Source organism: Bradyrhizobium sp. HKCCYLS3077, assembly GCF_051167555.1.
Classification (GTDB): domain Bacteria; phylum Pseudomonadota; class Alphaproteobacteria; order Rhizobiales; family Xanthobacteraceae; genus Bradyrhizobium.
In genome coordinates this window covers 1-56922 of the sequence record NZ_JBNPTH010000003.1, presented here as the reverse complement: position 1 = coordinate 56922, position 56922 = coordinate 1, and the positions used below count along the sequence as shown (strand labels likewise).

50 protein-coding genes (1 of these 50 only partly in view) are annotated in these 56922 nt (G+C 67.4%); 21 read left to right on the top strand and 29 right to left on the bottom strand.

Annotated elements, in window-relative coordinates:
* The 5 genes from bchY to ACQR0Z_RS12100 all read right to left on the bottom strand — a co-directional run.
* Positions 1-1313: the 5' portion of a chlorophyllide a reductase subunit Y gene (gene bchY / locus ACQR0Z_RS12120; protein ID WP_434918767.1), read on the bottom strand. Its footprint begins 235 nt before the window's first position; only the first 1313 of its 1548 coding nucleotides appear in the window; the start codon lies at positions 1311-1313; its stop codon lies off the left edge, out of view.
* A gap of 45 nt (positions 1314-1358) precedes the next feature.
* Positions 1359-2369, bottom strand: coding sequence for a chlorophyllide a reductase iron protein subunit X (locus ACQR0Z_RS12115; RefSeq protein ID WP_434856044.1), 1011 nt, complete (start codon positions 2367-2369; stop codon positions 1359-1361).
* On the bottom strand, positions 2366-3307 hold the full coding sequence (bchC, locus tag ACQR0Z_RS12110) for a chlorophyll synthesis pathway protein BchC (RefSeq protein ID WP_434918766.1): 942 nt from the start codon (positions 3305-3307) through the stop codon (positions 2366-2368). The genes ACQR0Z_RS12115 and bchC overlap by 4 nt, the downstream gene beginning before the upstream one ends.
* 89 nt (positions 3308-3396) lie before the next feature.
* Positions 3397-4542 (bottom strand): methyltransferase, encoded by a 1146-nt coding sequence (locus tag ACQR0Z_RS12105; protein WP_434918765.1) that lies wholly within the window; start codon positions 4540-4542, stop codon positions 3397-3399.
* Between the two features lie 313 nt (positions 4543-4855).
* The gene (locus ACQR0Z_RS12100) at positions 4856-5725 is read right to left on the bottom strand and encodes a polyprenyl synthetase family protein (protein ID WP_434918764.1); all 870 of its coding nucleotides are present in this window, start codon (positions 5723-5725) and stop codon (positions 4856-4858) included.
* Between the two features lie 121 nt (positions 5726-5846).
* Between ACQR0Z_RS12100 and crtD the strand changes: the two genes are divergently transcribed.
* Both crtD and ACQR0Z_RS12090 read left to right on the top strand, forming a co-directional pair.
* A complete protein-coding gene (gene crtD / locus ACQR0Z_RS12095) occupies positions 5847-7376 on the top strand; it encodes a 1-hydroxycarotenoid 3,4-desaturase CrtD (RefSeq protein WP_434918763.1) in 1530 nt (509 codons plus the stop codon).
* Positions 7373-8236 carry a hydratase gene (locus tag ACQR0Z_RS12090; RefSeq protein WP_434918762.1) on the top strand — a complete coding sequence of 288 codons (864 nt, stop codon included), beginning with the start codon at positions 7373-7375 and terminating at the stop codon, positions 8234-8236. The genes crtD and ACQR0Z_RS12090 overlap by 4 nt, the downstream gene beginning before the upstream one ends.
* Before the next feature lie 1114 nt (positions 8237-9350).
* Here ACQR0Z_RS12090 and ACQR0Z_RS12085 read toward each other — a convergent pair.
* The 10 genes from ACQR0Z_RS12085 to hutI all read right to left on the bottom strand — a co-directional run bounded on the left by ACQR0Z_RS12085 (position 9351) and on the right by hutI (position 21572).
* Positions 9351-9494: a hypothetical protein gene (locus ACQR0Z_RS12085; RefSeq protein WP_434856051.1), complete on the bottom strand. Its 144-nt coding sequence runs from the start codon at positions 9492-9494 to the stop codon at positions 9351-9353.
* Positions 9495-9595: 101 nt separating this feature from the next.
* Positions 9596-10636: a phytoene/squalene synthase family protein gene (locus ACQR0Z_RS12080; RefSeq protein ID WP_434877513.1), complete on the bottom strand. Its 1041-nt coding sequence runs from the start codon at positions 10634-10636 to the stop codon at positions 9596-9598.
* On the bottom strand, positions 10633-12171 hold the full coding sequence (locus ACQR0Z_RS12075; RefSeq protein ID WP_434918761.1) for a phytoene desaturase: 1539 nt from the start codon (positions 12169-12171) through the stop codon (positions 10633-10635). Before ACQR0Z_RS12075 ends, ACQR0Z_RS12080 begins: the two co-directional genes overlap by 4 nt.
* A gap of 51 nt (positions 12172-12222) precedes the next feature.
* On the bottom strand, positions 12223-13128 hold the full coding sequence (gene bchO / locus ACQR0Z_RS12070; RefSeq protein WP_434918760.1) for an alpha/beta fold hydrolase BchO: 906 nt from the start codon (positions 13126-13128) through the stop codon (positions 12223-12225).
* 33 nt (positions 13129-13161) lie between these two features.
* Positions 13162-14130 (bottom strand): alpha/beta fold hydrolase, encoded by a 969-nt coding sequence (locus tag ACQR0Z_RS12065; RefSeq protein WP_434918759.1) that lies wholly within the window; start codon positions 14128-14130, stop codon positions 13162-13164.
* 136 nt (positions 14131-14266) lie between these two features.
* Positions 14267-16006, bottom strand: coding sequence for a magnesium chelatase subunit D (locus ACQR0Z_RS12060; protein ID WP_434918758.1), 1740 nt, complete (start codon positions 16004-16006; stop codon positions 14267-14269).
* Positions 16003-17049 carry a magnesium chelatase ATPase subunit I gene (gene bchI, locus ACQR0Z_RS12055; protein ID WP_434918757.1) on the bottom strand — a complete coding sequence of 349 codons (1047 nt, stop codon included), beginning with the start codon at positions 17047-17049 and terminating at the stop codon, positions 16003-16005. The genes ACQR0Z_RS12060 and bchI overlap by 4 nt, the downstream gene beginning before the upstream one ends.
* Positions 17050-17133: 84 nt before the next feature.
* Positions 17134-18804: a urocanate hydratase gene (hutU, locus tag ACQR0Z_RS12050; protein WP_434877519.1), complete on the bottom strand. Its 1671-nt coding sequence runs from the start codon at positions 18802-18804 to the stop codon at positions 17134-17136.
* 9 nt (positions 18805-18813) lie between these two features.
* Entirely contained in the window at positions 18814-20361 is a 1548-nt protein-coding gene (gene hutH / locus ACQR0Z_RS12045; protein WP_434918756.1) for a histidine ammonia-lyase, read from the bottom strand.
* Positions 20358-21572: an imidazolonepropionase gene (gene hutI / locus ACQR0Z_RS12040; protein WP_434919298.1), complete on the bottom strand. Its 1215-nt coding sequence runs from the start codon at positions 21570-21572 to the stop codon at positions 20358-20360. Before hutI ends, hutH begins: the two co-directional genes overlap by 4 nt.
* A gap of 88 nt (positions 21573-21660) precedes the next feature.
* Between hutI and ACQR0Z_RS12035 the strand changes: the two genes are divergently transcribed.
* The 5 genes from ACQR0Z_RS12035 to ACQR0Z_RS12015 all read left to right on the top strand — a co-directional run bounded on the left by ACQR0Z_RS12035 (position 21661) and on the right by ACQR0Z_RS12015 (position 26583).
* A complete protein-coding gene (locus ACQR0Z_RS12035; RefSeq protein WP_434918755.1) occupies positions 21661-23019 on the top strand; it encodes a formimidoylglutamate deiminase in 1359 nt (452 codons plus the stop codon).
* Positions 23016-23753, top strand: a complete 738-nt coding sequence (gene hutC / locus ACQR0Z_RS12030) for a histidine utilization repressor (RefSeq protein WP_434856061.1) — start codon at positions 23016-23018, stop codon at positions 23751-23753. The genes ACQR0Z_RS12035 and hutC overlap by 4 nt, the downstream gene beginning before the upstream one ends.
* Before the next feature lie 130 nt (positions 23754-23883).
* Complete coding sequence (locus ACQR0Z_RS12025; RefSeq protein ID WP_434918754.1) at positions 23884-24828, top strand: ABC transporter substrate-binding protein; 945 nt, start codon at positions 23884-23886, stop codon at positions 24826-24828.
* 199 nt (positions 24829-25027) lie between these two features.
* Entirely contained in the window at positions 25028-25801 is a 774-nt protein-coding gene (locus ACQR0Z_RS12020) for an ABC transporter permease (protein ID WP_434919297.1), read from the top strand.
* Positions 25798-26583, top strand: a complete 786-nt coding sequence (locus ACQR0Z_RS12015) for an ABC transporter ATP-binding protein (protein WP_434918753.1) — start codon at positions 25798-25800, stop codon at positions 26581-26583. Before ACQR0Z_RS12020 ends, ACQR0Z_RS12015 begins: the two co-directional genes overlap by 4 nt.
* Before the next feature lie 347 nt (positions 26584-26930).
* Here the strand turns inward: ACQR0Z_RS12015 and ACQR0Z_RS12010 are convergent, their stop codons facing one another.
* Both ACQR0Z_RS12010 and ACQR0Z_RS12005 read right to left on the bottom strand, forming a co-directional pair.
* Positions 26931-27218: a hypothetical protein gene (locus ACQR0Z_RS12010; RefSeq protein WP_434918752.1), complete on the bottom strand. Its 288-nt coding sequence runs from the start codon at positions 27216-27218 to the stop codon at positions 26931-26933.
* A gap of 17 nt (positions 27219-27235) precedes the next feature.
* A complete protein-coding gene (locus ACQR0Z_RS12005) occupies positions 27236-27997 on the bottom strand; it encodes a DUF899 domain-containing protein (RefSeq protein ID WP_434918751.1) in 762 nt (253 codons plus the stop codon).
* A gap of 85 nt (positions 27998-28082) precedes the next feature.
* Here ACQR0Z_RS12005 and ACQR0Z_RS12000 point away from each other — a divergent pair, with 85 nt between their 5' ends.
* Positions 28083-29303, top strand: a complete 1221-nt coding sequence (locus ACQR0Z_RS12000) for a helix-turn-helix domain-containing protein (RefSeq protein WP_434918750.1) — start codon at positions 28083-28085, stop codon at positions 29301-29303.
* A 33-nt stretch (positions 29304-29336) separates the two neighbouring features.
* Entirely contained in the window at positions 29337-29978 is a 642-nt protein-coding gene (locus ACQR0Z_RS11995) for a Vgb family protein (protein WP_434918749.1), read from the top strand.
* A gap of 37 nt (positions 29979-30015) precedes the next feature.
* Here ACQR0Z_RS11995 and ACQR0Z_RS11990 read toward each other — a convergent pair whose 3' ends face one another.
* Positions 30016-31155: a hypothetical protein gene (locus tag ACQR0Z_RS11990; protein WP_434918748.1), complete on the bottom strand. Its 1140-nt coding sequence runs from the start codon at positions 31153-31155 to the stop codon at positions 30016-30018.
* A gap of 209 nt (positions 31156-31364) precedes the next feature.
* Here ACQR0Z_RS11990 and ACQR0Z_RS11985 point away from each other — a divergent pair, with 209 nt between their 5' ends.
* Genes ACQR0Z_RS11985 through ACQR0Z_RS11960 form a run of 6 tightly spaced genes read left to right on the top strand, consistent with a single transcriptional unit; the run spans position 31365 to position 37614 of the window.
* The gene (locus ACQR0Z_RS11985; protein ID WP_434918747.1) at positions 31365-32186 is read left to right on the top strand and encodes a sugar phosphate isomerase/epimerase family protein; all 822 of its coding nucleotides are present in this window, start codon (positions 31365-31367) and stop codon (positions 32184-32186) included.
* A 39-nt stretch (positions 32187-32225) separates the two neighbouring features.
* The gene (locus ACQR0Z_RS11980; protein ID WP_434877530.1) at positions 32226-33863 is read left to right on the top strand and encodes an ABC transporter substrate-binding protein; all 1638 of its coding nucleotides are present in this window, start codon (positions 32226-32228) and stop codon (positions 33861-33863) included.
* Positions 33864-33867: 4 nt separating this feature from the next.
* Positions 33868-34842, top strand: a complete 975-nt coding sequence (locus ACQR0Z_RS11975) for an ABC transporter ATP-binding protein (RefSeq protein ID WP_434918746.1) — start codon at positions 33868-33870, stop codon at positions 34840-34842.
* Positions 34839-35831 carry an ABC transporter ATP-binding protein gene (locus tag ACQR0Z_RS11970; RefSeq protein WP_434918745.1) on the top strand — a complete coding sequence of 331 codons (993 nt, stop codon included), beginning with the start codon at positions 34839-34841 and terminating at the stop codon, positions 35829-35831. The genes ACQR0Z_RS11975 and ACQR0Z_RS11970 overlap by 4 nt, the downstream gene beginning before the upstream one ends.
* On the top strand, positions 35831-36760 hold the full coding sequence (locus ACQR0Z_RS11965; RefSeq protein ID WP_434918744.1) for an ABC transporter permease: 930 nt from the start codon (positions 35831-35833) through the stop codon (positions 36758-36760). Before ACQR0Z_RS11970 ends, ACQR0Z_RS11965 begins: the two co-directional genes overlap by 1 nt.
* Before the next feature lie 11 nt (positions 36761-36771).
* Positions 36772-37614 carry an ABC transporter permease gene (locus ACQR0Z_RS11960; protein ID WP_434856546.1) on the top strand — a complete coding sequence of 281 codons (843 nt, stop codon included), beginning with the start codon at positions 36772-36774 and terminating at the stop codon, positions 37612-37614.
* Between the two features lie 19 nt (positions 37615-37633).
* On the opposite strand, the gene ACQR0Z_RS11955 is transcribed toward ACQR0Z_RS11960, so the two are convergent.
* Together ACQR0Z_RS11955 and ACQR0Z_RS11950 are read right to left on the bottom strand one after the other, a co-directional pair.
* Positions 37634-37822, bottom strand: coding sequence for a hypothetical protein (locus tag ACQR0Z_RS11955; RefSeq protein WP_434856582.1), 189 nt, complete (start codon positions 37820-37822; stop codon positions 37634-37636).
* 65 nt (positions 37823-37887) lie between these two features.
* Positions 37888-38805, bottom strand: a complete 918-nt coding sequence (locus ACQR0Z_RS11950; RefSeq protein WP_434918743.1) for an NAD(P)/FAD-dependent oxidoreductase — start codon at positions 38803-38805, stop codon at positions 37888-37890.
* 229 nt (positions 38806-39034) lie between these two features.
* On the opposite strand from ACQR0Z_RS11950, the gene ACQR0Z_RS11945 reads away from it, so the two are divergent.
* A complete protein-coding gene (locus ACQR0Z_RS11945; protein ID WP_009025659.1) occupies positions 39035-39196 on the top strand; it encodes a hypothetical protein in 162 nt (53 codons plus the stop codon).
* Between the two features lie 173 nt (positions 39197-39369).
* Here ACQR0Z_RS11945 and ACQR0Z_RS11940 read toward each other — a convergent pair whose 3' ends face one another.
* The 5 genes from ACQR0Z_RS11940 to ACQR0Z_RS11920 are packed head-to-tail and all read right to left on the bottom strand — an operon-like array spanning position 39370 to position 44777.
* Positions 39370-40860 carry an ABC transporter substrate-binding protein gene (locus tag ACQR0Z_RS11940; protein ID WP_434918742.1) on the bottom strand — a complete coding sequence of 497 codons (1491 nt, stop codon included), beginning with the start codon at positions 40858-40860 and terminating at the stop codon, positions 39370-39372.
* Positions 40861-40895: 35 nt separating this feature from the next.
* Entirely contained in the window at positions 40896-41948 is a 1053-nt protein-coding gene (locus tag ACQR0Z_RS11935) for an ABC transporter ATP-binding protein (RefSeq protein ID WP_434918741.1), read from the bottom strand.
* Entirely contained in the window at positions 41945-42955 is a 1011-nt protein-coding gene (locus ACQR0Z_RS11930) for an ABC transporter ATP-binding protein (protein WP_434918740.1), read from the bottom strand. The genes ACQR0Z_RS11935 and ACQR0Z_RS11930 overlap by 4 nt, the downstream gene beginning before the upstream one ends.
* Complete coding sequence (locus ACQR0Z_RS11925; RefSeq protein WP_434919296.1) at positions 42952-43818, bottom strand: ABC transporter permease; 867 nt, start codon at positions 43816-43818, stop codon at positions 42952-42954. The genes ACQR0Z_RS11930 and ACQR0Z_RS11925 overlap by 4 nt, the downstream gene beginning before the upstream one ends.
* Positions 43819-43826: 8 nt before the next feature.
* Positions 43827-44777 (bottom strand): ABC transporter permease, encoded by a 951-nt coding sequence (locus ACQR0Z_RS11920; RefSeq protein ID WP_434877540.1) that lies wholly within the window; start codon positions 44775-44777, stop codon positions 43827-43829.
* 201 nt (positions 44778-44978) lie between these two features.
* Between ACQR0Z_RS11920 and ACQR0Z_RS11915 the strand changes: the two genes are divergently transcribed.
* Genes ACQR0Z_RS11915 through ACQR0Z_RS11905 form a run of 3 tightly spaced genes read left to right on the top strand, consistent with a single transcriptional unit; the run spans position 44979 to position 48257 of the window.
* Positions 44979-46331: a GH1 family beta-glucosidase gene (locus ACQR0Z_RS11915; protein WP_434918739.1), complete on the top strand. Its 1353-nt coding sequence runs from the start codon at positions 44979-44981 to the stop codon at positions 46329-46331.
* 3 nt (positions 46332-46334) lie between these two features.
* Positions 46335-47315 (top strand): glucokinase, encoded by a 981-nt coding sequence (glk, locus tag ACQR0Z_RS11910; protein WP_434877542.1) that lies wholly within the window; start codon positions 46335-46337, stop codon positions 47313-47315.
* A 3-nt stretch (positions 47316-47318) separates the two neighbouring features.
* Positions 47319-48257, top strand: coding sequence for a 1-phosphofructokinase family hexose kinase (locus ACQR0Z_RS11905; RefSeq protein ID WP_434918738.1), 939 nt, complete (start codon positions 47319-47321; stop codon positions 48255-48257).
* Here the strand turns inward: ACQR0Z_RS11905 and ACQR0Z_RS11900 are convergent.
* Positions 48217-49341 (bottom strand): SbmA/BacA-like family transporter, encoded by a 1125-nt coding sequence (locus tag ACQR0Z_RS11900; protein WP_434919295.1) that lies wholly within the window; start codon positions 49339-49341, stop codon positions 48217-48219. The two genes, ACQR0Z_RS11905 and ACQR0Z_RS11900, sit on opposite strands and share 41 nt — an antisense overlap.
* 151 nt (positions 49342-49492) lie before the next feature.
* On the opposite strand from ACQR0Z_RS11900, the gene ppsA reads away from it, so the two are divergent.
* Positions 49493-51928 (top strand): phosphoenolpyruvate synthase, encoded by a 2436-nt coding sequence (gene ppsA / locus ACQR0Z_RS11895; protein ID WP_434918737.1) that lies wholly within the window; start codon positions 49493-49495, stop codon positions 51926-51928.
* Here ppsA and ACQR0Z_RS11890 read toward each other — a convergent pair.
* The 3 genes from ACQR0Z_RS11890 to ACQR0Z_RS11880 all read right to left on the bottom strand — a co-directional run bounded on the left by ACQR0Z_RS11890 (position 51925) and on the right by ACQR0Z_RS11880 (position 54843).
* The gene (locus ACQR0Z_RS11890; RefSeq protein WP_434918736.1) at positions 51925-52182 is read right to left on the bottom strand and encodes a hypothetical protein; all 258 of its coding nucleotides are present in this window, start codon (positions 52180-52182) and stop codon (positions 51925-51927) included. The two genes, ppsA and ACQR0Z_RS11890, sit on opposite strands and share 4 nt — an antisense overlap.
* Before the next feature lie 366 nt (positions 52183-52548).
* A complete protein-coding gene (locus ACQR0Z_RS11885) occupies positions 52549-53574 on the bottom strand; it encodes a histone deacetylase family protein (RefSeq protein WP_434918735.1) in 1026 nt (341 codons plus the stop codon).
* Positions 53575-53733: 159 nt separating this feature from the next.
* Positions 53734-54843 carry a hypothetical protein gene (locus ACQR0Z_RS11880; protein WP_434918734.1) on the bottom strand — a complete coding sequence of 370 codons (1110 nt, stop codon included), beginning with the start codon at positions 54841-54843 and terminating at the stop codon, positions 53734-53736.
* 184 nt (positions 54844-55027) lie between these two features.
* Between ACQR0Z_RS11880 and ACQR0Z_RS11875 the strand changes: the two genes are divergently transcribed.
* On the top strand, positions 55028-56365 hold the full coding sequence (locus ACQR0Z_RS11875) for an MFS transporter (RefSeq protein ID WP_434918733.1): 1338 nt from the start codon (positions 55028-55030) through the stop codon (positions 56363-56365).
* Positions 56366-56922 lie beyond the last annotated feature (557 nt).

Genomic DNA, 56922 nt, shown 5'->3' with positions numbered 1-56922 from the left:
GAGATCAGGTTGGTGAAGTACAGCGACGGAATCGCGCGCGCCTTCGCCTTCTGCACCACCGGCGTGGTGCCGATCGCGAGATCCGGCGCAAACTCGTCGACCGCGGCGAGATCCTGCTCCAGCGATGCCCGATACTGCACGCGCACGCCGCGTTGCTCGAGCCAGGCGCAGTCGGCCTCCGACCAACGCGTCCGCGGACAGGCGGTGCCGACATAGCGCAGGTCGGCGCCGCTCTCGACCAGCAGACGCCCAACCAGCAGCTCCGAGCCCTCATAGCCCGACAGCGTGATGCGGCCGCGGATCGGCGCTGCCGCGAGCGCGCCGCGGATCGCCGGCAGCACGGCATTCTTCGCCGCATCGATCTGCGCGCGGCCGATGCCGCAGGTCGAGCCGACAGCCTCGAGCCAGTCCGCCGTGCCGTCGCAGCCGACCGGCGCCGAGCCGATGATCGGCCGGCCGGCCGACTCGAACTCGCGGATCGAGGCCGTGTAGAACGGATGGATCGCCGCGACCGCCGCGCAGTCGAGCGCGCCATACAGCTCGCGCCACTCGCGCGTCGGCACCGTCGGTCCTGCCGCCAATCCGAGTGGCGCCAGCAGCATGCCGATGCCGACGGGGTCGGCCGGGAACATCTCGCCAAGCAAAGTAATCGTCGGCTTGTAGCCGCGCGGCGCGCGCGGCGCCTGCACCGGTCCCTGCTCCGCCTCGCGCCGCGCATAGTTCAGCATCGCGCCGGCGAGCACGTCCTTGGCCTCGGCATGGGTGGGCACGCCGAAGCCGGGGACGTCGATGCCGATGATGCGGACGCCGTTGATCTCCTTCGGGAGAATCTGCAGCGGCACGCCCGAGGCGGTGGGGACGCAGAGATTGATGATGACGACGCAGTCGTAGTTCGCAGGGTCCGCGAGCTTGAACACGGCCTCGCGGATGTCCTCGAACAGCTTTCCGGTGACCAAGGTCTCCGAGTTGAATGGGACGTAGCCGACGCTGCGCCGTGCGCCGTAGAAATGCGACGTGAAGGTCAGGCCATAGACGCAGCAGGCCGAGCCCGACAGCACGGTCGCGGTGCGCCGCATGCGCAGGCCCACACGCAGCGAGCCGAACGCGGGGCACATGCTCTGCGGCTGGTCATGCGGCCCGGCCGGATAGTCGGCCGCGTAGCGCGCCAAGACCTCGCTCTTGCCGGCGGCATCGGCCGCCTTCCTGAGCTCGGCCTTGCCGGCATGGCAGCCCAGCGCCTCCGGCTGCGCCGGCACGCCTGCCGCCGCGTCGCGTTGCGCGCTCACCGCCTGATGGACCACTGCATCGCTCATTGCACGAGATTCCAGTACTCTGTTCCGCTGCTCGGCACGCACCCGTCACACATTGTCGTAGATCACTTCGAGCGACGGTTTCGTCACCGCCGTGCTGCCGCACATGTCCTCGAGCGTCGCTTGCTCCAGCACCACGTCGCGGCCGACTTCGGAGGCCTTGAACAGGCCGAGCAGACCGTCCTGCGTCAGCGGATGCGGATGCTGCGGCGGCGCCTCGGCGACGTTGGTCGCCAGCAGTTCGAACAGCGGCGCCCAGGCCGTGCCGGGCCGACCGATGATCTGGTAGCTCGCGCTCTTGCGGCGGATGTCGTCATCGGCCGGGATCGAGGCCAGCACCGGGATGCCGACGGCATCCGCAAACGCCTGCGCCTCGCCGGTGCCGTCATCCTTGTTGATGACGATGCCGGCGACACCGACATTGCCGCCGAGCTTGCGGAAATACTCCACCGCCGAGCAGACATTGTTGGCGACGTAGAGCGACTGCAGGTCGTTGGAGCCGACGATGATCACCTTCTGGCACATGTCCCGGGCGATCGGCAGGCCGAAGCCGCCGCAGACGACGTCGCCGAGGAAGTCGAGCAGCACGTAGTCGAAGCCCCAATCGTGGAAGCCGAGCTTCTCGATCAGCTCGAAGCCATGGATGATGCCGCGTCCGCCGCAGCCGCGGCCGACTTCGGGACCACCGAGCTCCATCGCGAACACGCCGTCGCGCTTGAAGCAGACGTCGCCGATCTTGACCTCCTCGCCCGCGAGCTTCTTCTTCGACGAGGTCTCCAGAATGGTGGGGCAGGCGCGGCCGCCGAACAGCAGCGAAGTCGTGTCGCTCTTCGGATCGCAGCCGATCAGCAACACCTTCTTGCCCTGCTGCGCCATCATGTAGGACAGATTGGCGAGCGTGAAACTCTTGCCGATGCCGCCTTTGCCGTAGATTGCGATGATCTGCGTGGTCTTCTTCGGAGCAGCCGTCACCGGCGCATCCGGCTCGATCGCGGCCTCGGCACGCAGGGCATCCGTCATTGCAGCCAAGTTGGCGCTGATCTTGGTCGGGGCATTCATCGTGCAGCTCTCCAGTCCAGGACCATCTTGAGACATGACGGATCGTCGAACGCGGTCCGGTAGGCGCTCTCGGCAGACGCTGCATCCGCGTGATGCGTGATCAGCCCATCCAGCGACAGCCGGCCGGTATCGATCAGGTTGCGCACCGCGATCAGATCCTCGTGCTTCCATTCGGCGGCGACGCGGATTGCCGCCTCGCGCATGAAAGCCGACGGATAGGAGAAGGTCAGCGGCGCGCTGTAGAAGCCGGCGAGGATGATCTCGCCGCGTGGCGCCAGGCGCGCAATCAGGCTGTCGAGCAGTCCAGCATCACCGCTGGCATCGAAGATCAGGCGGTAGTCGCGCTTGTCGTCCTGAGCGGGATCGATGACGCGATAGCCGATCGCGCCATCGGCACGCTCGGGATTGCTCTCCCACACGACGGGCGGATCGCCGCCCATCGCGATGATCAACCGCGCCAACAGGCGCCCGAGCACGCCATGGCCAACGACGCATTCGGCCCTTCCGTCACCGCCGATCGACAGCGCATGGTAGGCGGTCGCTGCCAGCGCGAGCAGCACGCCGCGCTCGCCGGTCACTTCGTCGATCGCCACGACACGCTGCGGAGGAACGGTGAGCCGCGAGGCCGCGGCACCGAACAGGCTCTTCACCTCGCCGAAGCAGCGCGCCGCGCCCGGCACGAACACGCGCTCGCCCTTCCGGAAACCGGAATGCGGCGCGGCCTGCGCCACGCGGCCGACAGCCTCGTAGCCCGGCACGAGCGGATAGCCCATGCCCGGAAACTGCGGCATGCGGCCCTCGTACAGCAACCGCTCGGTGCCGGTGCTGATCGCGCTCCATTCGATGTCGACGGTCAGGCAGTCCGGGGCGTCTGCGAGCACCAGGTGCTGCAGCGATAGTTGCCTCGGCCTCCCCAGTACGACGGCGATCGCGTCCATTGCCCAACTCCCCGGCGACGCCCGCTTAGTTACGGGTGTCAGGTTAGTCCGACCAGGGGAAGTGTCAATATAAATTTACATTCGGAGTGTCAGCTTTTCGCGACAATCACGCTGGCGATCAAGGGGATGCGTGTGCGAAGCACTCGCACCTGCGAAAAGCCTGCCATGCTCAGCAGTTCGCGAAGCCGTGCCGCGCTGCGCGGCCGGCCCTGCCCCATCGCCCGGAGATAGATCTCGAAATAGGCAGCGACGCCGTCGCTGCCGCCGTCCATGTCGCGCATCGGCTCGCCAAGCAGCAGCACGCCGCCTTCGGGCAATGCTGCGCGCACCTTGGCCAGCAGCCGCGCCACCGCGTCGTCGTCATGGTCGTGCACCACCCGAATCAGCGAGATGACGTCGGCACCCGCGGGCAGCGGGTCGTCGTGGAAACTGCCCGCCGTGATCGTCGCACGGTCAGCCAGACCGGCCTGGGCCAGACGCTCCCGCGCGATCCCCACGACACCCGGCAGATCGAACAATTGCAGCCGAAGCTGCGGCGCGGTTCGCGCGGCGGCGGCGAGGAAGCTGCCATCGCCGCCGCCGACATCGAGCAGGCAACGGTGGCCGGCCAGCGGATAAGCGGCGAGGACGACGTCCGCGATCATCGGCTGCGATGCCGCCATCAGCGCCGTATAGGGCGCGACATCGTCGCGCGTCAGCGCCGCGCCGCCATGGTCGAGCGCATAGGGCCAGTAATGCGCGAGATGGCGTTCGCGATCATGGCCGCGCAGCAGCGCCAGGGGATCGCCGAGATCGGCATAGAGCGCGGCGTGATGGCGGACCATCGCGGCGATGCCGGGATTGCCGAGCAGCGCCGCGCCGAGCGGCCCGAGCCCATAGCGCGCCGCGCCGCGGCGCTCGAGCAGCTGCAGCGCGCAGGCCGCCTCGCACAGGCTTTCCATCGCGGCGTCCGGTATCGCCGCACGCGACGCGAGCGCCGCGAGATCACGCGGCCCGGCGCGCAACGTCTCGAACAGATCGAGCTGCACGCAAGCCGCCAGCGTCTGCGAATAGACGAAGCCGGCGCAGAGATCGAACAGCTCCGCCGCCCGCCGGCGCGCGATCGGCCGCGTCAACGGAAACGCCGCCGCCCAGCGCTGAAATGAAGCACTCGCCAGCAACGAGTCGCGCCAGCCGCGCCAGCGATCGCTGAGGCTGATCGGGGACGGCGCGTCGCGGCGAATGGCGGCGGGCATCGCCGTCAGCGCTCCAATGGCCGAGCAAAAGCACATCGACACGCCGCGCTGCCCACCCTCCCCTGGAGGGGGAGGGTCACCGCGCGCAAGGCGCGCGGTGGGGTGGGGTGATCCCGGAAACAGGTGCGGATGGGTCGAGGCGAGATCAGGTTCCGCTGCATCGGCCTTTCACGGACCCTCCGCACCGAGCGCGCCGACAGACTGCCACCCCACCCCGCCGCGCCTGCCGCTGCGCGCAGGCGCGGCGACCCTCCCCCTCCAGGGGAGGGTGGGCACCGCGGGCGCCGCGCGAGCATGGCCATTCAAAGCAAACTCACGCCGCCGACGCGGCGAGACGGCGCGGCACCAGGCGCTTGGCTTCCTGCTCCATCAGCACGCGCAGCTCGTGGGCATGGGCGCAGGGCGGCATGGTGCGAATGCCGTCGGCGACGAGATCGTGCAGATAGCTGACGGCGCCGGTGAGACCATAAATCAGCACGGCATTGGGCCGCCCGAGCTTGGCATCCTGGCCGACCGGCTTGCCCGCCTCTTCCTCATCGCTGGCCGCGTCGCGGATGTCGTCGGCGACCTGATAGGCCTCGCCGATCTTCTCGCCCAGGCTGCGCCAGGCTGCGGGATCGGAATGCCCCGCCGCCGCCGCGCCGGACACGGTCGCGGCCGCGAACAGCGCGCCGGTCTTGGAGCGATGATAGTGCGAGAGATCGATCTCCGGCTCGCATTCCCAGGCCTGGCCGGCGGCGATGCCATGCGGCACGCCGACGGCGTCGCCGATGGTCTCGATCAGTCGCGCCAGCCGCAGCGGCGAGCAGCGCGACTTGGCGAGCGTCTGGAAGGCGAGCACGATCAGCGCATCGCCGGCCAGCACCGCGAGCGGCTCGCCGAAGGCGGCATGCACCGAGGGCCGGCCGCGCCGCAGCTTGGCATTGTCGAAACAGGGCAGATCGTCATGTACCAGTGAGGCGCAATGCAGCAGCTCAATCGCCGATCCCGCCGCATCCGTCGCCGCCGGCTCGTCGTCGCCGCAGGCCGCGGCCACCGCATGACAGAGCCGCGGACGCACCCGGGCCCCCCTGGGGAACACGGCCGCCTGCATGGCGGCCGAGAGACGGGGCGGACATCCCGGCTGGTCGGCCAGCGCGACCGCTGCGACGAGGGATTTTTCGATCCGGGCCATCACGTCCATGCCAGCCTCCCCTGCCGCGACGGCCAACGGGCCATCGCCTATGTAAATTACAACTTACACCTATAGTGTAAATCATGCTAGACATTTCCTGCGTCAGACCGGGTAGACAGGAGTGTGGGAGATGGCCGATCACCGCGTGATCGTGGTGGGCGCCGGGATCGCCGGCCTCAGCGCCGCGCTCACCCTTGCGGCCGGCGGAGCCGAGGTGACGGTGCTGGAGCGTGCGCTCGCGGTCGGCGGCAAAATGCGCCAGATCGCGATCGGCCCTGCGCGCATCGATTCCGGCCCGACCGTGTTCACGATGCGCTGGGTGTTCGACGAGCTGTTCGCCGAACTCGGCACCGCGCTCGACGATCATCTCACCTTGACGCCGCTCGACATTCTCGCGCGCCACGCCTGGACCGACCGCCGCACGCTCGATCTGTTCGCCGATGAAGAGCGATCGGCGGATGCGATCGGCCGGTTCGCCGGGCGCAGCGAGGCCGACGGCTATCGCGCCTTCTGCCGCGACGCGCGCCGCATCTTCGAGACCTTGAGGGATCCGTTTATTAGAACCCCGGCGCCGAGCATGACGCATCTCCTGCGCAACGCCGGCTTCCGCGACCTCACCGCGATCCGGCCGTTCCAGACCATGCGGAAGGCGCTCGGCGGCTATTTCCGTGATCCGAGGCTGCAGCAGCTGTTCGGACGCTACGCGACCTATTGCGGCTCCTCGCCGTTCCACGCGCCGGCAACGCTGATGCTGGTGGCACATGTCGAGCAGGCCGGCGTCTGGTCGATCGACGGCGGCATGCACGAGCTCGCGGCGTGTCTCGCGGCGCTGGCGCGGCGGCACGGCGTCAGCATCCGCACCGACAGCGACGTCGCCGGCATCGTCACGGCGAGCGGCCGCGCCGCGGGCGTGCGCCTCGCCGATGGCGAGCAGATCTCAGCCGACGCCGTGATCACGACCGCCGATGTCGCCGCGCTTGCGCAGGGATTGTTCGGCGCGGAGGCCGCGCGCGCGCTGCCGGCCATCCCGGACAATGCTCGCTCGCTGTCGGCGATGACCTGGAGCTGCATGGCGCGCGCCGACGGCTTTCCGCTGCTGCGCCACAACGTGTTCTTCTCACGCGACAGCCGCGCCGAGTTCGATCAGTTGATCGAGCGGCGCGCGATGCCGGCCGAGCCCACCGTCTATGTCTGCGCGCAGGACCGCGACGACCAGCCGCGCGAGAATGGCGGCAACGAGCCGCTGTTCGTGCTGATCAACGCACCCGCATCAGGTGATCATCATCGCTTTCCGCCTTCGGAGATCAGCCAATGTGCCCGCCAGACCTTCGACCTGTTGCAGCGCTGCGGCCTCAGCGTCGCGACGACGCCCGAACTGACGCGCGTGACGACACCGGCGGATTTCAACCGGATGTTTCCGGGCACGGGGGGCGCGCTGTACGGCCGCAGCTCGCACGGCTGGATGGCGTCGTTCCAGCGGCCGGGCGCGCAGACGAAGCTGCCGGGCCTGTACGTGGCGGGGGGCAGCGCGCATCCGGGACCGGGCGTGCCGATGGCGGCGTTGTCGGGACGGATGGCAGCCGCCAGGGCGATTCTGGACCTCGCTTCGACCGCGCCGTCCCGAAGGACGGCTATGCGTGGTGGTATGTCGACGCGTTGAGCGATGACGGCCGCTTCGGCCTCACCATCATCGCCTTCGTCGGCAGCGTGTTCTCGCCGTACTATGCGTGGGCGCGGCGGCGCGGCCCGGCCGATCCGGAGAATCATTGCGCGCTGAACGTTGCGCTGTATGGCGCGCGGGCGCGGCGCTGGTCGATGACCGAGCGCGGCAGCCGTGCGATCGCGCGCGACGATCAGCGCTTTGCCGTCGGGCCGAGCCACCTCGAGTGGAACGGCCGCGAGCTCGTCATCGAGGTCAACGAGGTCACCGTGCCATGGCCGCTGCCGTTGCGCGGCAAGGTGCGGGTGGTCCCGACTGCGCTGAACGAGATCGCCTTCACGCTCGATGCTGAGGGCCGCCATCGCTGGCAGCCGATCGCGCCCTGCTGCCGCGTCTCGGTCGACTTCGATCATCCCGACCTGCACTGGCGCGGCGACGGCTATTTCGACATCAACCACGGCGATGCGCCGCTGGAGCGCGATTTTTCGAGCTGGCAATGGTCGCGCGCCGCGACGCGCACCGGCACGGTGATCTCCTACGACACGATCGCGCGTGCCGGCGCGGACAGGACGATCGCGCTGCACGTCGATCCCGACGCCAGGCTGGAGCGCCTCGCGCCGCTGTCGCCAGCGCCGTTGCGCAGGACGTTGTGGCGCGTCGATCGCAGCGCCCGCGCCGACGCGGAGACGTCCGTGCGCGTCGTCAGCACGCTGGAGGACGCCCCGTTCTACGCCCGCTCCCACCTCGCCGCGCGCATCCATGGCGAAGACGTCGCCGTCATGCACGAGAGCCTGTCGCTCGCCCGCTTCCAGCTGCCGATCGTCCAGGCCATGCTGCCGTTCCGGATGCCGCGCTGGTGAATGATCGCCGCGCGCGGTGCGACTCCCCTCCCCCCGCGCGAAGCGGAGCTTCGCTAGGCGGGGAGGGGTTGGGGGTGGGGGTCCCAGCAAAGACTGCCCCGTGTGGACCCCCACCCCCGACCCCTCCCCGCAAGGGGGAGAGGGGGGCGCACCTATCGTGGTACGACAGCGGTGGTCCGCAAGGCGCATGCGACCCCTCCTTCGGCACGAACGCGCCCGGCGGGATGTGATCGACGCGCAGCTTGATGTCGTGCCGACACGACGATGCATGCAGGCCCGCGCAACAACGAACACCGTCATCCCGGACAAGCCGCGGCGCGCGCCAGCGCGGCGCGGCGCCGATCCGGGATCCATACGCCGCAGCGGTCGTGAACGAGCCAAGTGCCAATGGCTAGCGCGCCCCAAACTCCTCCCTGGGGGTATGGGTCCCGGCGTTCGCCGGGACGACGGCGGTGGACCAATCTCGTGCTTCCGGCAAAAATAATCATCTTGCTATTTTTCAGAATTCATGGTTGTATCCGCGCATCCCGCCTCATGCAGAAGGGGCGTAGCGCGCGATCGTCACGACACGCGAGGCGGGGATGCGATGGCCGCGAGAGCTCGCAGCATGTCTTCATCGATGTGCGGACGAACGAGCGTTTGCGGACGGTCAAGTCGCGTGGTCCTGGCCTCCCGAAGCTGAGGTCAAGTTGGCGCTCGTGCCGATAGCACGGCGCTGACGACGGTGGCCAACGAGCCGGGCACCGGGGAGATCGCGAAGCAGCCGTCAACCCGTCGCGCAGGGAATGCCGGCGTGTTTCGGCTTTGCCTGTGGTACCTGCCGCCTGCATTTTTTTCAGCAGGCGGGCCATGGGTGAGGCTGTCACCCGGCATTCCCTGCGCCCTCTGCACCTTCGAGAGGGACATGATGATCGAAGACCTCGGGCACGATGTGCCGCGAGATCGCGGCGACGCGTTCCCGTCTGTGTCGCGGTCGCTGACGCCAATCGCTGTTTGAGCCGTGAATCCGTCTCATCCTCCCAGACAAGACGCGACGTGCAACATCGCGGCGATCCGGGCTGCTACGACGCTGCACAATGCAGCGCGGCAGCGACGTCGCGTCGGCGATCTCGGCCTACTGCTTCTCCGCCTCGCGTTCTCTGGCCTCGCGTTCGGCGCGCTGGCGGTCGAGGCGGCGGCCTTGCCATTCGAGCGCGAGCCAGCCGAGCACGCAGAGCGCGACGACGACGAGTTCGAGCAGGCCGCCCATCTCGCTCATGGCGTCTCACTCACTTGACGTCTCTCTCCTCGGCGCCTCGCTCACACTGTCTCACCGATCATGGCCGACGTCCGCGCCTCGTCAGCGCCGGCGTCGTCATGTCAGGACAGCCGGCCGGAGCGCAGCAGTTGATCGCGGCGCTCCAGGCGCTCGAACAGGTCGATCACCCACAGCGCGCGGTCGCGCATCGTGCGCTGCGGCGCCGGCAGCGCATGCGGACGCTGCGCATCGGCGGCGACGACCGCGTCGATCAGCCCGCGCGCCTCGGGACGCAGCGGCGCCAGCGACGGCTGTGGCTGCAGCAGCGAGACGGCCGCCGCCTTGCCCAGCAATTGCAGCTTGCGCGCCGCCGAGACGACGGCCCGCCGCGACAGCGAATCGAACTCGGCGCGCGCGACCTCGCGGCCGATCTCGGCATAGATCAGCCGCGCCGCATGAATGCCGGGCCGGCAGGCCCAGGGCAGATCGGCGATGCCGGCGGCTGCGCGGGCATAGAACACGTCGGCGACCGCGAGCAGCCGCGCGGTGACGCGCGCGACCCGGTCGTCGAAGAACGGCGCGGCGCGCCAGGTCTCGACGTCGAGCCCCGCCTCGCGCAGCCATTGCCGCGGCAGATACAGCCGGCCGGCGCGGGCGTCCTCGCCGACATCGCGGGCGATGTTGGTGAGCTGCATCGCGATGCCGAGATCGCAGGCGCGCCCGATCGTCTCGGCGTCGCGCCGGTGCATCAAGAGCGACATCATCACGCCGACCGTGCCGGCGACGCGGACGGCATAGGCAAGCACGTCGCTCAAGGTCTCGTAGCGACGGCCTTGCGCATCCCAGGCGAGGCCTTCGAGCAGCGCCTCCGGCAGCGCGCGCGGAATCGCGAACTCCGTCACCACGCCGGCCAGCGCACGGTCGACGGGACTGTCGTCGGGCCGGCCGTCATAGATCCGCTCGAGCCGCTCGTGCAGCACCTCCACCGCATCGACGCGGCGGCCGGGGCCGTCGATCGCGTCATCGGCCTCGCGGCAGAACGCATAGAGCGCGATGGCGGGATCGCCGACCGATCGGGGCAAGACCTTCGACGCAGCGAAGAACGTCTTCGACCCGCCCTGCAACATCCGCCGACAGATCGCGATGTCCGCTTGCCAGTTCATCGTCGCTCCAGCTCATGCGGGGCCGGCACGAGATCATCGAGCACGCGCGCCGAAGACAGCACGCCCGGCAGCCCGGCGCCGGGATGCGTGCCGGCGCCGACGAGATACAGCCGCTCGATCTCTTCGCTCTTGTTGTGCGGCCGGAACCAGGCGCTCTGCAGCAGCACCGGCTCGAGCCCGAACGCCGCGCCGCGATAGGACGACAGCCGATGCTCGAAATCATCGGGTGTCAGCAGCCTGGACGTCACGATCTGCCCGGCCAGATCCGGCAGCAGAGACTCGCTGAGCGCCGCCTCGATCCGCTTGCGGAACGGCTCGGCGGCAGCACGCCAGTCGATGCCGCTCTCCTGATGCGGCACCGGCGACAGCACGTAGAACGCGTCGCAGCCCTCGGGCGCCAGCGACGGATCGGTCGCGGTGGGGCGATGCAGATAGAGGCTGAAATCATCCGCCAGCACCTTGCGGCGGAAGATGTCGTCGAGCAGCTCGCGATAGCGCGGGCCGAGCAGGATGGTGTGATGCTCGACGTCGTCATAGCGACGCTTCGTGCCGAAATACCAGACGAACAGGCTCATCGAGTAACGCGCGCGGTCGATGCGCGCATCGGTCCAGCGCCGGCGCGCGACCGATGGCAGCAGATGCTTGTAGGTCCAGGCGGCGCAGCCGTTGGACACGACGACATCGGCGGCGATGGTCTCGCCGGACTTGAGCCGCACGCCGGTGGCGGCGCCGTTCTTCGTGGTGATCTCGGCCACGGGCGCCGAGCAGCGGACCTCGCCGCCCAGCCCTTCGATCAGGCTGACGAGCCCGCTGACCAAGGCGCCGGTGCCGCCCATCGCGAAGTGCACGCCCCAGCGGCGCTCGAGATAGGCGATGAGACAATAGATCGACGTGGTCGTGAACGGGTTGCCGCCGATCAGCAGCGGATGAAAGCTCAGGATGATCCGCAGCCGCTCGTCGCGGACATGCTGCGACACCAGGCCATAGACCGAGCGGAAGCTCTGCAGCTTGATCATCGCCGGCGCGATCTTGAGCATGTCCGTGAAGGAGAGGAACGGCACGTCGCCGAGCTCCTCGAAACCCTTCTTGAAGATCGCCTCGCTCGCCATCATGAAGCGCTCATAGCCGTCGACATCGCCGGGCGAGATCCTGTTGACCTCGGCGCGCATTGCGGCCGGGTCGGCCGAGCAGTCGAAGATGGTGCCGTCGTCGAAGCGGATGCGATAGAAGGGCGAGATCGGCTTCAGCGTGACGTCGTCGGACATCCGCCGGCCGCAGAGCTGCCACAGCTCCTCGAACAGGAACGGCGCGGTGACGATGGTGGGCCCCGCATCGAAGGTGAAGCCGTCCTGGCGATGCACATAGGCGCGGCCGCCGGGCGCATCGAGCTGCTCGAACACGGTGACGCGATAGCCGCGCGCGCCGAGCCGCACCGCGGCCGCAAGGCCACCGAAGCCGGAGCCGATCACGACCGCATGCGGCCGGTCTCCGAGCGCAGCCGGAACAGCGGCCTTGATGGTGGAGACATCGAGCATGGCCGAAAGCGTAAATTGAAATTGACGCTTTCGCCAGTCAAAAATGTCAACCTAATTTGACATTTCCTGCTGCGCCGCGAGCACGCCGGCACGCTCAGCGGCGATAAGGATCAGCTCCGCGATCCGCCCCGGCTGCTCCTCGTGCGCCAAATGGCCAAGCCCATCAATAAGTTCGAGCTGAGCCTGGGGTACCAATTGCCGCACGCGCCGGGCCACGTCAGGCGGAATGGCATGGTCGCGGGTCGCGGCGACCAGCAGCAGGGCCGTCGTCAGACGCGGCAGGTCGCGGACCAGCGGATGCAGGTCCCAGTTCGCCATCATCTCCAGCGCGGCGGCGACATGGCCGGGGCTGCCGACGAGGCGGCGATACAGCCGCTCGCCAAGGGCATCGAGCGTGGAGCCCGTGCCCTTCAGCAGCCGGTGCACCGCCGCCGGATCGCGGCCGCGCCAGGCGAACAGCCGCGGCACCAGCGGGTTGAGCGCCATCATCTTGGCCAAAGGCGAGAAGAACTGCGCCGCGGGTCCCCCGAACGGCAGATAGGCGCCGTTGAGGCTGACGATCAGCTTCGGCGCGATCAGGCCGTCGAGCGTCATGCGGGTGAGGATCGCGGCGCCCGCGGAATGGCCGATCGCGATCTCCGGAGAGATCGCGAGCTTGTTGCACAGGACCGAAAGATCGCGCGACATGCCGTCGAGGGACAAGCGCTGCCAATGCGGCGTCGAGGTGAAGCCGTGACCGGAGAGGTCGGGCGCGACGACCGTGAAGCGCTGCGCGAGCAGCGGCGCGAGATCGCGCCAGGAATGGGTGGCCGCTCCCGTGCCGTGCGCCAGCAGCACCACGGGCCCCTCGCCCATCACCTGCACATGCCAGCGAAGCCCGGCCGCATCGACGAAGCGGCTGGCCGTTCGGTTCGGCCAGTCGCTGCCATCGACGCTCCAGTTCGGCTTGTCGCTCATGCCGGCCCACGGGGTTGGACGCGGCCGTCGAGCTCAAGCACCGGCCGCACGCGTCAGGAAATCATCGTAGCCCGCGACGACTTTATCAAGCTGCTCGAAATGGGGCATGGCGCCGGTCTGCATCACCTGGATGGTCCAGTTCGGCAGGCCCTCGACGGCATGCTTGCCGTTGTAATCGACGAAATCGCCGCGCACGCCGTGCACCATCCACACCGGCATCGCCAGCGCCTGGTAGAGCTTCAGGGCGTGGACGCTGAACATGTAGCCGGAGACGAAGGAGTATGGCGCATTCTCGGCGCCGGGCTGATGCGTGGTGATGTAGTCGTATTCGAGCAGGCCTTCGTCGATGTCCTTGCGGCCGAATGTCTTGCGCAGGAAGAAGCGAATGCTTGCGCGTGATGTCAGCAGCGTAAAGAAGCGGTGTTTCCACAGCGGCACGGTGAAGATCTTGCGCAGCCAGGGCATCGCGCGGGTTGCATTCTTGTCGCCGCCGCCGTTATTGGCCGCCGCCTCGGCGCGGCGGTCGAACCCCGTCGGGCTCAGCAGCGCGAGCGTGCGAAACAGGTTCGGCGCCTCGGTGCCGGCGCGCGCGGCGAACTCGCAGCCGAGCGACAGCGCGATGACATCGACGGCGACATCGCCGTGACGGCGACGGATCTCGTTTGCGGCGAGCAGGATTGCATCGGTCATGATGCGCGGGGTGTAGATGCGGTCGGCGCGGTCCGACAGGCCGAAGCCCGGCAGGTCGAGCGCATAGACAGGACGGTGCTGGCGATAGTGCTCGAACAGCGGCTTCATCTCGTAAGCGGTGGCCGCGGCGTTGACGCTGTGGATCAGCAGCAGCGGGCGCTCGGTGGAGCCTGCGGGACCATCGGCATAACAGGTGATGCGGCCGGTGCGGGCATCGGCGAGCTCGAAGTGATGCGCCGCCAGCGGCGGTGGCATCGTCACGGCACGCGCAACGGCCGCGTGATCACTCTGTGTGGTCGAGGCCACCTGCATGGCGTGCTCCCTGTGTGCCGGAATAATGTCGAAAGACGCGATCATGCTGCCGACGACGTGGCCGAGCATAACGATGACCGGACCGCTTGTCAGTCGTCGTTGGGAACGCCGCTTGACGGCGCGTGTTCCACCGGGTTCAGCCGCGGCCAGCCTGCGCCATCACGGCCCGCGACAACCGTGTCGCATCGGCGTGAGGCAGCGCGACGTAGCGTGCCTGCATGGCCGCCGCGAGATGCGCCGCCTTGTCCTGCGGCCGCGGCGAGGAATCGACCAGCACGACGGGAATGCCGGTGAGCGCGAGCTGCTTTGCCGCGACCAGCGCCTCCGCCTCGGCCTCGCTGCGGCCGCCGCCATCGCGTGCGACATTGGCGCGGCCGTCGGTCATCAGCACGATGGTCGGCGCCTGCCCCTTGGCCTTCACTGCAAGCGCAAGCTCGGTCGCGGCGAAGATCGCCGCCGACAACGGCGTGCCGCCGCCGCCGGGCAGGCCGGCGAGGCTGCGCTTGGCGCGCGTCAGCGAGCGGGTCGGCGGCAGCAGCAGCTCGGCCGACTTGCCACGAAACGCGATCAGCGCCACCTCATCGCGGCGGATGTAGCACTCGGCGAGCAGCAGTTCGACCGCGCCCTTGACCTCCGCCAACCGCTGCAGGGCCGAGGAGCCGGATGCATCGACGACGAAGATCGTCGTGGTGCCCGAGCGCTGCTTGAAACGGGTGATGCGGATGTCGTCCTTGTGGACGATCAGCCGGCCGCTCTTGCCCGCACGTTGCGCCCGCCGCCGCAACGGCTGCCACGGCGCCGCCGCGCGCAATGTCTCGAGCACGTTGAGCCGCGCGCCGGCGCGCCACTCGCCGCGCCGCGCGCCGATCGGACGGCCGCGCTTCGGTGCCTTCTGCGCCGTGCCCTGCCGACCCGCGCTGCTCGCCCGCGCCCGTATCGCGCGCTCGTCCTGCAGGCGCTTCAACAAGTCCGCGGGAATGGCGGCCTGCGCCGCGTCGAGCACGCGATCCTCGAGCGGGCCGTCATTACTGCGATCGTCCTCCGCGCTCTCGGCCTGGTCGTTCTGCGGCTCCGGCGCGTCGTTGTTCTCGGGGTCATCCTCCGTCGCAGGCAAGCGTGTGGCGCGGGGTGCCAGCACAAGCCGCGCGGCACAGGCGATGTGGGACTCGGCGACGGCCGTCTCGCCATCGAGCGCCGCCGCGATGCGCGCCATGCGACAGGCCAACAAAGGCGCGCGAAGCGAGTCGATGCCGAGCGCGATGGCCGTCGTCGTCAGCGCGCCGATCGCGTCGTCAGACAGCCGGACCTGCGGCAACAGCACGCGTGCCGCTGCAATGTCCGACGATTTGAACAGGCTCTCGCCGAGATCGGCGCGGGCCACCATGCTGAGATCGACATGGCAGGCGAGGCGATCGGCCAAGGCAGGCGACACCCGCTCATCGCCAATGCCTTCATCGAGCGCGATCAGGCCCAAGCGCGCTGGCGCGCGCAACGACAGGCCATCGCGCTCGATGCTGATCGCTCCGGTGTCGAGCGCAGCGCAGAGATGCGCTGTCGTCGATGCCGCCATGCGCTCGGCCATCACGGCGATCAGCACGCCGCCATCGGCCTCGGCGAGCAGCCCGCGCTGCATCACTGGACGCCCCGCCTGCAGCGTCGCGGCGAGATCGAGACCGCCGAGCAGGCGGTCATCGGAGATCGACGGCGGCAGCTTGCGGAGCTGTACCGACGGCGGCATCAGCTCGCGCAGCAGATCGAGCCACTGCTCGCGCACCGGTCCCGCCCCGGCACGCAGCAGCACCGACGCGGAGGGATCGATCGCGGCCAGCGCGGCCGCGATCATGGCATCGGTCCAGATCGCGGCGCCGTCGCTCACGACGCGAACAGCTCGGCGAGCGCGCGTTCGACCCGCACCGAGGAGCCGGAATCGTCGAGCGGATTGCGCCGTAGCCGGTGCCGCAACGCCATCGGCGCGACCGTCTTCAAATGCCCGTCATCAACAGCCTTGGCGCCGTCGAGCGCCGCAGCCGCCCGCGCCGCGCGCATCAGAGTGAGTTCGCCACGCAAGCCATCGGTGCCGAGCGCCATGCACAGCCGTGCCGCATTCTCCAGCTCGCGATCGGCAACCTTGACCGAGCCGATGTGCTCGCGCGCGGCAAGGATGCGCTTGCGCTGCTTGACCTCCTCCTTCTCCCAATGCGCGACGAAGGCGGCAGAATCCGTCTCAAAGGAGTCGCGGCGCTTGATCACCTCGATCCGCGTCGGCAGATCGCCGGGCGTCTTGACCTCGACGGAGAGGCCGAAACGATCGAGCAGCTGCGGCCGCAACTCGCCCTCCTCCGGATTGCCGGTGCCGACCAGCACCAGGCGTGCAGGATGGCGGATGCTGAGGCCGTCACGCTCGACGACATTCTCGCCGGAGGCAGCGACGTCGAGCAGCAGATCGACGAGATGATCCTCCAAGAGGTTGACCTCGTCGATGTAGAGGAAGCCGCGGTTGGCACGCGCCAGCAGTCCGGGCTCGAACGACTTCTCGCCATGCGCCAATGCGCGTTCGAGATCGAGCGCGCCGACGACGCGATCCTCGGTGGCGCCGAGCGGCAGATCAATGACCGGCACCGGCACCTCATGCGCCTTCAACAGCGCAGGCTTCTTGCCCTTGCCGCTCGGCTTCGATCGCGCGCGGCATTCGGCGCATTGCCCGGCGGCATCGGCCGGGTCGCATTGGTAGGGACAGCCGACCACGGCGCTCATCGGCGGCAGCAGCGCGGCCAGCGCGCGCACCGCGGTGGACTTGCCGGCGCCGCGGTCGCCGAAGGCCAGCACGCCGCCGACCTTGGGATCGACGGCGGCGATCATCAGCGCCAGCTTCATCTCGTCCTGGCCGACAATGGCCGAGAACGGAAAGGCTATTCCCATGGAGCGTCCCCTGCATCGCGGCGTCTCGGCCGCGTTGGCGGCATGAGACCACAATCAGGGGCCGCTCTTCAACCCGTCAACGCTTCAGCGGGCAAGACTCGGCAGATCGAGACCGTTGGCCTCGGCGCAGGCAATAGCGTCGTCATAGCCGGCGTCCGCATGGCGCATCACGCCCGTGGCGGGATCGTTCCACAACACGCGCTCCAGCCGCCGCGCCGCATCATCCGTGCCGTCGGCGACGATGACCATGCCGGCATGCTGCGAATAGCCGATGCCGACGCCGCCGCCATGATGCAGCGACACCCAGGTCGCGCCGCTGGCGCAGTTGAGCAGCGCGTTGAGCAGCGGCCAGTCCGACACCGCGTCCGAGCCGTCCTTCATCGCCTCGGTCTCGCGGTTCGGGCTTGCCACCGAGCCGGAATCGAGATGGTCGCGGCCGATCACGATCGGCGCCTTCAATTCGCCGCGCGCCACCATCTCGTTGAAGGCGAGCCCGAGGCGATGGCGATCACCGAGCCCGACCCAGCAGATCCGCGCCGGCAGGCCCTGGAACTTGATGCGCTGCCTCGCCATGTCGAGCCAATTGTGAAGATGCTTGTTGTCGGGCAGCAGCTCCTTCACCTTGGCGTCGGTCTTGTAGATGTCCTCGGGATCACCCGACAGCGCCGCCCAGCGGAACGGACCGATGCCGCGGCAGAACAGCGGGCGAATGTACGCCGGCACAAAGCCGGGGAAATCGAACGCATTGGCGAGGCCCATGTCCTGCGCCATCTGGCGGATGTTGTTGCCGTAGTCGAGCGTCGGGATGCCCATGGCGTGGAAATCCAGCATCGCCTGGACGTGGCCGACCATCGAGGTCTTCGACGCCTGCTCCACCGCCTTCGGATCGGACGCGCGCTTGGCCTCCCACTCCGCGAGCGTCCAGCCCTTCGGCAGATAGCCGTTGATCGGATCATGCGCGCTGGTCTGGTCGGTGACGATGTCCGGACGCACACCGCGGCGGACGAGCTCGGGAAAGATCTCGGCGGCATTGCCGAGCAGGCCGACGGACACAGCCTTCTTGGTCTTGGCGGCCTCCTCCATCAGCGCCAGCGCCTCGTCGAGCGAGGCGGCCTGGCGATCGAGATAGCCGGTGCGCAGCCGCATCTCGATGCGGCTCGGCTGGCATTCGACGGCGAGCATCGACGCGCCGGCCATCGTGGCCGCGAGCGGCTGTGCGCCGCCCATGCCGCCGAGGCCTGCGGTGAGAATCCATTTTCCGGCGAGATCGCCATTGTAGTGCCTACGGCCGACCTCCACGAACGTCTCGTAGGTGCCCTGCACGATGCCCTGGCTGCCGATATAGATCCAGGAGCCGGCCGTCATCTGGCCGTACATCATCAGGCCCATTTTATCGAGCGCGTTGAAGTGATCGAGCGTCGCCCAATGCGGCACGATGTTGGAATTGGCGATCAGCACTCGGGGCGCATCCTTGTGGGTGCGGAAGATGCCGACCGGCTTGCCGGACTGCACCACCAGCGTCTGATCCGCCTCGAGCTTGCGCAACGACGCGACGATGCGATCAAAGCTGTCCCAGTCGCGCGCGGCGCGGCCGATGCCGCCATAGACGATCAGCTCGCTCGGCTTCTCGGCAACGTCGGGATCGAGATTGTTCATCAGCATCCGCAAGGGAGCTTCGGTGAGCCAGCTCTTGGCGCTGATGTCGCTGCCATGGGGGGCGCGGATCACCCGTTCATTGTCGAGGCGTCGGTTCATGGGTCCCTCTCATCCAAGCCTAGGAAATGGATCGCGCCCGAGTGCGTCGGTGGCAGCGCGGGCCAAAGCGCCAGCAGTCACGAGCGCAGCAGCCTTCGCGAGATCGTCGGCCATGTAGCGGTCGCTCTCCAGCGCCGGCACATGCTTGCGCAACGCGCCGATCACGGCGGAGAGCGCCGCGCTGGTGCCATGCGGCACGCGCAGTTCGATGCCTTGCGCGGCGACCAGCAGTTCGATGCCGATGATGTGAGCGAGGTTGTCGGCCATGTCGTGCAGCCGCCGTGCCGCGTGCGCGGCCATCGAGACGTGGTCTTCCTGATTGGCGCTCGTCGGCGTGGAGTCGATCGAGCATGGCAGCGCGCGCTGCTTGTTCTCGGCGAACAGAGCCGCTGCCGTGACCTCGGCGATCATGAAGCCGGAGTTCAGGCCCGGCTCCGGGGTGAGGAACGGCGGCAAACCGAAATTCAACGCGGGATCAACCAGCGTCGCGATGCGCCGCTCGCTGATCGCGCCGAGCTCGGACTGCGCCAGCGCGATCTGATCGGCGGCGAAGGCCACAGGCTCAGCGTGGAAATTGCCGCCGGAGATGATCTCTCCAGTCTCGACCAGCACCAGCGGATTGTCGGTGACGGCGTTGGCTTCCGTGACCAGCGTGCGCGCCGTCTGGCTCAGCAGATCGAGCGCGGCGCCGGCGACCTGCGGCTGGCAGCGCAGGCAATATGGATCCTGCACGCGCTCGTCGCCTTCGAGATGCGACAGCCGGATGGCGCTGCCGTCGAGCAACTCGGTGAGCACGCGGCCGGCTGCGATCTGGCCGGGATGCCCGCGCAGCGCCTGGATCTCCGGACGGAACGGCGCAGTGGAGGCCATCGCGGCGTCGACAGAGAGCGCCCCCGTCACCAGCGCGGCGTTGAGCAGGTCATGCGCACGGAACAGGCCGGCGAGCGCGTAAGCCGTCGAGAACTGCGTGCCGTTGATGAGCGCCAGCCCTTCTTTAGGTCCGAGCGTGACCGGCTGAAGTCCGGCATGCGCGAGCGCGTCGCGCCCGGCGACGAGGCGGCCATCGACGAAGGCCTGGCCCTCGCCGATCATCACCGCCGTCATATGCGCGAGCGGCGCGAGATCGCCGGATGCGCCGACCGAGCCCTGCTGCGGGACGAAGGGCGACACGCCGTGCGCCAGCATCGCCTGCAACTGTTCGATGATCTCACGGCGCACGCCGGAGGCGCCGCGGCCGAGCGAGATGATCTTGAGCGCCACCATCAGGCGCACGACCGGCTCGGGCGTCGCAGGACCGACGCCGCAGCAATGCGAGAGGATCAGGTTGCGCTGCAGTTGCGCGGTCTGGTCGGGCGGAATGCGCTTGGAGGCCAGCTTGCCGAAGCCGGTGTTGATGCCATAGACCGGCTCGGCGCCTTGCGCGGCTTTGGCGACGATCGCCGCCGCGGCTTCGACGCGCGGCCAATAGGCGGGATCGAGCGTGAGCGATGCGCCGGCGTAGACGCGCGCGAGATCATCGAAGCTGACGCGGCCCGGCTCGGCGATGATCGTGCTCATTGCCCTCTCCAGACACGCTGATGCAGCGGGTTGAAGCCCATGCGATAGACCAACTCCGCCGGACGGCTAATGTCCCAGATCGCGAGATCACACCATTTGCCGGATTCGAGCGTGCCGGTGTCAGCTAACAGACCCAAGGCACGCGCGCCCTCGCGCGTGACGCCGGCGATGCATTCGTCGACCGTCATCCGGAACAGGGTCGCGGCCATGTTCATGGTCAGCAGCAGCGAGGTCAGCGGCGACGAGCCGGGATTGCAGTCGGTGGCCAGCGCGAGCTTCACGCCGTGCTTGCGAAACAGCTCGACCGGCGGCTTCTGCGTCTCGCGAATGAAGTAGAACGCGCCGGGCAGCAGCACGGCGACGGTGCCGGCCTTCGCCATGGCCGCAGCACCGGCGTCGTCGGTATGCTCCAGATGATCCGCCGACAGCGCGCCGAATTCGGCCGCGAGCGCGGCGCCTCCGAGATTGGAGAGCTGATCGGCATGCAGCTTCACCCGCAGGCCGAGCGCCTTGGCCGTCGCGAAAACACGCGACGTCTGCGCAGCTGAGAACGCGATGTTTTCCATGAATGCATCGACCGCATCGGCGAGGCCCGACTTGGCAACCGCCGGCAGCATCTCGTCGCAGACCAGATCGATGTAGCGGTCCTTGTCGCCGCCCGCCTCCACCGGCAGCGCGTGCGCGCCGAGGAAGCCGGTCCGGACGCTGACCGGCCGCTTGCCGCCGAGAGCGCGCGCTGCGGATAATTGTCGCAGCTCCGTCGCCGTCTCCAGGCCGTAGCCCGACTTGATCTCGATCGTGGTGACGCCTTCGGCAAGCAGCGCATCGAGCCTGGGCAATGAGCCGGCGATCAGCGCCTCTTCGCTGGCGGCGCGCGTGGCGGCCACGGTCGAGACGATGCCGCCGCCGGCGCGCGCGATCTCCTCGTAGCTCGCACCGGCCAGACGCAGCTCGAACTCATGGGCGCGGTCGCCGCCATAGACGAGATGGGTGTGGCAATCGACGAGGCCCGGCGTGATCCAGCGCCCCTCGCAATCGATCCGCTCGGACGCATCGGCGTCGGCGGCAAAGTCCGATTGCGGACCGGCGAAGGCGATGCGGCCGTCGCGCGCCGCGATCACCCCCTCCTCGATCACGCCAAGGCCCGGCTGTCCCTCGCGCAGGGTCGCGAGCCGCGCATTCTGCCAGATCCGGTCGAAACGCTGGGCCATGCTGCCTCCCACCTTCACGAAAGCTTGACGGGCGATATGTCTATACATAAACTCGCTTCCGTCGTGCTGTCCAGCGGGTTGATCGATCATGGCGTCACTGCACTTCGCATCCGCGCTTCTGCCCACTGGCTGGGCCGAGGACGTGCAGGTCGTCATCTCCAACGGCGCGATTTCATCGGTCTCCGCCGGCGTGGCTCCGACCTCCGACGACGAGCAGCATGAGGTCGCTCTCCCCGGCATCGCCAGCCTGCACAGCCACGCGTTCCAGCGCGGCATGGCCGGGCTTGCCGAGATCAGCGGTCCCTCGACGGACACGTTCTGGACATGGCGCGAGACGATGTACCGTTTCGCGCTGTCGATGCGCCCCGAGGATGTCGAGGCGGTCGCGACCCTGCTCTATGTCGAGATGCTCGAGCGCGGCTTCACGCGCGTCGGCGAATTCCATTATCTGCATCACGATCGTGACGGCACGCCTTACGCAGATATCGCCGAGATGGCAGGGCGTATCGCCGCGGCGGCCCAGACCTCCGGCATCGGCCTGACTCTGCTGCCGAGCTTCTACGCGCATGGCGGCTTCGGCGGCGCGGCGCCGCATGACGGCCAGCGCCGCTTCATCTGCGACGTCGATCAGTTCGCCAAGCTGCTGGCGGCGTCGCGCAGGGTGATCGGTTCGCTCGCCGGCGCCAGTCTCGGCATCGCGCCGCACAGCCTGCGCGCCGTCGCGCCGGATGAACTGAATGCGCTGCTGCCGCTTGCCGAAGGCGGCCCGGTTCACATCCACGCCGCCGAGCAGGTCAAGGAGGTCGAGGACTGCCTCGCCTGGTCGAGCCAGCGCCCGGTGCAATGGCTGCTCGATCATCACGACCTCAATGATCGCTGGTGCCTGATCCACGCGACTCATATGACCGCGGATGAAACGGCGGCGCTCGCGCGGAGCGGCGCGACGGCCGGTCTGTGTCCGGTCACGGAAGCCAGCCTCGGCGACGGCATCTTCCCGGCACGCGATTATTTGCGTGCGGGCGGGCGCATCGGCGTGGGCACCGACTCCAACGTTCTGGTCGGCGTCGGCGATGAGTTGCGCCAGCTCGAATTTGGCCAGCGGCTGACACATCGCGAGCGCAACGTGCTGACGTCAGGCCCGGCTGCGTCGACAGGCCGCACGCTGTTCGATGCCGCGCTGGCCGGCGGCGCGCAGGCACTGTCGCAATCATTCGCCGGCCTGCAGGTCGGCGCCCGCGCCGACCTCGTCACGCTCGATCTGTCGCATCCGTCGCTCGCGGGGCGGACCCAGGATGCGCTGCTCGATGGCTGGATCTTCGCGACGTCCCACGGCGCCATCGACTGTGTCTGGGCGGGCGGCGCCAGGGTCGTTCAGGGCGGCCATCATCGCTCACGCGAGACCGCGCGGCGCGGCTTCAACACGGCGGTGCGGAGGCTGCTCGCATGAGCCTCGCCGAGGATCGGACCAAGCCCGGCGCGGGCACGCTCTACAAGACGATCCGCCAGGACATCGAGCGTCGCATCCTCACCGGCGAATGGCCGCCCGGCCACCGCATCCCGTACGAGCACGAGATCATGGAGCACTATGGCTGCTCGCGCATGACCGTGAACAAGGCGCTGTCGGAGCTCGCTCAGGCCGACCTGATCGAGCGCCGCCGCCGCGCCGGCACCTTCGTGCGGCGTCCGCAATTCCTGTCAGCGGTGCTGAAGATCCCCGACATCCGCGCCGAGATCGGGGCGCTCGGCCGCGCCTATGGCTATGAGCTGATCTCATCCGCGCGCCGCACCGCCAGCGCCGCCGATCGCGAGCGCCTTGGCGTCAAGACGCCGTGCAAGGTGATCGCGATCCGCTGCCGCCATAGCGCCGATGGCCTGCCGTTCGCGATCGAGGACCGCCTGATCGATCTCGACGCCGTGCCCGATGCGGCGAAGGCCAATTTCAAGATCGACCCGCCGGGCTCGTGGCTGCTGCATCACGTGCCCTGGACCGAGGCGGAGCATGCGATCAGCGCCATCATTGCCGACGAGGCGATCGCAGCTGGCCTCGGCATCGCCGTCGGCGCGCCCTGCCTCGTCATCGAGCGCCACACCTGGCGCCAGGGCCAGCCGCTTACCGCTGTCAGGCTGGTCTATCCCGGCGAACAGCACCGGCTGGTCGCGCGCTTCAGAGGCAGCGAATGAGCATGGCGATCGCGCCGGATCTGAGCACGAGATTTGCAAGCCAGCGGACAGCTCTTGCAGAGACATGCGGTCATCGCGGATTGCCGCGGACCGCTCCGACGATTTCTTTCAACAGGAGAGGATGATGAAGATGCGCAAACTTGGACGATTTGCCATGACGGCCGCGCTGCTGGCCTCCACTTCGGCATTCGCCGACGATGTCAAGGTCGGCATCGGCATTTCCGGCTGGACGGGCTTTGCGCCGCTGACGCTGGCGAAGGAAGCCGGCATCTTCAAAAAGAACGGCCTCGACGTCACCATCAAGAAGATCCCGCAGAAGGATCGCCATCTCGCGATCGCCGCCGGCGACGTGCAGTGCGCGGCGACCACGGTCGAGACCTGGATCTCCTGGAACGCCAACGGCGTCGCCACCAAGCAGATCTTCCAGCTCGACAAGAGCTACGGCGCCGACGGCATGGTCGTGCGTAACGACATCGCCTCGATCAAGGACCTGAAGGGCAAGACGATCGCAGCATCGGCGCCGGGCACCTCGCCCTATTTCGGGCTGGCCTGGATGCTGAAGAAGAACGGGCTGACGGTGAAGGACGTCACCGTCGTCAACATGGAGCCGGGTCCCGCCGCGCAGGCTTTCGTCGCCGGCCAGAACGATGCGGCGATGACCTATGAGCCGTATCTGTCGACGGTGCGTGCCGCGCCGGACAAGGGCAAGATCATCGCCACCACGCTGGATTATCCGATGGTGATGGACACGTTCGGCTGCACGCCGAAATTCCTGAGCGAGAACCCGAAGGCCGCCAAGGCGCTCGCCGACAGCTATTACGAGGCGCTCGACATGATCGCCAAGGACCAGGCCAAGGCCTATGAGATCATGGGCGCCGACGTGAAGCAGAGCGGCGAACAGTTCGGCAGCTCGGCCAAGTATCTGCGCTGGCAGGATAAGGCTGCGAGCCAGAAGTTCTTCGAGACCGAGTTCAAGACCTTTAACAAGGACGCGGCCGAGCTGCTGCTCGAAGTCGGCATCATCAAGCAGATCCCGAACGTCGAGGATCTGTATGATGCGAGCTTCATCAAGTAGACGCTGAAGCCCGCGCCACACGATCCGTCATTGCGAGCGAAGCGAAGCAATCCAGGGCCCCCCTGAAACTCTGGATTGTTTCGTCGCTTCGCTCCTCGCAATGACGACGTTGAAGCATTCTGCCTGAAAAGTGCGTGCAGCCCCTCTGACGCGCCGATCTTCGAACGACCTGCACGAACCCACGAAAGCCTTCTCCGTGATCCGACCTCTCGACCCCGTCAGCGCCCGATCTCGAATAGCGCTCGGCCTCGCCTTCTTCGTGCTGTTCGTCGCTGCGTGGTCGCTGGCGACGTTCGGCGGCTATGTGTCGAAGACCTTCCTGGCCGATCCCCTGACCATGCTGCGCGAGGGCTGGGACCTGCTCGTCAAGTTCGGCTTCCTCTACGACATCGGCATGACGGTCTGGCGCGTCGTCGGCGGCTTCGTGCTCGCAGCCGTCATCGCCGTTCCGCTCGGCCTCTTGATGGGCGCGTACAAGCCGATCGAGGCGTTCCTCGAACCGTTCGTCTCCTTCGCGCGCTACCTGCCCGCCTCCGCCTTCATCCCGCTGCTGATCCTGTGGGCCGGCATCGGCGAGTTGCAGAAGCTGCTGATCATCTTCATCGGCTCCGTGTTCCAGATCATCCTGATGATCACCGTGACCGTCGGCAATACCAGGCGGGACCTCGTCGAGGCCGCTTACACGCTCGGCGCCAGCGATCGCGGCATCATCGCCCGCGTGCTGCTGCCCACCGCCGCGCCTGACATCGCCGAGGTCCTGCGGCTCGTGCTCGGCTGGGCGTGGACCTATGTCATCGTCGCCGAGCTGATCGGTTCCTCCTCCGGCATCGGCCACATGATCACCGACAGCCAGGCGCTGCTCAACACCGGACAGATCATCTTCGGCATCATCATTATCGGCCTGATCGGGCTGATCTCGGATTTCCTGTTCAAGGCGTTCAACGCTTGGCTGTTCCCGTGGAAGCTCGCATGACCACGCTCGTCATCGATCAGGTCACTCGCACCTTTCCGGCCCGCCAGGGCCACGCGCCGACGCGCGCACTGGAGCCGGTCGCGCTCACCATCGGCAACAACGATTTCGTCACCATCCTCGGCCCGTCCGGCTGCGGCAAGTCGACTTTACTGCGCATCGTCGCCGGGCTCGACCATCCGACCAGCGGCAAGGTGCTGCTCGACGGAAGCGAGGTCAAAGGCCCCGGCGCCGATCGCGGCATGGTGTTCCAGTCCTACACGCTGTTCCCGTGGCTCACCGTACGCGAGAACATCGCCTTTGGCCTGCGCGAGCGCGGGGTGCCGGAGGACAAGCGCAACGCCATCGCCGACCGCTTCATCGAGCAGATCGGCCTGAAGGGGTTCGAGAACCACTGGCCCAAGCAGCTCTCCGGCGGCATGCAGCAGCGCTGCGCGATCGCGCGCGCGCTTGCTAATGATCCAAAGATCCTGCTGCTCGACGAGCCGTTCGGCGCGCTCGATAACCAAACGCGCGTGCTGATGCAGGAGATGCTGCTCGGCATCTGGGAGCGCGACCAGAAGACGGTGCTGTTCGTCACCCATGACATCGAGGAAGCCATCTTCCTCGGCAGCCGCGTGCTGGTGATGAGCGCCCGCCCCGGCCGCATCAAGGCGGATATCAAGATCGACCTGCCGCATCCGCGCTCCTACAAGATCAAGACCTCGCCGGAGTTCGTCGCACTGAAGGAGCGGCTGGTGGAGGAGATCCGCGCCGAGGCGCTGAAGGTGGCGACGGAGGCGTGAGGTCACGCCGCTTGCTGCGCGGCTGTGTGCTCTCTAGGTAGCGGCGTACGCGGAAGAATACCCCTCCCTAGCGAGCAAGCCGCACGGTCCTACATGCCCTCTCCCACCCTGGCGAAGCTTCGCTTCGCCGTGGGGGCGAGGGCGCAGTAACTGGCACTGTGCCGGCTCAAACCGAGAGCTTTGCTTTCCACTTATAGCCGCGACAAGACTGCGCAATACAGCGCCCTCGCCCCTTGTGGGAGAGGGCATCGCCGGCGGTCCCACGGGCTCGCTCGGGTGAGGGGTTCTCTCCGCGGGCAACACTGGTGGATAGCTAGTCATGCGGCAGCAGTTCCTGGGTTGCATGCCTAACTCCCGGTCTGCCGCACCCGTCCCTCGTCTAACTGAGACCTCGGAGCCCCCCGCCGCATCCGCCTCACCCACGGCACCAGGTGGAACACGCTCATCAGCAGATACATCACGGTCATGTCACCGAGCGGGGCCCCCGCCGGCATGGCCGAGCAGATCACATCTGCTCGGCCGTCGCGGGTCATGGCGTTCAGCATGGCCATCAGCGCGAAGGTCGGCGCCGCGGCGAGGCGCAGGGCATCGGCGAGGTCCGGCATGACACGCCGCTTGGACAGGTTAAACGCCATGGCACCACTCCATGCTCTCAGCGCGCCGCGTATTCGTCGCGGCGGCGCCACCACACGCCCTCCTCGTTGCGGCCCTTCGGCGCGCGGTCGAGCCACTGATAGGCGCCCCACAGGCCGTCGAGGCCGCGGGCGTAGGCCGAGTAGGTGTGATAGACGACGCCGTCCTCGATGATGAACGCGCTCATGCCCGGACGATCGCGCATAAAGGTCGCGCCGTCGGTGCCGGCGCCGGCGGCGATCTCCGCCACCATGGCCGGCACATCCGACGCGCCCACCGCCGGGCTGGTGCGGTAGTTGTATTCGGTACCGCCCTGGCGCTGCTGCTCCTCGGTGATCGCGACGTCGAAGTCGAAATTGAAGTCGCTGCTGGCGGAGGACGCCCACGGGAAGCTCCAGCCCATGCGGGCCTTGTACGCCTTCAGCTTCGCCAGCGGTGCCCGCGACACCGCCCACAGCATCACGTCGTGATTGGCGAGATGGACCTGAAAGCCGTTGAAGCCGTCGGCGATCATCGAGCAGGACGGACAGCCGGCCTTGAAGTCGGGCCCGAACATGAAGTGGTAGACGAGCAGCTGCGAGCGGCCCTTGAACAGATCGGGCAGCGTTGCGGGCCCCTCCTCCGTATCGAAGCGATAGCTCTTGTCGACGCGTACCCAGGGCAGTTCCTGGCGGCGTCGCGCCAGTTCGTCGCCGCGGCGGGTGAGGTCCTTCTCGGCCTGCAGCAGGTCGAGCCGTGCCTTGAGCCAGTCTTCGCGAGTTCCGGTAAGGTGCATAGTCATATCCTTGATCCTTTGCGTGTTGACCGCGACTGAGACTAGGATCGGCGCGGGAGACACCGGGAGTGACAAGTGTGGCGGGATTTGCATGGACTCGCTGATCTCGGCCGCGGCGCAGGCGCTGGCCGCCGGTGATCCGCTCGGCGCACTCAATCGCGTCGCGTTGCGCGATGATCCGCCGGCGCTGGCGTTGCGCGGCATCGCGATGGCGCGGCTTGGTGAGACCGTGCGTGCAAAGGCGCTGCTGCGGCAGGCCGCACGCGCCTTCGGTCCCAGAGCGGCCATGGCGCGCGCGCGCTGCGTCGTCGCGGAGGCCGAGATCGCGTTGGCGGCGCGTGATCTGTCGTGGCCGACGAAGGCGCTGGCCGAGGCACGCGAAACGCTCGAGCAGCACGGCGACCGCATCAATGCCGCCTACGCGCGAAGCCTCGAGATCCGGCGCATGGTTCTCATCGGACATCTCGACGACGCCGAGCGCGGACTGGCCGATCTCGATCCCACGCCGCTGCAGCCGGCGGCGCGCACCATCTATGAGCTGATCGTCGCCGGCCTGGCGTTGCGCCGGCTGCAGACCAAGGCGGCGCAGGCGGCGCTCGAACGAGCCGCGCGCACGGCGCGGCAGGCGCGCAGTCCGGAGTTGCATGCCGAGATCGAACGTCTCCTGGGAACGCTGTCCGCGCCAGCCGCGCGCTTGATCCAAGGAGCCGAGCAACGCCTGCTGCGGCTCGATGAGGTCGAAGCGCTGTTCCGGTCGGACAGCTTGATCATCGATGCCTGCCGGCTCGCGGTGCGCCAGGGCGGCCGCATCGTGCCGTTGGCGCGGCGTCCAGTGTTGTTTGCACTCGTCCGCAGGCTCGCGGAGGGAACGCCGGATGGTGTCTCGCGGTCTCAGCTGATCGCCGCGGCTTTCCGCGGCAAGGAGGCCGACGAGTCACATCGGGCACGCCTGCGCGTCGAGATCGGGCGTCTGCGTCAGCTCTTGAAGAACATCGCCGAAGTCAGTGCGACGCGCGACGGCTTCGTGTTAACGACCCAAGGCGGTCACGGCATCGTCGTGCTGGCGCAGCCGATCGAGGACGAGAATGCCCCCGTGCTGGCCTGCCTCGCCGATGGCGAGGCGTGGTCGAGTTCCGGCCTTGCGCTGGCGCTCGGCTTGAGCCAGCGCACGGTGCAGCGCGCGCTCGACGCGCTGGCGCTGTCGGGCAAGGTCCAGTCGTTCGGCCGCGGCCGGGCGCAGCGCTGGACCTGCCCGGTGGTGCCGGCATTCGCGACCAGCTTGTTACTCCCGGCGTGGTCGTCGCTCGATTAGCGTGCGGGCGTCAGTCGAGGAATGGAGCACAGCATGAGACGCGCACCGGCAGAGATCATCCGCGAATACGGCCCGTTCGACGGCGCCGACCGCGTCAATGGCGTCAGCTATGACGGTGCGCAGGTCTGGATCGCGACCGGCCCCAGCATCAAGGCGATCGATCCGACCGATGGCACGGTGCGCAAATCACTCGACATGCCCTCGCACGCGGGCACCGCCTTCGACGGCCGGCACCTTTATCAGATCGCGGAGGATCGCATCCACAAGCTCGATCCCGATAGCGGGCGTGTGCTTGCGACGATCCCCGCGCCATCCGGCGGCGGCGATTCCGGGCTGGCCTGGGCGGAAGGGTCGCTGTGGGTCGGCGCCTATCGCGATCGCAAGATCCACCAGATCGATCCGACCTCGGGACAGATCCTGCGCAGCATTCCCTGCACGCGCTTCGTCACCGGCGTCACCTGGGTGGATGGTGAGCTGTGGCACGGCACCTGGGAGGACGATGTCAGCGACATCAGGCGCATCGATCCCGCAACCGGCGAGGTACTCGATCAGCTCGACATGCCCGCCGGCACCGGCGTCTCCGGCCTGGAGTCGGATGGTGGCGACACGCTGTATTGCGGCGGCGGCGACAGCGGCAAGGTGCGCGCGGTCAGGCGGCCGAAACGCGCTGGGTAAGCTGCCACTTGCGGCCATGATGCCGGAGCGAGCCTGCCTACTTCGCGATCGACGTGAACGCCGCCTTGCGGAAGTTGGCGTTCGCCTCCTCGCGCGTCTGCAACTGCTGGCCACCGCCGCTGCCCACCGGCTTGGTCGGCGTGACGACAGAGAAGAGTACGAAGCCGCCCGCCTTGCGCGGGAAGATGAAATATTCGGCGATGTCGGACTTCTCGCTGTCCTCGCAGGAGGACATGCCGCGGAACACGACGGCGCTGTCGACCAGCTCGCTGTTGCGCGCGGAGATGAACTTGCCTTTGCAGTCGCGGGCGTCGTTGCCGATGATCGTGGCCGCGACCTCGAGGCCGTCGACGTTGCGCTGCGGCGGCACGATGCGCACGAAGCCGGTGGCGTTGTCAGCCTTCCAGGCGACACCGCCCGACGTCAGCCACACCGGGCGTTCGCCGCCGCCCAGGATCGCCGGATGCGACAGCGCGGCCTTGAGAATGAAGTTGGAGGCGATCTGCATCGCCTCGAGCTGCAGCTCGGGTGAATCCTCCGCCGCGCGTGCCGGCTGCACGCTCGCGGTCGCCGCCGGCGCAGCCGCCGCAGGTGGTGCGGCCGGGCGCTGCGCCGCGGCCGCGTTGGGCTGCACCGTGAAGTTCGTGGCGGCGGCCATTCCACCGGCATTGATGAGGCGCACGCAATTGGCGAGCGACAGCAGCATCACGGAGGTGCCGTTGAGATCGAACTGGAACAGGTTGCCCTGCGCGAAAGCCGACATCGTCCGTGCCGCCCGGAACGTCTTGATGAGCGTCGAGTCGTTCGGCATCGGCACGACCACCATGTTGGCCGACCACACCGAGCCCTCGACATTGTAGGAGGTTCGCCCATCGAAGCTGAGCACGATGGGAAACTTCTGTCCCTGCGTGAGCGACCAGCCGGGATGGATGAACGCGAGCGCCCAATTGTAGGTCGGCAGCGCGAGCACGCCGAAACTGATGCCGCTCTTGTAGCTTGCGGACGCGATGCAGCTCGAGAACTTGCCGGTGTTGTCGTCGGTGTAGGCGCCGCCCGACCAGCCTGCCACTGAGATCGTGCCATAAGGTCCCTTGGCATGCGCAGCCCCGAGCAGCGCGGCCGACGCCAGCGCCAGAACCGAAAGCATCGCCGCAAAGATCGCCCGCCGCACCGTCATCAGCCATCCCCCTTTTCGCCGCATTGTTGCAATTCCGGCGGCCACGTCAAGTAGATGCGCAAAGCGACCTTCTACCCAAGGGATAGAGCAGCTGCGACCGGTCGCGGGCTCATCCACACAACATGTCGCGGCAGCCGTCCACAGCCCTTCATGGGACCGTCATCGAACTCCGCTAGCGCTCACGAGGTCTGAAGCAAGGGATATCGCCAATGTCTGTCACGCTGCCCGTCCTCGGTGCCGCCCTCTCCGTCAAATCGATTCCGGCCCATACCGACTGGCTGCTGGAGCGCCAGCGCGATCTCGAGATCCAGGATTTCTTCCGCGCCGATCTGCTCGACAGCGACTGGCGCGCCACCGCCAAGGAAATCAAATCGATGCTGGACGGTCACACTGGCCGGCTCGGCATCCACGGCCCGTTCTGGGGCTTCACCATCGCCAGCCACGACCCGATGATCCGCCGCGCCGTCACCAAGCGGCTGCTGCAGGGCCTGGAAGTCGCCGAGTTTCTCGGGGCCACGCAGATGGTGATCCACTCGCCCTACACCACCTGGGACTACAACAACATCGACATGCTGCCCGACAATCGCGAGGCGCTGATCGAGCGCGTGCGCGCGACGCTGTCGGATGTCATCGCCTCCGCCGAGCAGGCCAATTGCGAGCTCGTGATCGAGAACATCGAGGACAAGAACCCGCTCGATCGCGTCACGCTCGCCAAGGCGCTGAGCAGCAGCAAGGTGCGGGTGTCGCTCGATACCGGCCACGCCAACTACGCGCATCACTCCACTGGCGCGCCGCCGGTCGATTACTATGTCGACGCCGCTGGCGACATGCTGGCGCATGTCCATTTGCAGGACACCGACGGTTATGCCGACCGCCACTGGGCGCCCGGCGAAGGCAATATCCGCTGGATCGCCGTGTTCCGCGCGCTGGCGAAGCTCTCGTCCAATCCGCGCCTGATCCTCGAACTGCGCAACCACGATCACGTCAAGGCAGGCGCGGCGTACCTCGCCTCGCTCGGCCTCGCTCAATAAGCAACCGCCTTTTTCCTGACAAGCTCAAGAGAGATTGCCATGACCAAGCTCACCCGCCGCGGCCTGCTCGGCGCCGGCGCCGCCATCGGCGGCAGCTTCATCCTGCCGCGCGTCTCGATCGCGCAAGCCGACAACCGTCCCTCCGTCACCATCGCCGTGCAGAAGGTGACGAATTCGAACGTGCTCGACGTGCTGCGCGAGCAATCAAATGTCGGCGAGCGTGTGTTCTATTCGTCGCTGTGGGAAGGCCTGATCTCGAAGAATTTCCGCGGCAATCTCGAAGCCGTCCCGGGTCTTGCGACCGAGTGGAAGCGGATCGACGACCAGACCGTCGAGCTGAAGCTGCGCCAGGGCGTCAAGTTCCACAACGGCGACGAGATGACGGCCGAGGACGTCGTGTTCTCGTTCAGCCGCGAGCGCATGTTCGGCGACAGTGAGGCCAAGAGCCGCTCGACCATCAAGGCGTTCGAGAAGATCCCGGCGCCGCGCCCGGGCAAGGAGCTGCCGCCGGACGTGATCGGCGTCGCCCGCCGCATCTGGCCCGATCTCGTGCGTGTCGATGCGATCGACAAATACACCGTGCGCTTCGTCAACGCGACGCCTGACGTCACCATCGAGGGCCGCCTGATGCGCTACGGCTCCGACATCATGAGCCGGCGCGGCTGGGAAGAGGCTGCGAGCTATCTCGACTGGGCGCGCAAGCCGATCACCACCGGTCCCTACAAGATCGTCGAGTTCAAGCCGGATGTGTCGCTGACGCTGGAAGCGCATGACGAGTATTGGGGCGGCCGTCCGCCGCTGAAGCGCATCCGCTTCGTCGAGGTGCCGGAAGTCGCGAGCCGCATCAACGGCCTTCTGTCTGGCGAATATCAGTTCGCCTGCGACATCCCGCCGGACCAGATCGCCGGCATCGAGAAGAACGCGGCGTTCGAGGTTCAGGGCGGCACCATCCTCAACCACCGCCTGACCGTGTTCGACAAGAACCATCCGCAGCTCGCCAATCCCCTGGTGCGCCGCGCCTTCACCCACGCGATCGACCGCCAGGCGATCGTCGACAGCCTGTGGGCCGGCCGCACCCGCGTGCCGAAGGGCCTGCAGTGGGAGTTCTACGGCGACATGTTCATCGCCGACTGGAGCGTGCCGGCGTTCGATCCGAAGCTGGCGCAGGATCTCCTGAAGCAGGCCGGCTACAAGGGCGACCCGATCCCCTATCGCCTGCTCAACAACTACTACACCAACCAGACCGCGACCGCGCAGGTGCTGGTCGAGATGTGGCAGGCGGTCGGCCTGAACGTACAGATCGAGACCAAGGAGAACTGGTCGCAGATCCTGGAACGCGGCGCCACCCGTGCGGTGCGCGACTGGTCGAACTCGGCCGCGTTCAACGACCCGGTGTCCTCGCTGGTCGCCCAGCACGGCCCGAACGGCCAGCAGCAGCAGGTCGGCGAATGGACCAACGCCGAGCTGAACAGGCTGTCCGAATTCCTGGAGACCTCGACCGATCGCGCGGCGCGCAAGAAGGCGTTCGGCCGCATGCTGGAGATCGCCGAGCGCGAGGACCCGGCCTACACGGTGCTGCACCAGAACGCGACGTTCACGGCGAAGCCGAAGTCGATCAAGTGGAAGGCCTCGCCGGCCTTCGCGATGGACTTCCGCAACGGCAATTACGGAGCTTGATGCCGTGGCGCCGCTGGTCAGCATCTCCGGCCTGAAGGTCGCCTTCGACGGCACGCCTGTGCTGCATGGCATCGATCTCGACATCGACAGAGGCGAGGCCGTCGGCCTCGTCGGCGAGTCCGGATCCGGCAAGTCGGTGACCTGGCTCGCGGCGCTTGGCTTGTTGCCGGCCAAGGCGAGAATCGCCGGCTCCGCCACGCTCGATGGGCGCGAGCTGATCGGTGCGGATGGCAATGTGCTCGACCAGGTGCGCGGCCGGCGCATCGCGATGATCTTCCAGGATCCCGCCAGCGCGCTCAACCCGGTGCTCACCATCCGCCGCCAGCTGTGCGAGAGCCTCGCATTGCATCGCGGCCTGCGCGGCGAGGCCGCGCGGGTCGAGGCGCTCCGGCTCCTCGACCTCGTCGGCATTCCCGATGCCAACAGGCGGCTGACGGCCTATCCGCACGAGTTCTCCGGCGGACAGGTCCAGCGCATCATGATCGCGATGGCGCTCGCGGGCCAGCCTGATCTGCTGATCGCCGACGAGCCGACCACCGCGCTCGACGCCACCATCCAGGCGCAGATCCTCGATCTCCTGGCCGCGGTGCGGCGCGAGTTCAACATGGCGATGGTGCTGATCAGCCACGACCTCGGCGTCGTCGCGGAGAATTGCGACCGCGTTTGCGTGATGTATGCCGGGCGCATCGTCGAGCGCGCGCCGGCCACTCGCCTGTTCGACGATCCCTGGCATCCTTATGCGCAGGGCCTGATCGGCGCGCTGCCGCCGCTTGACGGTGCGCGCAGGCGGCTGCAGGCGATTGCCGGCACCGTGCCGGATCCGCGCGCGCTGCCGAGCGGCTGCGCCTTCGCGCCGCGCTGCAGCTTCGCCGGCGATGGCTGTCATGCCGGCGTGCCGCCGCTCGCGCCGTTCGAGCAGGACCGCGCGGTGGCCTGCCTGCGGCCGCAGCGGCTGCCGGTGGAGCTCGCCGCGGAATGACGACGCCACTCGTCGAGGTCGACAGGATCTCGCGCACCTATCGCATGCGGTCCGGACTGTTCGGCCGTGCCGCCGCCGTTCATGCCGTCGATGGTTTGAGCTTTTCGATCGCCAGGGGCGAGACGCTCGGCATCGTCGGCGAATCCGGCTCCGGCAAATCGACCACGGGGCGCATGGTGCTCGGGCTCGAGCCGCCGGACGCTGGCACTGTGCGCTTCGACGGTGCGCCGATCGCGGCACAGGGCACGGCGGCCTGGCGCGCCCAGCGCGCGCGCATGCAGATGATCTTCCAGGATCCGCTCGGCGCGCTCGATCGCCGGCTTCCCGTCGCCGCGCAGATCCGCGAGCCGCTCGACATCCACGGCATCGGCACCAAGGCCGAGCGCGAGGCGCGCGTGCACGAGCTGCTGCGCGCGGTCGACCTCAACGACAGCCATGGCACCCGCTATCCCGGCGCGCTCTCCGGCGGCCAGCGCCAGCGCATCGTGCTGGCGCGCGCGCTTGCGACCAGGCCCGACTTCCTCGTCTGCGACGAGCCGGTCAGCGCGCTCGATGTCTCGATCCAGGCGCAGGTCGTCAATCTGCTGATCGATCTCCAGGCGCGTCTTGGCCTGACGATGCTGTTCATCAGCCACGATTTGCGTGTCGTCAGGCAGATCAGCCGCAAGGTCGCGGTGATGTATCTCGGCCGCATCGTCGAATATGGCGACGCCGATGATCTGTTCGCGCGGCCGCAGCATCCCTACACGCAGGCGCTGGTCTCCGCCTCGCCCGCGCCGGGCCGCCGCAGCACCAACCGCATCGTGCTGACCGGCGATCCGCCCAATCCGGCCGCGCGTCCCGCCGGCTGCGCCTTCCATCCGCGCTGCGGTCATGCGACGGCGCGCTGCAAGGTCGAGGTGCCCGCGCTCACCGCGCTCGATGCGCAGCGCCAGGTGGCATGCCATCTCGTGACCGGCGCGCCGTCACAGAACCAGGACGCTGCGTGATGCTCCGCTTTTTCGCGATCCGCGTCGCGCGCGCATTGTTGACGATCGCGCTCGTCGTCACCTTCGCCTTCATCGTGCTGCGGCTCTCGGGCGATCCCGCGCTGATGATCATGGGACCCGAGGCGCCGCCGGAAGTCATCGAAGCGTTCCGCAAGGCGTGGGGCCTCGATCATCCGATCTGGGTGCAGTATCTCGACTACTTCAAGGCGATCGGCCAGGGCGAGCTCGGCCGCTCGATGCGCGACGGGCGCCCGGCGATCCAGCTCGTGCTGGAGCGCATCCCGGCCACGCTCGCGCTCACCATCCCCGCCTTCCTGGTCAAGGTGCTGCTCGGCATTCCCGCCGGCATCTATGCCGCGCTCCACCGCGGCTCCGCCATCGACCGCGCCGTGATGATCACGGCGGTGGCCGGCTTCACGGTTCCGAGCTTCGTGCTGGCGCTGCTGCTGGTGCTGATTTTCGCCGTGCAGCTCGGCTGGCTGCCCTCGGGCGGACAGGATTCATGGCGCCACGCCATCCTGCCGATCGTGACGCTCGGCTTCGGCGGCGCCGCCGTGCTGGCGCGCTTCACGCGCAGCGCGATGCTGGAAATCCTCGGCCAGCCCTACATTCGCACGGCATCTGCCAAGGGCGTGCCCTGGCGCCGCGTCATCACCGATCACGCGCTGCCGAACGCCGCGATCCCCACCGTCACGATCCTCGGCTTCATGGTCGGCAGCCTGATCGCCGGCGCCGTCGTGGTCGAGAGCGTCTTCTCGTGGCCCGGTGTCGGCCGGCTGCTGGTCGTCGCGGTGGCCAATCGCGACCTCGCCGTCGTGCAATGCATCCTGCTGCTGGTCGCGATGACGATGGTGACGTCGAACCTGATCGTCGATTTTCTCTACGGCCTGCTCGATCCGCGGCTGCGCAGCAAGGGAGCGGAGGCATGACCGACGTCGCGATGAAGGCGCCGGCCGCAAGGCGGCTGCGCTGGCCGAACATCCCGGTCTCCGTCACCATTGCGATCGGCTGGATCGCGGCGATGCTGATCATCGCGATCTTCGCCGACCAGATCGCGCCTTACGGCTTCACCAAATTCGACCTGCGCAACCGTCTCTCGCTGCCAGGCAACCCGGCTCATCTTCTCGGCACCGACGAACTCGGCCGCGACGTGCTGTCCCGCCTGATCGTCTCGATCCGGATTTCGCTCTTGATCGCGTTCGGCGCCACCGCGATCTCCGCGATCGCCGGCACCACGCTCGGCTTCCTCGCCGCGCATTTCCGCGGCCTCGTCGAGCAATTCGTCCTGATGCTCGCCGACTTCCAGGCGAGCATGCCGTTCCTGATCCTCGCGCTCGCGGTGCTCGCCTTCTTCGGCAATTCTCTGCCGCTCCTGATCGGCCTGATGGGTCTGTTCGGCTGGGAGCGCTACGCACGCATCGCGCGCGGGCTCGCGATCTCGGCCAATGCGCAGGGCTATGCCGCCGCCGTGCGCCAGCTCGGCGCGACGCCGCGCCGCGTGTATCTGAGGCACATCCTGCCGAACATCGCCTCGACCCTGATCGTGTCGATGACGCTGGTGTTTCCGGAGGTCATCCTGCTGGAGTCGGGACTGTCGTTCCTCGGCCTCGGTGTGCAGCCGCCGATGACCAGCCTCGGCAACATGGTCGGCTATGGCCGCGAATATCTCACGCGAGCCCCGTGGATCATGCTCGCGCCTGCGCTCACGATCGTGGTCACGACGCTCGCGGTCTCCGTGATCGGCGACTGGCTGCGTGACAGACTGGATCCGACGCTGCAATAGATCGATCCGCGGCGCTGGATCAGTAGCGGGTATCCCGACTGGCCGCCTCGGCGTGATCGCAGACGATCAAGGCGTGCCCCGCCTGCTCGCCCGCGAGCGCCATCCATTTCGACGCCTGCTGCAGCCAGAGGTCACGCCGGGCGGGATCACGCTCGGCCTCTTCACGGCAGCTGGACGCAGCCGCCAAACATGCCGATTTCCTGTCCATGGGCCATGGTCCGACACGTCAACGCCAGCGGCACTTACACAGGATATCGCGATTTCAGGTTGTGATCAATTTCCCAGCGGTTTCGCCTCGCATGGTTCAGCAAAGCGCATCGGCAGCGAATGGTGCGCATGGCATGCCGCGACCGCAGCATGGCCGAAGGCCACGGCGATCTGATGCAAGTCCGTCACGACGTCGCCGATGCCATAGAGACCGTCGACTCCGCAGCGCTGCTTGGCATCGACCTCGAGAAATCCCTCCTCCGTATGGCGCGCGCCGAGCCTGATCGCGAGCTCGGAACGGACCTCCGCCCCCATCGCGGGATAGACGATGTCGAAGCGCTCAACGCTGCCATCCACGAACGAGACGGCCAGCGCGCTCTCCACGCGTTGCAGCGCCTTGAGCGGCGGCGTCACCCGAATTCCGGCCGTGGCCAGCTCTCGCTGCCTTGCATCGTTCTGCTCGTGGCCGATCGGGATCAAGGTGACGTCGGAGCTGTAGACGCGCATGAACAACGCCTTGCCCGCGGCATGTCCGAGGGGTCCCATGATCGCGATCTTGCGTCCGGCAGCCTCGAAGGCGTCACAGACCGGGCAATAGCGCAGCGCGCCGTCGCGCACCGCCGCCGTCCAGTCGGTGAGCGGCGCCTGTTTGTCGACGATCCCCGTGGCCAGCACAGCCCGTTGCGCCAGAATCGTCCCGCCCTCGTGCCCGGCGATGATGTCGCCGTTCCGGCGTTCGAGCGCCGCCACCGTGCCGCTGATGATGGGCACGTCGAGTTCCTCGACCTGCAGCCGCATCCGCGCCAGCAGCTCGGGGCCGGAAAGGCCATTCGGAAACCCCGGCAGGTTGTGACTTCGCGGAATCAGCGCCGCGCGTGACGCGCCACTGTCGATGATCACCACCTGCCGCCGGAACCGCGCCAGGTAGACCGCGGCCATCAGGCCAGCCGGCCCGCCGCCAATGACCAGAACTTCGGTGCGCATCGCCGTCCTCGCCTCGGATCGGGGAACCAAATGCCGAGCGACGGAACGGTTCCTGCCACACTCGGCGTCAACCTGCGGAGACAGAGGAACGTCGACGGAACCTTCTGCACCGCTACGGCGTTAACTTATGTCGCTGTCGCGGCGGAAAAGCCGTGCAAACTTGGCAGCGAGGGGGATTTGTTGCGAGGGCGCGTGGATGCGATTTGTCAATTCGACCGATGAAAGTTTGATGGCCTACTACGAGAGTGTCCGCAAGCAGGTGGCTGCCGACAGCCGGATCGGGGGACCGTACCGGCTGATCGGCGAGCGGGCCAAGCAATATGCCCAGGAGCTCCAGGCCGAGATGCGGCGCCGGCAATTGCGCTTCACGCCGATCGAGTGGCCGAACTGAACTGAGGATTTTTGCCGAGAGCATGCATCATACATGCAGAAACGAAACGCACTGAATGCGTCAGTGTTAGTTCCTGCGCCCTCTCCCCCCAAGCGAAGCAAAGCTTCGCCAGGGTGGGAGAGGGCGCTGTATTTTGCAGTGTCACTGCGGCGTCCTTTGAAGGGCGGCTACGCTCACTCCCAGCTCCAGCTCGAGAAATCGTTCTCGAACTGCGGCACGTCCTTCCAGACGCCCTTCAGCTTCTTGTTGATCACCGTGATCCATTGCGGCTGGAACAGGAAGCCGGCGGCGGCGTCGGTGGCCAGCAGGCGCTGGGCGTCGCCGAGCAACTTGGCGCGGTCGGCCTCGGCGGGCGTGTCGACGATCTGCTGATAGAGCTTGTTGAACGCCTCGGACTGATAGCCAAAGTAATAGTTCGGCTCGGTGAACTTGACGAGGTCGAACGGCTCGACATGCGAGACGATCGTCAGGTCGAAATCGTGCGGGCCGTTGAACACCTGCGACAGCCACGCCGCCCATTCGAGGTTTTCGATCTTGGCGGTAATGCCGACCTTGGCCAGCTGCGCCGCGATCACCTCGCCGCCCTGCCGGGCATAGGCCGGCGGCGGCAGCCGCAGCGACAATTGCAGCGGCGTGGTGACGCCGGCTTCCGCCAGCAGCTTCTTCGCCTTCTCCGGATCGTACGGATTGATGTCCGTCGTATCGACATAGCCGAGCGCGCCCGGCACATAGAAGCTGCCGATCGGGGTGCCCAGCCCGTCGACGGCGCCCTCGATCAGCGCCTTGCGGTCGATCGCGGCAAGAATGGCGCGGCGGACGCGAACGTCGTCGAGCGGCTTCTTCTTGTTGTTGATGGTGAGGATGGTCTTCGCCTTGGAGCCGCCGATCAGCACCGCGAAGCGCGGGTCGGCCTTGAACTGCGCGATGGTGCGCGCCGAGGTGCCGCGCGGGAAGGCGTCGACATCGCCCGACAGCAAGGCGGCAACCTGCGCCGCCGGATCGGAGATGAAGCGGATCGTCACCTTGGACAGCTTGACGGCGGCGGCGTTGCGATACTCAGGCCATTTGTTCAAGGTCAGCGATGAGCCTTTGGCCCAGGCGCCGAGCGTATACGGCCCGGTGCCGACCGGCTGTGTCGCATTGGTCGGCGCGCTCTTCGGCTCGACGATCGAGGCGGTCGCCTGCCCCAGCAGGAACGGCAGGTTCGGCTCGGAATATTTCAGCTTGACCTCGATGGTCTCGGCGTCCGGCGCGTTGACCGCCTCCATCGCCTGGAACAGTGCCTTGTCCTTGTTGGTGCTGTTGGCCGCGCCGGCGCGGTCGAACGAGAACTTCACCGCGGCGGAATCGAACGCCTCGCCATTCTGGAATTTGACGCCCTTGGCGAGCTTGAAGGTGTAGCTCTTCAGGTCGGACGAGGTCTGCCAGCTCGTGGCCAGAAGCGGCGATACCGAGCCGTCCTCGTTGATCTTGGTCAGCGTCTCATAGACGTTGTAGAGCGTGACCTCGGCAATCGCAGCCGCAGCCGCGCTGGTCGGGTCGAGACCCGGCGGCTCCAAGGTCATGCCGACGACGACGCTGTCCTTCTTGCTCTGTGCCGAGGCGGGCACAGCAGCGGCCGCGACGAGCGCGGTCAAAGCGATGATGGATAGTTTCTTCAACATGTGTTCGTTTCTCCCGGACGGAACCGAATTATGCGTCAAAGCGGCTTGGAGACAAGAGGCGGATGTTCTGCAGTCGTCGCCGCCGGCAGTGCCATCACGCTTTCCGCATGGTGGCAGGCAGCCGAATGTTGCGCCGTCAATGCCCGCAGCGCGGGCGCGGTCTCGCGGCAATGCGCATCGGCGAGCGGACAGCGCGGCGCATAGGCGCAGCCGGCCGTGCCCAGGGACTGCGAGGCGATCGCAACGTCCGCGCGCCGGCGCCTGACCGCCCCGGCCTGCGCGCGCGGCACGGCGTCCAGCAGCGCGCGTGTGTAGGGATGCGCGCACTGCCCGAACAGATCCTCCGGCCGCCCCTGCTCGACGATGCGGCCGAGATACATCACCGCGACCTCGTCGCAGAGATAGTCGACGACCGCGAGGTCATGGCTGATCAGGACATAGCTGAGGCCGAACTGCTCCTGCAGGTCCTGCATCAGGTTGAGCACCTGCGCCTGCACGGACACGTCCAGTGCCGAGACCGGCTCGTCGGCGACGATCAGTTTCGGCTGGGTGATCAGTGCACGCGCGATCGCGATGCGCTGGCGCTGGCCGCCGGAGAATTCATGCGGATATTTGTCCATGTCGGCATCGCGCAGGCCGACCTGCCGCAACACGCTCGCCACGAGGGTGCGCAAGGTGTCGCGATCCGGGCTCTCCAAAGCGGTCAGCGGCTCAGCGACGATGCGCGCGATGGTCTGGCGCGGATCGAGCGAGCCATACGGGTCCTGGAACACCATCTGGAAATCGCGCCGCGCGCGGCGCAGTTCGTCAGCTGGGAGACGGTTGAGATCGCGCCCGGACATCAGCACCGATCCCGACGACGGCACCTCCAGCGCCATGATGAGCCGCGCCAAGGTCGACTTGCCGGAGCCGGACTCGCCGACGATGCCGAGGCTCTTGCCGGGCATCAGTTGAAGCGAGACGCCATTGAGCGCCAGAACGTGGCCCGGCGGACGCAGCAGGCTCTCGCGCGGCAGCGTGTAGCGCTGCACGAGATCCCTGATCTCCAGCAGCGGCGCTTCGGAGACATTCTTCACGGCCGCGTTCACGCCACCACCCCCACGGGATCGCGCGCGAGCGACGCGTCGGTCCGGATGCAGCGGACGCCGTGTCCGGCGCCGATCTCGATCAGCGGCGGCAGCGCTGAGCGACAGGCGTCGATCACCAGCGCGCATCGATCGGCGAACGGGCATCCCGTGGGAAGATCGGCCAGCTCCGGCACGGTGCCGGCGATGGTCGACAGACGCGTGCCCTTGCGCGCGCCGAGCCGCGGCCGCGCCCGGAACAGGCCCTGCGTGTAGGGATGCCCCATGCGCGAGAACACCGCGTCCGTGGTGCCGCTCTCGACGACCGTGCCGCCATACATCACGATCATGCGCTGCACGTTCTCGGCGATGACGCCGAGATCATGCGAGATCAGGATCATCGCCATGCCCTGCTCGGCGACGAGGTCGGCGATGAGATCGAGGATCTGGCGCTGGATGGTGACGTCGAGCGCGGTGGTCGGCTCGTCGGCGATCAGCACGTCGGGCTTGCAGGCGAGCGCCATCGCGATGGTGATGCGCTGGCGCTGGCCGCCGGAGAACTGATGCGGATAGGCATCGTAGCGTCGTGCGGGATCCGGCAGGCCGACGCGGTCGAGCAGCGCGATCGCCTGGCGTTTCGCCTCCGCCGCAGAGCAGCCGGTGTGGCGCAACAGCGGCTCGGCCACCTGATGGCCGATCGTGTGCATCGGGTTGAGTGCGGTCATCGGCTCCTGGAAGATCATGCTGATGCGGTTGCCGCGCAGCTTGCAGTAATCCGCGTCGGGCAAGCCGGCCAGCTCGCGGCCGTCGAGCCTGATGCTGCCGCTGACGACCGCGCTGTCGGGCAGCAGCCCGAGCAGCGCCAGCGCCGTGATCGACTTGCCGCAACCGGACTCGCCGACGATGCCGAGCGTCTCGCCGCGGCGGAGCGCGAAGGAGACCTCGCGCACCGCCTGTGCCGGACCGCGGCTGGTGTTGAGCCGGATGCCGAGGCTTTTGACATCGAGCAGGATCTGATCGCTCGCGTTCATCGCTGCCTCGCCAGGCGCGGATCGAGCAGGTCGCGCAGACCATCGCCGAGCAAATTGAGGCCGAGCACCGCGAGCGCGATCGCAGCGCCCGGATACACGGCCAAGCTCGGCGACTGGAACAGCAGGGTCTGCGCATCGTTCAGCATGCGCCCCCAGGACGGCTGCGGCGGCTGCGTGCCGAGGCCGAGATAGGACAAGGCGGCCTCCGCCAGGATCGCCAGCGCGAACTGGATGGTCGCCTGCACGATCAGGATCGACAGGATGTTTGGCAGCACGTGCTCGATGGTGATCCTAAAGCGGCCCTTGCCGGCGGCACGCGCCGCCAGGATGAACTCGCGCGCCCAGATCGCGCCGGCCGAGCCGCGGGTGACGCGGACGAAAACGGGGATCTGGAAGATGCCGATCGCGGTGATCGAGGTCACCATGCCCGGCCCGATCACGGCCGCCAGCATGATCGCCGAGAGCACGGCGGGAAAGGCGAAGGTGAAGTCGCTGAAACGCATCACCAGCTCCTCGGTCCAGCCGCGCTGCGCGGCGGCGACGAGACCGAGGGCAACGCCGCAGGTGAGTCCGATGCCGACAGCGATGATGCCGACGAGAATGGTCGCGCGCGCGCCGACCAGCAACAGCGAGACGATGTCGCGGCCGAACACGTCGGTGCCGAGCCAATGCGCGGAGGACGGCGGCCGCAGCTTGGACGCGACGTCGATCTCATAGGCCGACCACGGCGTCCATACCAGCGACAGCAAGGCTGAGCCGAGCACGAGCAGGCAGAGCAGCGCGCCGACGACGAAGCTGCGGTGGCGCAGCGCGCGGCGCCAGAATGCATTCTGCGCGGGTGCTGCGCCGGCCTGAACGATCACGGATGCACTCACAGCTCGTGCACCTTGATGCGCGGATCGATGACGGCATACAGCACGTCGACCACGAAATTGACAATGATGACCATGGCCGCCAGCAGCATCACGCAATTGCGGACGACGATGAGATCGCGATTGGCGATCGACTGGAAGATGAGGCGGCCGAGGCCCGGGAGGTAGAACACGTTCTCGATCACGATGGTGCCGGCGAGCAGATTGGCGAATTGCAGGCCCATCACGGTGAGCACCGGGATCATCGCATTGCGCAGCACGTGCTGCCAAAGCACCTCGCGCCTGGTCAGGCCCTTGGCGCGCGCGGTGCGGACGAAGTCCTCGCGCAGCACGTCGAGCACGGCCGAGCGCGTCACCCGCGCCAGAATCGCGGCCTGGACCACTGCGAGCGCCACCGCTGGCAGCAGCAGCGAACGCAGGCCGGGCCAGATGCCGTCCTCCCAGCCGGGGAAGCCACCGGCCGACAGCCATTGCAGCTTCACCGCGAACAACAGAATCAGCAGGATCGCGAACCAGAAGTTCGGCAGCGCGATGCCGATCTGAGTCAGTGACATCACGCCGACATCGCCGATGCGGTTGTGGTTCGCGGCGGTGTAGATGCCGGCCGCGAGCGCCAGCACCGTGGTCAGCGCCATGGCCATGATTGCCAGCGGAATCGTCATCGCCAGCCGCTCGCGGATCAGTTCGGCCACCGGCGTGCCATAGGCATAGCTGTTGCCGAGCTGTCCGGTGGCGAGCCCGCCGAGCCATTGCAAATAGCGCAGCGCCAGCGGCTGATCGAGCCCGAGCTTGATCGTCAGCGCCCTGACCGCATCGGGCGATGCGTCGGCGCCCATCAGCATCTGCGCCGCGTTGCCCGGCAGGGCATCGAGCACCAGGAAAATGATCAGCGACGCCCCGACCAGGGTCGCAAGCAGGGTCAGGCATCGCCGCAACAGAAACACGCTCATTCGAGCCGGAACTCCATTTCTCGGCGGCCGCACGTTCTACAGCTTTGGCCGGGGATGCAAGCCCATTGCCTGCATGATCCCCCCTCGCCGGCGCGGGACACCGCCGCTGACGCGCGCGGGCCGCTTGATCCCGGTCAACGGCCCGATGGCGGAGATCGGCAACATCAGCCTGACTACAGCAGCGCAAGGCCTCTTCTTATCATGACCATCCGTCCGAACTTCGTCTGGGGCGCCTCGACCTCGGCCTTCCAGATCGAAGGCGCTGCCCATCTCGACGGCCGCGCCGACAGCATCTGGGACGTCTATCTGCGCGCCCCCGGCCGGGCCAGCCACAACGACAATGCCGAAGTCGCCTGCGACCATTACCACCGCTATGCCGAGGACGTCGCGCTGATGCGCGAGCTTGGCCTCAACGCCTACCGCTTCTCGATCGCCTGGCCGCGCGTGCTGCCGCAGGGCCGCGGCGCGGCCAACGAAGCCGGACTCGCGTTCTACGACCGCCTGATCGATGCGCTGCTGGCCGCGGAGATAGAGCCGTGGCTCTGCCTCTACCATTGGGACCTTCCGCAGGCGCTGGAGGCGCTTGGCGGCTGGCCGAACCGCGACATCGCCGGCTGGTTCGCCGACTATGCCGCGCTGGTGGCCCGGCGTTTTGGCGACCGGGTCAAGCGCGTCGCCACCTTCAACGAGCCTTGCGTGTTCACGCTGTTCGGCTACGGACTCGGCTGGCATGCGCCGGGGATCGCCGATGCGGCGGCGCTGCACAAGGCCATTCATCACGTCAATCTCAGCCATGGCCGCGCCGTCGACGTGCTGCGCCGGGACGTCGCGGGCGCGTCGATCGGCGCCATCCACAATCGCCAGCCCTGCTACCCCGCGACCGATGCGCCTGCGGACGCCGCGGCGGCGTTGCGTCTCGCGGCCTATTGGAACGATGCCTTTCCGTTCCCGCAGTCCTTTGCCTGCTATCCGCCGGATCTGACGGACGCCGTCGCGCCCTATGTCTTGCCAGGCGACATGGCCCAGATCGCCCGCCCCGTCGACTGGTTCGGGCTCAATCACTATTCGCCGCATTACGTGAAAGCGGACACCAACCTGATCGGCGCCGCCTTCGGCCCGGCGCCCGCCGCGGTGCCGCGCAGCGCGATCGGCTGGCCGGTGGTGCCCAAAGCATTCCGCGATACGCTGCTGGATATTCACCAGCGGTTCCAGTTGCCTATCTATGTGCTGGAGAACGGCACGGCGGCCAATGACGTGCTTGGTCCCGGCGACCGGATCCAGGATGACGACCGGACCGCCTATCTCGCCGCCTACACCGCCGCCATGGAACAGGCGATCGCCGACGGCGCCGACGTGCGCGGCTATTTCGTCTGGTCGCTGCTGGATAATTTTGAATGGGGGGCGGGCTATTCGCAGCGTTTCGGCATTGTCTATGTCGATCACGCCACCCAGCGCCGCATTCCCAAGGCATCGGCGCGGTGGTATGCGGAGAAGATTGCGGCATGGCGGAGGTCGAACGGCCCCGCCGGGTCCGCACAACCGGCGGAAGATTGAGGGATGAGCGAGCGCGTTCTTCTGGGCGACATCGGCGGCACCAATGCGCGGTTCGCGCTGCTCGACCGCGGGGTGATCGGCGAGGTCGCGCATTTGAAGGTCGCGGACTTTCCGACCATCGCGGATGCGATCACCGACTTCCTGTCGCGGCACGGCGCAGGCGGCCCGCCCACCGCGGCCGTGCTCGACATCGCCGGTCCGATCGAGCGCAACCGCGGCATGCTGACCAATTCGACCTGGGTGATCGACGGCGCCGAACTGGCGACGCGGTTCAATCTGCGCTCGGCGAAGCTGCTCAACGATTTCGAAGCGGTCGGCTGGTCGCTACCCGCGCTACATCCCGACGATCTCTATCCGCTCGGCGGCAGCGCGGCGGCCGAGGGCGCGCCGATGCTGGTGATCGGTCCGGGCACCGGCTTCGGCGCGGCCTGCTATCTCCCGGGCGATGGCCGTCCCACCGTCGCCGTTACCGAAGCCGGTCACGCAACCCTGCCGGCGACGAGCGCGCGCGAGGCCGCGGTGCTCGCGAAGATGCGCGAGCGCTTCGGCCACGTCTCGATCGAGCGGGCGCTGTCGGGCATGGGCCTCGAGAACGTCTACCAGGCGATCGCGGCGGTCGACGGCGTCAACGTGCCGAAGCGCGACGCCGCCGCGATCACCCACGCCGCGCTCGACGGCAGCTGCGCCACCAGCCGTGCCACGCTCGACATGTTCTGCGCCTGGCTAGGAGCCGTCGCCGGCAATCTGGCGCTGACCTTCTGCGCCCGCGGCGGCGTCTACATCGCCGGCGGCATTCCGCCGCGCTTTCCTGACACCTTCGCCAAGTCCGACTTCCGCCGGCAGTTCGAGAGCAAGGGGCGCTACGACAGCTATCTGCGGCCCATCCCGGTGCATCTCGTCACCAAGCCGGATATCAGCTTTCTCGGCCTCAAATCTTTCTACGAGTCCAGCATCACTTCCAACGGCGGGTCACCCGCGACCTGATCCATGAGCGACATCGTCACGATCACGCCGAACCCGGCGGTCGATGTCTCGACGACGGTCGAGACCATCGTGCCGGTGGCGAAGCTGCGCGGCACCACGCAGCAGCGCGATCCCGGCGGCGGCGGCATCAACGTCGCGCGCGTGATCACCCGGCTCGGCGGCGATGTCACCGCACTCTATCCGATCGGCGGCCCGACCGGACTGCTTTTGAAGCAGCTCGTGGAGAAGGAAGGCGTTGCCAGTTGCACCTGGGCGACGCGCGAAGACACGCGCGAGGATTTCTTCGTCCTGGAGCGCGCGAGCGGTCAGCCCTATCGCTTCATCCTGCCCGGACCGACGCTCAGCGAGACCGAATGGCAAGCCGGCCTCGCGCTGCTCAGCGGGCTCGAGCCGTTCCCGCGCTTCGTGATCGGCAGCGGCAGCCTGCCGCGCGGCGTACCGACCGACTACTACGCCCGCATCGCGGCCATCGCGCGGGCTCGCGGCGCGCGGTTCATTCTCGACACCTCGGGCCCGGCGCTGGCGGCGGCGGTGGCCGGCGGCGTCGACCTGATCAAGCCATCGCTGCACGAGATGCGCGACCTCGCCGGCGGCGAGCTGCCGGATGCGGCCGCCTGGGAGACGGCGGCACGCACGCTCGTCGCGAACGGCAGGGTCGGAATGGTCGCGCTCACGATGGGCCATCTCGGCGCGCTGCTGGTGACGCCGGAGCGCGTGTTGCGCGCGCAGCCGCTGACGATGGTGCCGGTCAATGCCGTCGGCGCCGGCGACAGTTTTCTCGGCGCGCTGGTGGCGAAACTTGCCACGCGCGCGGCGCTCGATGAGGCCTTCCGCTTCGCGGTCGCGGCCGGCGCCGCCGCCCTGCTCCGCACCGGCACGGCGCTGTGCGATCCCGCCGATATCAGCCGTCTGCTGGCTGACGTGCGGCTGGAGGCGGCGTAACCTCCGCCTCGCCGACGCCGTTGAGCCGGTCGAGCGACAGCAGCAGGCCGCCGACGCGCTCGAGCGACGACATCCACTCGGCGACACGGCTGAAATTGTCCACCATCCAGTTGAACGAGCCCTGCACCAGCGTGAACGCCGCCGCCGCCTGGGTGAGCTCGCCGAGGGTCATCTGATCGCCGAGAAACTTCGGCGCGCATAGCACGAGGCCGATGATCGGCGCGAGCAGCGTGTTCAGATGCGACACCAGGGTGTTGCGCATCAATTGCCAGCACAGCCGCTTCCATTGCTGAATCGTCCGGTCGAGCGCCAGCCAGATGCTCGCGACGACGCCGCGCTCCTCCTGCTTGGGCGTGATGCCTTCGCCGATGTCGCGCAGATGATGCGCCGCCGTGATCAATTCCGACTCGACCTGGTTCTTGGTCTGGATGACGCGGGTGAGCGGCGCGCCGACCCACAGCATCGCTCCCGTGACCAGCCCCGAATAGACGACGACGCTGACCACCAGATAGCCGGGAAGCCACAGCTCAAGCCCGGCCACCGCAAAGCTGATGGAGCCGCCGACCTGCCACAGCACCTGGACGAATACGACCGCCGTCAGCAGCGCCGAGATCACGCTCACCACGAAATCGATCGGCGCATCGGTGGCGATGCGGATATCCTCGGCGATGCGATATTCGGGGATCTTCTGGTCGCCCTGCACCGTCGCGAGCCGCGCATAGCGATCGTTCTCGACCCAGTAGTCGATCACTTCGGCACTCAGCCATTGCCGCCAGTTGCGCTGCATCGTCATGCGGCCCCACACCGAGACGATCGCCAGCACGACGCTCGACAGACAGAGCGGGACCAGCAGGACGGCCTGCTGCCGCAGCCGCGCCGGGTCGCGACCTTCCAGCGCGTCGAAGAAATCCCTATTCCAGTAATTGAAGCGGAACTGCACATAGAGCTGAAGCACGACGAGACCGACGAGGGCGGCGCAGAGCAGCCAGACCCGCCAGGCGCGCAACCCGAGCCAGAAATGCCGTGCCGTCAGCCAGAACCGCGACCATTCGCGATTGCCGTCCTCGTTCTCGTCATCAGGCATCATCGCGGGTTGGACATCCTCCGATTCAAGGCGGGAACTCTAACATGGACTGATCTACGTAGCTCCGGGCCGTCCCGCTTGATCTTCCGCAAGGCGTGGGCCGCGCAACGCGACAAACTCACTGTCTGCGCTGCAATGCGGGAGACGAGCGATGACGGCACCCGGCACCATCCGCTGGTTCAAGGATCTCCGCATCGAGGATGTCCCCGACGTCGGCGGCAAGACCGCCTCGCTCGGCGAGCTGTATTCGGCGCTGGCGTCGCAGGGCGTCCGCGTCCCCAACGGCTTCGCGCTGACGGCGGCGAGCTATCGCGACGCGCTGCGCGCCGATGGCGCCGATGACGAATTGCGCCGGCTGCTCGCCGGCCTCGACAAGCGCCGCATCGCCGACCTCGCAAAACGCGCGGCCAAGGCGCGCGCCATCGTGTTCGAAGCCACCGATCGCGACGATCTGCGCCGCGACGTGGCCCAGGCCTACAAGCAGCTCGAGCAGGAATATGGCCGCGGCGTCGCGGTCGCGGTGCGCAGCTCGGCCACGGCCGAGGACCTGCCCAATGCGAGCTTCGCCGGCCAGCACGAAAGCTTCCTCAACATTCGCGGGGCGAAGGATCTGTTCGAGACCTGCCGCCGCTGCTTCGCCTCGCTCTATACCGATCGCGCCATCTCCTACCGCATCGACAACGGCTTCGCGCATGACAAGGTCGCGCTGTCGGTCGCGGTGATGAAGATGGTTCGCTCCGATCTCGGCGCCAGCGGCGTGATGTTCTCGCTCGATACCGAAAGCGGCTTTCGCGACGTTGCCTTCATCACCGGGGTCTATGGGCTCGGCGAGACCATCGTACAGGGCGCGGTCGATCCCGACGAGTTCTACGTCCACAAGCCGACCTTCGCCGCCGGCTCTCGCTGCGTGTTGTCGCGCCGGCTCGGCGCCAAGACCAAGCGGATGGTCTACGCCAAAGCGGGGGCGCGGGGCGGTCCTACCCGCACCGAGGCCACGCCGCCCGCCGACAGGGCCAAGTTCTGCATTGCCGATGGCGACGTTCTGGAGCTTGCGCAGGCGACGATCACGATCGAGCAGCACTATTCGCACAAGGCCGGCAAGCCGACGCCGATGGACATCGAATGGGCCAAGGACGGCCGCGACGGCGCGCTCTACATCATCCAGGCGCGGCCCGAGACGGTGGCCTCGCAGCGCCGGCCAGAATCGATCGAGACGTATATACTGAAGACGGCTGGCAAGGTGCTGGCAACGGGACGCGCCGTCGGCGAGAAGATCGCGGCCGGCAAGATCCGCCTGATCAAATCAGCAAGGGACCTGCGCGCGTTCAAGCCCGGCGAGGTGCTGGTCGCGGCCTCGACCAGCCCTGACTGGGAGCCGGTCATGAAGACGGCGGCGGCCATCGTCACCGACCATGGCGGCCGCACCTGCCACGCCGCGATCATCGCCCGCGAGCTCGGCGTGCCCGCGGTGGTCGGAACGGAGGACTTCAGCAAGCGCGCGAAGACGGGCAGCGCCGTCACCGTCTGCTGCGCCGAGGGCGATGCCGGCCACGTCTATGACGGCACCCTGCCCTTCGCGGTCGAGCGGCTCGCGATCGACAGGCTGGACAAGCCGCGCACCCACATCATGGTCAATCTCGGCAATCCCGAGCTCGCCTTCAAGACCGCCCTGCTGCCGAACGATGGCGTCGGCCTCGCCCGCATGGAGTTCATCATCAACCAGTCGATCGGCATCCATCCGATGGCACTGGCTTCGCCCGACAAGGTGACCTCGGCGAAGGACCGCGCGACCATCAAGCGGCTCACCGCGCGTTACAAGAAGCCCGCGGATTTCTTCATCGAACGGCTCTCGGAGGGCGTCGGCACCATCGCAGCCGCCTTCTATCCGCGTCCCGTGATCGTCAGGCTGTCGGACTTCAAGACCAACGAATATGCCAGCCTGATCGGCGGCGCGGACTTCGAGCCAAAGGAAGAAAACCCGATGCTCGGCTTCCGCGGCGCCTCGCGCTACGCGCATCCGGCCTACGCCGCCGGCTTCGCGCTGGAATGCGCAGCGCTGAAGCGCGTGCGCGACGCGATGGGCCTTTCCAACCTCAAGATCATGATCCCGTTCTGCCGCCGCGTCGAGGAGGCGCGTAAGGTGATCGCGGCAATGGGCGAGCACGGCCTCGTGCGCGGCGAGAACGGGCTCGAGATCTACATGATGTGCGAGATCCCCAACAACGTGATCCTGATCGACGAGTTCGCGAAGCATTTCGACGGCTTCTCGATCGGCTCCAACGATCTCACCCAGCTCACGCTCGGCGTCGACCGCGATTCCGACATCGTCGCGTTCGATTTCGACGAGCGCGATCCTGGCCTGATGACGATGCTGAAGCTCGCGATCGAAGGCGCGCATCGCAACCACCGCCATGTCGGCATCTGCGGCGAGGCGCCGGCCAACTATCCCGAAGTCGCAAGCTATCTCGCCGGGCTCGGCATCGATTCCATCAGCGTCAATCCGGCGAGCGTCGTGCGTACGATGGGAATTGTGCGCGCCGCTGAGCAGCAGCTTGCCGGGCCCGCGCCGCAGGCGCTGGCGAGCTAGTCCGGGGCTGGACGCTCGATGATCTCGTCGTCCTCAATGGCCTGCACATGCGCGATCGCGCGCTCGGCGTCGGCGATCAACTGCCGAATATGACGCGACTGCTCGCTCAGCGCGCCCATGTCGTCGGACTGCGCCAGCAGATCGAGCTGCCGCACAATCTGCCGCCACGAGTCCACCGTGCGCTGAAGCTGAACGAGTTGAATCCTGACCGCTGTCTCGGCTGCGACGGCCGCCTGCTCGGCGCGAACGGCCATCGGGAATTTGATGATCGTCGCCACGAGTCACCCATCAAGCGCCGTGGCGCAACCGCTGATGCAGCGCGGCTCGACCGCCTTCGGCATATGCATGTCCGCATTCTCCGTTGAAGCGGCCCCGTGGCCAGAAAGCGGCGCATTGTCGCCTCGGACATTAAAGAAGTTTGTACTTTCACGGCCCGTGGAACTCCGGCGGCACGGATGATCGCCTCCGTAGCGTTGCGGACAGCCCCACTGTCGCTGTCATCATCAGAGCCGCTGCCGGTGCAGCCGCACCGGCGCGCAGCAAAGGCCGGCGCTGCTGCGCGCCGCCCATCGAGACCAGCATCTCGGGCGATGATGCGTTCGCCAGATGTGAGCTTCGCGTCAGCGCGCCTCTTCGAAGCCCGCGAGCACCGCGGTCAGGTTCTGCCCGAGGATGTCCGAGAGGTAGCCACCCTCCTGCACGAACACCGTCGGCAGACCAAGCCGCGCGATGGCAGCCCCGATGCGTCGGAAGCCGGGCGTCGTGACCGAGAGCCCCTTGAGCGGATCATGTTCGGACGCATCGAGGCCGAGCGCGACCACGAGCGCGCCGGGCGCGAAGGCATGGATGGTCTTGGCAGCGGTTTCGAACGCCTTCAGATAGGTGTCGTCGCCGCTCTTCAGCGGCAGCGGAATATTGAGGTTGGCGCCGAGCCCCGCGCCCGCGCCGCGCTCATGCGCATAGCCCCAGACGAACGGGTAGTAGTGCGTGGGATCGGCATGGATCGAGATCGTCAGCACGTCCGGCCGCTCATAGAAGATGCCCTGCGTGCCGTTGCCGTGATGGACGTCGACATCGAGGATCGCGACGCGCTCGTGGCGCTGGCGCAGATGCGCGGCCGCGATCGCGGAATTGTTCATGAAGCAGAAGCCCGAGGCGATGTCGCGATAGGCGTGGTGCCCCGGCGGACGGCACAAGGCATAAGACGCGTCCTCGCCATCGAGCAGCAGTTGCGCTGCCGACGCGGCGACATCGGTGGCGGCGCAGGCGCCGGCCCATGTCCCCGGACCGATGGGCGCCGACGTGTCGGTCGTATGCCAGCCGAGCCGGCCGACGATGTGGGTCGGATAGGTCGCGGCATTGCGCACCGGATGCATGTTCGGGATCATCTCGGTGCCGGCGTCCCCGAACGCGGCCCAGGCATCCCAGGCCTCTTCCAGGAAGTTGAGATATTCCGGACTATGCACCCGCGCGCGCGCAGCCTGGCCGAATTGCGTTGGCGCGACGAGGTCATGATTGCCGGCTTTCAGTCCCGCCAACAGGCGATCCGCCCGCTCGGGCTGCTCGGTGGTGCGCTTGACGACGCCACGCACCAGATAGAATTGCGGATCGTGGCTGCGGTGCAGCTCGGTGTAGACGGCCTTCACGCGCGATGACTCCCTTTCGCTTGCGCGAAGGATTGTGCATGCGGCAGCGGCCGAGACAAGCACGGACAAACAGCGCTCAGCTCATTGCACAGGCGACTTCCAGCCGGCGGAACAAAAGGGATATGCGGGCAGAGCGGCGGTCGCCGCCCTGCCAAAGCCTTATCGTTGGGCCGGCTCCAGCCCGATCCCGTTGCGCCTGGCGCAGGCGCGCAGCCAAGCGAGGACACCCGGACTCATCGAGAATTCGTAGGACTCGCCACCTGCCGGCTTGAGGTTCACCAGCGGGCTCGTCTCCATCGCGGCCAATAGCCGGCCGCCGGCCTGCGGGAAGATGCCGATCTCGTCGCCGCCCTGCATCTGCGTCGTCACATCAGGGAAATCGGTCTTGCCGACGGCGAAGCTCGCCTCGACCGGCTTGTTCGACACGCCGCTGAGACGGGAGTCCTTCACCATCATCGAGAAGCCGCGCAACCGGCTCGCCATCAGGAAGATGCCGAGCCGCCGCGCATCGGCCTCGCTTCCCGTCGCATAGTGACGGCGGATCATGCAGACGAAGATGGTGCCGTCGCCGTTGCGCAACTCGGACGCATCCCAGCCTTCGATCTTCTGCTTGTCCTCGATGCCCGCGGGCCCGGCCGGCGTCGGCTTGGCCGGCGCGACCTTCGCGGAACGCGGCCGCGGCACAGGCAGGTCCGGCGCATCAGGATCGCTCGCCCGGTCGAGCGCGATGTCGAACGTCGCCGCGCAGGATTTCAGCCACGCCAAGGCTTCGGCCGGCAGGTCGACCGCCACGGCGCCGGTGTCGATGCCCGCGCCATCCGAGCGCAGGGTCACCTTCACTGCATTCCCGAGCGCCCCGATCGCCGCCTTGGCGTCGCCAGGATGGAAAGCGAAGGCCGGACCGACATTGAAGGCCACCGCGGGAAAGCCGCGCCCATCGATGATGATCTCTGCCTGATCATCGAGCACGCGCTCGCGCGGCAGGCCATCATCGTTGACGGCAATGACCAGCCCGGCACCGCGGCTGATATTGACGGACAGGCGGGTATCGACCGCGCCGCCGTCCGACTTGCGCTGGCGCCGGGACACCATCACGCATTGCCGGACCCTGCCGTCAGGCCCGGCCTGCGGCAGCCCGCTCCAATACCCCTGCTCGAAGCGGATCTGCTGGCCGGCCACCGGCTTGGGCGTTGTCGCCGCATTGACCGGATGCGCGCCTGTCGCCAGCATCGCGAGCAGCGCTGCGAAACCTCCGCGGATGATCGTCATCGTCCTCATGCCCCGTGTGTCTCAACGAGGACTTGGACGCGGCAGCAGGGAACCGGGTTCATTCGCATCAAGCACCCGGCATCGATCCAAATTTTGCATCGATCGATACAGGCTTCGGTTTGGACCCGGCCCCTTGCTCTCCTCTAGGACAGTTCTTGAGGAACGTTTAAGAGAGGTAGCGCGCATGAGCGCAATCGTAACTACGGCAGAATTGCGCCGATCGCGCGTGCGGCTGTTCATCGTGACCATGTTGTTTCTGGTCACGACCGTGAACTACGCCGATCGCGCCACGCTCTCGATCGCCGGCCCCGCGCTCTCCAAGGAGCTGCATCTCGATCCCGTCGCGATGGGCTATGTGTTCTCCGCCTTCGGCTGGTCGTATGTGCTCGCCCAGGTGCCGGGCGGCTGGCTGCTCGACCGCTTCGGCTCGCGCTGGGTCTATGCCTGCAGCATCGTGATCTGGTCGCTGTTTACGATGATGCAGGGGTGGATCGGCTTTTTCTCCGGCGCCGCCGCCGTCACCGCTTTGTTCGCGCTGCGCTTCCTGGTCGGCCTCGCCGAGGCGCCGAGCTTCCCCGCCAATGCCCGCATCGTCGCCGCCTGGTTTCCGAGCAACGAGCGCGGCACGGCCTCGGCCTTCTTCAACTCCGGGCAATACTTCGCGACCGTGATCTTCGCGCCGCTGATGGGCTGGATCGCGCATGAGTTCGGCTGGCGCTACGTCTTCACCGTGATGGGCGCGCTCGGCATCATCATGGGCCTCGTCTGGATCAAGACCATGTACGGGCCGAAGGATCACCCGGGTGTCAATGAGGCCGAGCTCGACTACATCAAGCAGGGCGGCGCGCTGGTCGACATGGAAGGCGCGCGGGACGGCAAGGCGGCGTCCGGCGGTCCGACCTGGTCGCATATCGGTCAGTTGCTATCGAACCGCATGATGCTCGGCGTCTATATCGGCCAGTACTGCATCAACACGCTGACCTATTTCTTCCTGACCTGGTTTCCGGTCTATCTGGTCAAGGAGCGCGGCCTGTCGATCCTGCAGGCGGGCTTCGTCGCCACATTGCCGGCGCTGTGCGGCTTCATCGGCGGCGTGCTCGGCGGCTTCATCTCCGATGCCATCCTGCGCAAGACCGGCTCGCTGACCCTGGCGCGCAAGATCCCGATCGTCGGCGGCATGCTGCTGTCGATGGCGATCATCGGCTGCAACTATGTCGACGGCCAGGCCCTGGTGGTCGGCCTGATGGCGCTCGCCTTCTTCGGCAAGGGCATCGGCGCGCTCGGCTGGGCGGTCGTCTCCGACACCTCGCCCAAGGAAGCCGGCGGCGTCTCCGGCGGCCTGTTCAACACCTTCGGCAACCTCTCCAGCATCACCACCCCGATCGTGATCGGCTACATCCTCTCGGCCACCGGCTCCTTCAACGGCGCCCTGGTGTTCGTCGGCCTCAACGCCCTGGTCGCCGCCTGCGCCTATCTGCTGATCGTCGGCAAGATCCAGCGCGTCCAGCTCCGAGCCTCCTGAGCACCACGTCCATCGCGTGGTCTCAAACTCCAACGGCGGCCTCGGGCCGCCGTTTTTTTTGCGTTGTAATTGAACCCGCAAAGCCGGCCGCGAAGACGGCGCGCTCCCCTCCCCCTTGCGGGGAGGGGTCGGGGGTGGGGGTCCCCGAGTTGCGCTTCAAGTGATGCGCACTGCCCCCGCCAAGCATCGCGAGTGAGTGCTTGAGGACGTATTTATTCGCGCGCCTCACTGAGTTCAGCGCCCGGGAGACCCTCACCCCCGACCCCTCCCCGCAAGGGGGAGGGGAGCGCACCTTCGCTGGAGTTGAATTCTCAGAATCAAAATTTACTTGCTATTTTTCCGCAATCATGATTATCTCCCCGCATCCCGCCTCAAGCAGAAGGGGCGTAGCGCGCGATCGTCACGACACGCGAGGCGGGGATGCGGTGGCCGCGAGAGATCGCAGCGTCCTCGGAAACGAGGGCGCGGACGAACGATCGCTCGCGGACGTGAAGTCGCAGCGTCCTGATACCCCGATGCTGGTATCAAGCCGCGATGGCACTGACGTGCCGCGTGGT

Coding starts and splice junctions, on each gene's coding strand:
- ACQR0Z_RS12115 (WP_434856044.1), bottom strand. CDS start 2,369: ATGAATGCCCCGACCAAGATCAGCGCCAACTTGGCTGCAATGACGGAT.
- bchC (WP_434918766.1), bottom strand. CDS start 3,307: ATGGACGCGATCGCCGTCGTACTGGGGAGGCCGAGGCAACTATCGCTG.
- ACQR0Z_RS12105 (WP_434918765.1), bottom strand. CDS start 4,542: ATGCCCGCCGCCATTCGCCGCGACGCGCCGTCCCCGATCAGCCTCAGC.
- ACQR0Z_RS12100 (WP_434918764.1), bottom strand. CDS start 5,725: ATGGACGTGATGGCCCGGATCGAAAAATCCCTCGTCGCAGCGGTCGCG.
- crtD (WP_434918763.1), top strand. CDS start 5,847: ATGGCCGATCACCGCGTGATCGTGGTGGGCGCCGGGATCGCCGGCCTC.
- ACQR0Z_RS12085 (WP_434856051.1), bottom strand. CDS start 9,494: ATGAGCGAGATGGGCGGCCTGCTCGAACTCGTCGTCGTCGCGCTCTGC.
- ACQR0Z_RS12080 (WP_434877513.1), bottom strand. CDS start 10,636: ATGAACTGGCAAGCGGACATCGCGATCTGTCGGCGGATGTTGCAGGGC.
- ACQR0Z_RS12075 (WP_434918761.1), bottom strand. CDS start 12,171: ATGCTCGATGTCTCCACCATCAAGGCCGCTGTTCCGGCTGCGCTCGGA.
- bchO (WP_434918760.1), bottom strand. CDS start 13,128: ATGAGCGACAAGCCGAACTGGAGCGTCGATGGCAGCGACTGGCCGAAC.
- ACQR0Z_RS12065 (WP_434918759.1), bottom strand. CDS start 14,130: ATGCAGGTGGCCTCGACCACACAGAGTGATCACGCGGCCGTTGCGCGT.
- bchI (WP_434918757.1), bottom strand. CDS start 17,049: ATGGGAATAGCCTTTCCGTTCTCGGCCATTGTCGGCCAGGACGAGATG.
- hutU (WP_434877519.1), bottom strand. CDS start 18,804: ATGAACCGACGCCTCGACAATGAACGGGTGATCCGCGCCCCCCATGGC.
- hutH (WP_434918756.1), bottom strand. CDS start 20,361: ATGAGCACGATCATCGCCGAGCCGGGCCGCGTCAGCTTCGATGATCTC.
- hutI (WP_434919298.1), bottom strand. CDS start 21,572: ATGGCCCAGCGTTTCGACCGGATCTGGCAGAATGCGCGGCTCGCGACC.
- ACQR0Z_RS12035 (WP_434918755.1), top strand. CDS start 21,661: ATGGCGTCACTGCACTTCGCATCCGCGCTTCTGCCCACTGGCTGGGCC.
- hutC (WP_434856061.1), top strand. CDS start 23,016: ATGAGCCTCGCCGAGGATCGGACCAAGCCCGGCGCGGGCACGCTCTAC.
- ACQR0Z_RS12025 (WP_434918754.1), top strand. CDS start 23,884: ATGCGCAAACTTGGACGATTTGCCATGACGGCCGCGCTGCTGGCCTCC.
- ACQR0Z_RS12015 (WP_434918753.1), top strand. CDS start 25,798: ATGACCACGCTCGTCATCGATCAGGTCACTCGCACCTTTCCGGCCCGC.
- ACQR0Z_RS12010 (WP_434918752.1), bottom strand. CDS start 27,218: ATGGCGTTTAACCTGTCCAAGCGGCGTGTCATGCCGGACCTCGCCGAT.
- ACQR0Z_RS12005 (WP_434918751.1), bottom strand. CDS start 27,997: ATGACTATGCACCTTACCGGAACTCGCGAAGACTGGCTCAAGGCACGG.
- ACQR0Z_RS12000 (WP_434918750.1), top strand. CDS start 28,083: ATGGACTCGCTGATCTCGGCCGCGGCGCAGGCGCTGGCCGCCGGTGAT.
- ACQR0Z_RS11995 (WP_434918749.1), top strand. CDS start 29,337: ATGAGACGCGCACCGGCAGAGATCATCCGCGAATACGGCCCGTTCGAC.
- ACQR0Z_RS11990 (WP_434918748.1), bottom strand. CDS start 31,155: ATGACGGTGCGGCGGGCGATCTTTGCGGCGATGCTTTCGGTTCTGGCG.
- ACQR0Z_RS11985 (WP_434918747.1), top strand. CDS start 31,365: ATGTCTGTCACGCTGCCCGTCCTCGGTGCCGCCCTCTCCGTCAAATCG.
- ACQR0Z_RS11980 (WP_434877530.1), top strand. CDS start 32,226: ATGACCAAGCTCACCCGCCGCGGCCTGCTCGGCGCCGGCGCCGCCATC.
- ACQR0Z_RS11970 (WP_434918745.1), top strand. CDS start 34,839: ATGACGACGCCACTCGTCGAGGTCGACAGGATCTCGCGCACCTATCGC.
- ACQR0Z_RS11965 (WP_434918744.1), top strand. CDS start 35,831: ATGCTCCGCTTTTTCGCGATCCGCGTCGCGCGCGCATTGTTGACGATC.
- ACQR0Z_RS11960 (WP_434856546.1), top strand. CDS start 36,772: ATGAAGGCGCCGGCCGCAAGGCGGCTGCGCTGGCCGAACATCCCGGTC.
- ACQR0Z_RS11955 (WP_434856582.1), bottom strand. CDS start 37,822: ATGGACAGGAAATCGGCATGTTTGGCGGCTGCGTCCAGCTGCCGTGAA.
- ACQR0Z_RS11950 (WP_434918743.1), bottom strand. CDS start 38,805: ATGCGCACCGAAGTTCTGGTCATTGGCGGCGGGCCGGCTGGCCTGATG.
- ACQR0Z_RS11945 (WP_009025659.1), top strand. CDS start 39,035: ATGGCCTACTACGAGAGTGTCCGCAAGCAGGTGGCTGCCGACAGCCGG.
- ACQR0Z_RS11940 (WP_434918742.1), bottom strand. CDS start 40,860: ATGTTGAAGAAACTATCCATCATCGCTTTGACCGCGCTCGTCGCGGCC.
- ACQR0Z_RS11930 (WP_434918740.1), bottom strand. CDS start 42,955: ATGAACGCGAGCGATCAGATCCTGCTCGATGTCAAAAGCCTCGGCATC.
- ACQR0Z_RS11920 (WP_434877540.1), bottom strand. CDS start 44,777: ATGAGCGTGTTTCTGTTGCGGCGATGCCTGACCCTGCTTGCGACCCTG.
- ACQR0Z_RS11915 (WP_434918739.1), top strand. CDS start 44,979: ATGACCATCCGTCCGAACTTCGTCTGGGGCGCCTCGACCTCGGCCTTC.
- glk (WP_434877542.1), top strand. CDS start 46,335: ATGAGCGAGCGCGTTCTTCTGGGCGACATCGGCGGCACCAATGCGCGG.
- ACQR0Z_RS11905 (WP_434918738.1), top strand. CDS start 47,319: ATGAGCGACATCGTCACGATCACGCCGAACCCGGCGGTCGATGTCTCG.
- ACQR0Z_RS11900 (WP_434919295.1), bottom strand. CDS start 49,341: ATGCCTGATGACGAGAACGAGGACGGCAATCGCGAATGGTCGCGGTTC.
- ppsA (WP_434918737.1), top strand. CDS start 49,493: ATGACGGCACCCGGCACCATCCGCTGGTTCAAGGATCTCCGCATCGAG.
- ACQR0Z_RS11890 (WP_434918736.1), bottom strand. CDS start 52,182: ATGGCCGTTCGCGCCGAGCAGGCGGCCGTCGCAGCCGAGACAGCGGTC.
- ACQR0Z_RS11880 (WP_434918734.1), bottom strand. CDS start 54,843: ATGACGATCATCCGCGGAGGTTTCGCAGCGCTGCTCGCGATGCTGGCG.
- ACQR0Z_RS11875 (WP_434918733.1), top strand. CDS start 55,028: ATGAGCGCAATCGTAACTACGGCAGAATTGCGCCGATCGCGCGTGCGG.